Consider the following 57671-nt stretch of genomic DNA (forward strand, 5'->3'; position numbering starts at 1 on the left):
ATTTATATCGGCGATTTTCCAAATATATCGACATCCGTAGCGCTACTATAATCATAAGAAAAAGCTGTCCCCAAACACCTTCGGGAACAGCTTTCTCCTCTACTACATAAATCCTAACGCATATACAAGAACGTATCCAAGAACCGATAAGCAAACCGAGCCAATCAGCCCCGCCACAAATGCTTTACTTCCTAATTTACGGAACGTTTTAAACTCTACATTTAAACCGAGCCCTGCCATCGCCATTGCGATAAGCATGTAAGCAAGAACAACAATGTATCCCGCAACAACTTCTGGAATAATCCCGAGCGAATGCACTGCACTCATCGCTAAGAACCCGAAAATGAACCATGGTATTGGAAGTTCGCGCCACGATTTCTTTTCTTTGCTACCTTCACTCTTACCAAACCATAGACCAATTAAAATCGCTACTGGCACAAGCATTGCTACGCGCGTTAACTTCACAATAACTGCGATGTCTACAGCAGTACTTCCTCCTGGCGCCGCAGCTGCGATGACATGAGCGATTTCATGAAGCGTCGCACCTGAGAATACACCATAACCGTACGGAGATAAACCAAGCACTGGATATAATAACGTATAAATAAGCGTAAATATGGTACCTAAAATCGCGATGATTGCTGCCCCAACTGCTGTTTCATCGTCCTTCGCTTTGACTTGCGGTGCAATTGCCACGACCGCGGCTGCGCCGCAAATTGCCGTACCGCATGCTGTTAAAATCCCAAGTTTCTTTTCTACTTTAAATACTTTCGTTAGTCCGTATACAACAAAAATAGTAAATGTAATAACAACCGCCGCGATGACCAATACTTTCGGTCCCGCCTTCGCAATATCAACAAGATTTAATCGCATTCCAAGTAAGATGATCCCAAAGCGCAGCAACTTCTTACTCGCAAAGTTCGTTCCTGCTATCGCATCGTGAGGAACTCCAATTGCAGCGCGCCAAACCATCCCAATTAGAATAGCAATTACTAATTGTCCCATAATATTTAAAAATGGAAGCTCTGCTAAATATTTCGCGGCAATTGCGATTAATAATGTAATCCCAATTCCTTGCGAAAATCCAAAACGCTTCTTCTTTTGTATAACAAGTGTTTGTTCCATTTTGAACCACTCCAATAATCGTATTGGAACATGCATGTTCTTTCTACTTACATTATAAGAAAGTTTCTATAATAAGTTTAATACCAATACCAAATCTCTATCATCAGAAATACTTATGATAAGATGATAGAAAAAGAAAGGAGCCCATTATATGAACGTAGACATTTTAAAAATTTTTGTTACTGTCGTTGAACAGAAACACTTCTCCCGTGCAGCAGAATTATTAAACCTTTCACAGCCTGGAGTAAGTATGCATATACGCAACTTAGAAAACGAATTTGACACTACACTTATTCAACGCTCCCCGAAGCACGTCCAAGTTACGGAAGCTGGAAACATATTATATATACATGCAAAGCAAATGCTCTCTCTTTACGAAGATGCTAAACAAGAAATTAATGAACTACATAACGTTGTAACAGGAACACTTCGCATTGGTGCTAGTTTTACAATTGGCGAATACTTACTTCCAAAAATACTGGCTAACTATGCGAATGAAAATCCACACGTCGAAGTTCATACTTTCATCTCAAATACAGAAGACGTTTTGCAAAGCCTTCGCTCTAATCAAATTGATATCGGCCTAGTGGAAGGACAAGTCGTATACGCCGACGTAGATGTTGAAACATTTATGCAAGATGAAATGAAGCTCGTCGTCCCGCCAAATCATCCATTACTCCGCACAAATGAAATAAATGAAAGTACACTCCAAGATCAAGTATGGGTATTAAGAGAAAGTGGTTCTGGTACACGCGCTTATAGTGACCGCTTTATTCATCAACACCATTTAAAAATGAAACGATTCTTTACATTCAGTAGTATCCAAAGCGTAAAGGAAGCTGTTAGTGCCGGGCTTGGCATCGCTATCCTTTCTGATTGGACTGTACGGAAAGAGCTATTAGCAAAAGAACTATTCCACGTCGAAGTTCCAAATGAACAACTAATCCGTCCGTTTTCCATCGTACGCGGTAAATATTTCATTCCATCTAAAGCCATTCAAGTGTTCTTAAATCATGTAGATTCTTTTGCGAAAAAACAGAGTTGACCCTCACATTAGTGTGAAGGTTTACAATACATGTAGAAGGAGTGAAACGCATTGCGAATTGGAGAATTATCAAAAAAAACTGGCGTTAGTGAAAGATCACTAAGACATTACGAAGAAAAGGGCTTACTCCCTTCTAAGCGCCTTGCAAATGGTTACCGTGATTTTGATGAAAGTGCCATCGAAAAAGTGGAGCTTATTCAAATGTACTTACAAATTGGCTTAAATTTAGAAGAGACGGCAAGGATGCTGCGCTGCCTTGAAATTGAACCGCACCTGTACGACAATCCGTGTAGCAGTATCCTTACGCTTTACGAAGATAAACTCAATGAAGTAACAAAGCAAATCACATTACTTTCCAACATCCAAGCGAATTTGCAAAAACACGTTTCACTCCTAAAACAAGCAAAAGAAAAGGAATGATTACATGTTTGTTATACATGGCAGTTCAAGACAAAACGGAAATACAGAAGCTTTAACACATATGATGATAGAGGACATTGAAACAGAACAAATTTATTTGCGTGATCATACCGTCTATCCTATTACAGACCAACGTCATGATGCAGAAGGATTCCAATCCGTAAATGATGACTATGAGCAGTTAACCAAACGCATGCTAGAGCACGACACGATTATCTTTGCTACACCATTATATTGGTACGGAATGAGTGGACATATGAAAAACTTTGTTGATCGCTGGTCACAAAGCTTGCGCGATACATCTCTTCATTTCAAAGAAAAAATGAAAGGCAAAAAAATGTATGTTGTCATCGTTGGCGGGGATAATCCAAAGCTAAAAGCATTACCGCTTATTGCTCAATTCCAATATATCTTTGATTTTGTTGGTTCTTCATTTGAAGGTTATATTATTGGAGATGCGAATGGACTGGATGAAATTAAAAACGATGCTGAGGCGCTAGCTAAGGCACAAGTTTATAATAACGAATTCAAAAATCACAAGCTGAAATAAGTTTGACAAACTATTTAGACTTAGCGACGCAAGAAGAATTAGAAATCATGTTACAAGAATACCCTGGTACAATACTTTTCATTAGCCATGATCGTGCCTTTATTCGCTCTGTTGCAGACCATATTCTACAAGTAGACGAGAGTGAACCAAGGGTATTCCACGGTAATTACGAACAATACACAAAAAGAACAACGGGGGATTCTGTAAACGTTACTGAACAAGAACTATTACGATTACAAACAAAACTAACAGAAATCATTGGCCGAGTTTCCATACAAAATCATCACGATGACATCACATCTCTCAACCAAGAATACGAAACATTATTAGCTCAAATCCGGAAATGTAAGGAAGCGCTCTAATGTCTTCCCTATATATCGACAAGGCCTTCCGCATTTCCCAAGAAATATTGAAACTTCGACATAGAATATAAAAAGCCGTGCATTTGATGTGCACCCCAATTGTTAGACACGAAAGACAATTGGAGGTGTACTTTTTTATGGTTAAATTTTCACCAGAAGAAAAATTAGAGGTAGTAAGACGATATTTAGATGGCAGTGATGGAGTGAAAAGACTTGCGAGGTCTATAAAAATTCATCCAAGTGTAATACAACAGTGGGTTAAGCAATATAAAGCAGTAGGTGAAAAAGCTTTTGAAAAACGCTATACAAGCTATTCCCTTCAGGATAAACTGGATGTACTTAATTATATGGATAAACAAGGGACATCTATTAGAGAAACAGCAGCTATTTTTAATATTCCATCTTATGAAACAGTTCGTAGGTGGAAAGAAGCATATGATTTAAATGGCGTGGATTCCTTGCTTACAAAGAAAAGAGGACGTCCAGCTATGGAAATAAAAAATATAAGACCAAAATTAAATCATAAAGTCGTTGAAGGGTCTATAGAGGCATTACAAGCAGAAAATGAACGGTTACTAATGGAAATTGATTATTTAAAAAAGTTAAATGCCTTAATTCAGAACAAGACAAAATTACAGAACAAGACAAAGCAAAAGTGATTTATGAATTAAGGCACAAATACAAGATCATCGATCTTGTGAAAGTCGCTGGTATCGCTCGGAGTACATACTATTATTGGATTAAACAAATGAATCGTCCAGACAAATACGAGAAAGCTAAAGAACTGATAAAAGAAATCTTTGATGAACATCACGGTAGATATGGCTATCGTCGTATTACATTAGAATTACAAAATAGAGGATGTTTATTAAATCATAAAACAGTCCGTCGTTTGATGAATTCTATCGGATTGAAATGTCTTGTACGAATGAAAAAATACCGTTCATATCGGGGAACTGTAGGGAAATTCGCTCCTAACATTTTGAAACGTCAATTCCACGCATCAAAACCTAATGAAAAATGGGTAACAGATGTGACTGAATTTCATTTGCATGGTAAAAGGTTGTATTTATCGCCTGTTTTAGACTTATATAACGGAGAGATTATAGCTTACAATATAGAAGATAAGCCTGCATATTCTCTCGTTTCTAGAATGATAGATAAGGCCTTTAAATGTTTAAACAATGGGGAAACCCCTATCCTTCATTCAGATCAAGGGTGGCACTACCAAATGAAGCGATATCAACAATCGCTAAAAGAGCATGGGGTTGTTCAAAGTATGTCCCGTAAGGGGAATTGTTTAAATAATGCGGTCATAGAAAACTTCTTTGGCTTATTAAAGTCTGAATTATTGTATCTTGAAGAATTCGAGAGCATGGAACATTTTAAGATAGAATTAGATAATTATATTCATTATTATAATCACAAAAGAATTAAAACAAACTTAAATGGAATGAGTCCAGTTCAATACCGGACTCGCATTCCATCAGCTGCTTAAATTCTTTGTCTAACTTTTTGGGTTCATTTCAATTAGCACGGCTTTTTACTTTAAATACGAACAGCAGTCCCGCTCACTGCAACCATTAGCATCCCTTCGCGAACTACTTCATAATCCACGTCGATACCGACAATTGCATTTGCATTTTTTTGTCTTGCGAAAGTTTTCATCTCTTCCATTGCGATGTCACGCGCTTCTTTTAATTTACTTTCATAAGCGCCAGCACGACCGCCGACAACGTCACGGACAGAGGCAAAAAGGTCACGAACGATATTCGCGCCCATAATCGCTTCTCCATTGACGATATCGATATACTCAATAATTTCTTTTCCTTGAATTGTAGACGTTGTTGTTACAATCATACTTTATAGCCTCCCATATGAGATTTTTACCTACTTATGGTGCACTAATTCTGTACAAATTATATTTACGAACTAAACTGAGCTTCGTATAACCTACTGTATCCTCCACCTTGCTCAATTAATTCATTATGTGAACCTTGTTCTGCAATACCATCTTTATTTACAACGACGATGCGATCTGCATTTTTAATCGTTGCAAGTCTGTGAGCGATAACTAATGTTGTACGGCCAACAGATAGCTCCGCAAGCGATTTTTGAATCGCAAGTTCTGTCTCTGTATCTAATGCAGAAGTTGCTTCATCCAATATTAAAATTGGAGGGTTTTTCAAGAACATACGAGCAATAGCTAGACGCTGCTTTTGTCCACCTGAAAGTTTCACGCCGCGCTCACCGATAACAGTATCTAAACCGTCCGGCTGTGAGTAAATTAAATCTTCTAATTGCGCACGTTTTACTGCCTGCCAAATTTCAGCTTCTGATGCTTTTAAATTTCCGTAAGCGATATTTTCACGAATTGTTCCTGAAAATAAGAACACGTCTTGCTGCACAATTCCAATTTGCTTACGAAGTGAAGATAATGTCATATCTTTCGTATCAATTCCATCAATTTGAATCGATCCAGATGATTGCTCATAAAAACGTGGTAATAGGCTACATAACGTCGTTTTCCCAGCTCCTGATGGTCCAACGAACGCAACTGTTTCACCTGCATGTATTTTCAAACTAATGTCATTTAAAATCGGTTCTTTGTTTTCATATCCAAACGTAATGTTGTTATATTGAATATCACCGTGTACATGCTTCACTTCCATTGCATCTTTAGAATCTACAATGTCAGGCTCTGTTTCAAGAAGCTCTACATATCTTTTAAAACCGGCGATTCCTTTCGGATAGCTTTCGATTACCGCGTTAATTTTTTCAATTGGGCGGAAGAAAATATTCGTTAATAGAACGAATCCGATAAATCCACCGTACGTTAATTCTCCTTGCAGAACAAACCATGTACCGCATATTAAGACGAAGAGCGTTACGAGACGCATGAGCATATAACTAATCGATGAATTTAAAGCCATAATTTTATACGCCATTAATTTCGTTGTACGGAAACGAGCGTTGTTCACAGCGAATTGCTCTTTCTCAAACTTTTCATTTCCGAATGCTTGTACAACACGAATGCCCCCTACATTGTTCTCAATGCATGCATTAAAATCAGCAACATCTGAGAATAAACGTCTAAATGTACCTGTCATTTTTTTATTGAAGTACAGCGCTAACCATAATAGGAATGGAATGACGAAGAACGTTAATAACGCTAACTTCCAGTTGATCATCATCATAAATGAGAATGCCCCAACTAAAGTCATTACGGCGATAAATAAATCTTCTGGTCCATGGTGAGCAATTTCCCCAATTTCCATTAAATCGTTTGTAAGGCGTGAAATTAAATGACCTGTTTTATTATTATCAAAAAATCTGAATGATAGCTTTTGAATATGATCAAATAATTTCTGCCTCATATCTGTTTCAATGTTAACACCAAGCATATGTCCCCAATATGTAACGACATATTGTAAGCCTGCGTTTAACATATAAACTGCGAGTAAACCGAAACAAGCCCATAAAATAAGCGTCCAGTTTTGCCCTGGCAATAACTTATCAATAAATTGATTTACGATAAGCGGGAAGCCGAGTTCTAATAATCCTGCGACAACCGCACAAGAAAAGTCGAGTATAAATAAACCTTTATACGGTTTATAGTACGAGAAAAATTTACGCAGCATATTTTACCTCCATTTTCCAAAATTAAAAAGACTCCCTAAATGATAACCATTATCAAATAATTATTCAAGTTATCCGTCTATGAAACTACAAAAATGAACAAATCTGAAAAAGCCTAACTCCCCATTTATACCAATGAGAAATTAGGCTTTTTTCTATATGTTACGTATCTTATTAAAACAAAGGTGCTCTACTAGTAGAGATGCCCTTCTATTTCCCCACAAATACACTCTTTAAATAATTTGAAACTTGTAATCGTGCTTGGAGACCTTTATCCATAATGCCCGCCATCCAGAAGAAACCATGGACCATCCCTTCGTAGCACTTATATTCTACAGGAATCCCAGCTGCCTCTAAACGTTTTGCGTATGCAGCGCCATCATCTCGTAGTGGATCATATTCCGCTGTAATAATAAGCGCTGGTGGCAAATTCTCTAACTCATTATTCACTGAAGGGGATGCAAAGACATTGTACCTATCAATTTCGTCACGTAAATACATTTGTGTTGCCCAAAAAACTCCTTCAGTTGTAAGTAAATAACCTTCAGCATTGTCTCGATATGATTGTGCTTTGAAAGTTAAAGTAAGATCAACTACAGGATAAACTAATACTTGAGCCACCAATGAAAGATTGTTGAATTTTTGAGCCATAATAACAACTGCTGCTGCAATATTTCCACCAGCACTATCTCCACCAATTGCGATTTTTGTTTTATCTGCATTAAGCATAGAACTATTTTCAGCTACCCATTTAGTAGCTTCATAACAATCTTCTAACGGAACCGGGAATTTATGCGTAGGAGCTAAGCGATACTCTACCGCAACAACTATACACTCCGCGTCATGCGCTATATTTTGGCATAAAGTATCTACAGCCTGAATATCTCCTGCTACCCATCCACCACCATGTAAATATACAAAAACAGGTAATGATTCCTTTTCATTCGGTGTATAAACTCGAAGTTTAATTTCACCGTCCTTCACAGGGATATAGAAATCTTCCACCTTAAATACAGCTTTTGCTTCTCCGTGCTCTTCTCCTGTAAGTGTATTCAAATTTCCACCTTGCGCAAGAAACGATTGAACTTGTAAATCTAAAGTCATACATAAACCCTCCCTAAAATTTTCTCATTATATTTGGATTTGAAAATAACGACGAACCGTTTCTTCAATCTCATGTTTTTTTAGTTTTTCTTTTATTCTCTCTTTTCCGTTAACGATAATCAGCATATCTCCTAGCAAAGTAATACGCCCATTTTCTGTCACTCTTGAAAGGAAATACATTTTGTTGAACATCGAATCTGGAGCTGTTTCAGTTAAAACACAAATTGGATGAATGTTCTCTAGGTTCCATTTATGAGAAGGCTGCTCAAAACGATATAGAATTTCCCACTTATCATCAGTCTTTTTTTGCAAATAATAAAATGATGTTGTCTCGTCTTTATTTACTCGGTAAAGACCATCACTATCCACAACTTCCTCTCCATTCAGCGGGACAGGAATTCGTGGTGAATTACCGCCCATACCTACATCCACCAAATACTCTTTATTATCAATTGATACGATTATGAATAAATGAGCATTTTCAAGAGCCCACATTCCTTCTCTTACATATACAGTCCCTGCCATAAGATAGGGATCAAATCCTAATTCTTTTAGCAGAAAATAAAATATTCCGTTTAACTCGTAGCACACGCCACCCTGCTTCGCATGAACAATTTTTTGATATAAATCTTCTTTACGCAAAGATAGAGGTTTTCTTGCAAGAATATCAAGATTCTCAAAGTGAACGTTGAGTACATGTTGCTTTTGAAGATGAGATAAGTAAGAGAAACTCACCTCTCTTTTTTCAGATTGAATATGCTCTAAATATTTTTGAATATCCAAAATTATCCACCTCATTTTTTATCTATATATAAATTTTTACAGTATTTCTTTTCACACTCATATTATAAAATTGATTATTGATAAACAAAAATATAAAATAATTATCATATTAATAACTTCAAGTATATAAGAGAAGGTGAACATATTTTATGGAATTACTGCAGCTCAAGTATTTTAAAACAGTCGCTCGGACGGAACATATAACAAAAGCGGCACAAGAACTGCATATCTCTCAACCAGCTTTAAGCGTTACTATCGCTCGATTAGAAGAGGAAGTAGGAGTTCCCTTATTTGACCGAATTGGGCGTCAAATTCGCCTAAATGCTTTCGGAAAAACTTTTCTCAAACAAGTGGATACGGCCCTTGAGGCTCTGGAAACTGGTAAACGACAAGTTACAGATATGGCTGGATTAGAACGAGGAAGTGTTTTAGTAGCTACTACAACTTTAAATCGTGTCTCTGAATTGCTAGCGCCTTTTCTAGCCTTATATCCACACATTAATTTCCGTATAACACAAGCATCTACAGAGGAATTAAAAATTCAGCTTCTTGAAAAAGGCGAAATCGACTTTTGTCTCACACCTTCACCTATTGATCGACTAGGAGTCTATAGTCTTCCATTAATGACTGAAGAGATCGTACTAGCTGTACCAAGTACACATCGACTCAAAGATCGCGACCGTATCAAGCTAAGTGAAGTAGCAAACGATCCTTTTATCTCCCTAAAACCAGGGTATAGCTTCCGTGAGATTACAGACAATTTCTGCAGACAAGCCGGGTTTACGCCTAACATTGTATGTGAAGGAGATGAACCTGCAGCAATAAGCGGCTTAGTACGCACTGGACTTGGCGTTGCTTTTTTACCAATCGCAGCAAAAAAGGAATTACCACCGCTAACGCTTCTCCAGCTTGAAGAACCCGTTTGCCAATGGACACCTCATTTAGTATGGAATGAAAAACACTACTTATCACTTGCTGCACAAACGTTTCGTGAATTTGTTGTGCAACATTACGCTCAAGTAAAACCGTAAATCAAAAAAGAAGAGGCTATATAACTACAATGTTATACAACCTCTTCTTTTATTTGTTACATCGCTTCCGAATCCCACTCATGCTCCTGTTCAACGAATACAATACCTAATTCGTGATGTCCACCAGCATATAATGCAGTTTGTGCAAGACGAAGCTCACCATTTGTATCTAATACTTCTAATTTACAAAATGCTCCTGTCGTCTTCGTTTGAAGCGCATCATAAAATTCCTCGGCGCTTTTTGGAATGACTCCATTTACTTTCGTAATAATTTCTCCAGGCAGTAATTTCAGCTCTGCTCCAATTGTATTTGGAATTGTATCTAGTACAACGAGCCCATCATTGCGTGCAGCAAAATACGCTGGTCTTGTTTCATCGGCAATTTTTTCTTGCATCGAAATTGTGAAACGCCCAAGCATAGCGACTCCCATCGCGATAATTGCAAGTACGTGCCACCAGTAACTTGCGATTCCTAAAACGAGCACAAGTCCTGCTAACCCATAAACCCGTCTTCCTGTAAATAATAAAGCTTCCGTCGGCTCATAACTTTTAATATTTCTCATAAATCCAATTAAAAATGGAACGAGGAATAGAGAATATGTATTTGAACCTATTGAAACGACAGGCCACCATGAAATAAACTGCGTTACCGCATCACCCGGTACAAGAATAAAAATAGGAACGATCCATAAACGCTTTGATTCGTGTAAACCAATCTTTAATCCACGCTTCCCCTGCCTAATCCTCGGCGTCGAATATCCTACTGCGTTTTTAGAAATCAATAAGCCTTCTACAATAAGCATAACGCCTAGTAAAATAACAAGGGATACAATGGTACTCTCTTCACCTTCTCGAAGCTGTAAAAAGGAAACTGGTAGCTTAGAAGATAATAGAACACATACAATCGCAATGCTAAATGTATAAGCCGCCGATAAATATCGATACATAGCCGTTAATCCAAATAGTAACGTCCAAATTAAAATGGCCCATAAGCTTGCTTTAGAAACAACAAGTCCAAGCCCAATCGTAATAATAGATACTACTAATCCGTATCCAATCCCTGCAAATAGAGAGGTTCGCAGTTCAAACCAAATATCATAAACTTTAAAAGAAAAATCTTTTCGTTCTCTTAACATACGTAAGTATCCAACGAAGATACTACTTATTACAAATATATAGACAGCAGGGTGTAAGAAAAAACGTCCAACTGCCCGCATTATTTCAAAAATCCACGCCTCCACGAACTCATTCACCACCATTTATATCATTCTTTCTTTTTATATTATCATAACTAAACAAACGTTTGTTTAACACAAAAAAATACAGGCAGCAAACTGCCTGTATTTCTTCTTATTTTGCCATTAATTTTAATGCCGACTGTAATTGTAGATCATTTTCTCCAGAACGGATTTTTTCGATAATTTTAGTTTGAATCGCTTCAGCTGTCTTTTTATCAAGCTGTCCTGTCGCTTCCATTTCATTTGCATTTTGGAATGCTTTCAGAGCCGATTCTGTCTCTTTACTAAAGTATCCATCTTCACGACCTGGTACATAACCTAAGCTCTTAAGCATTTCCTGAGCATGTTTTACTTGTACATCATTTGAATTGTATGAAAGTGTTTTTTCAATTTGAATTGGTGTCGCATGATAATAATTTGGTTGCTTCACTTCTACTGTTGGCGCGATTCCTTTTTTATGAATCCAGTTCCCATCCGGCGTTAACCATTTAAACATCGTTAATTTAATGTTGCTGCCGTCTTTAAATGGAACAGCTTGCTGGACAGTACCTTTACCAAATGTCTTTTCACCAATTAAATCGTATCCTTCTCCTTCTTTTAGCGCACCCGCTAAAATCTCTGAAGCAGAAGCACTTCCATTATCAATTAATACTGAAATTGGATATGGTTTTCTCTCTTTCAGTTCCGTAGAGAATTTCTTCTTCTCACCATTTCGCTGCTCTACTTGTAGCATCGGCTTTTTATTCGTCATAATTTCCCCTAGTATATCTTCTACACTATTTAAGTAGCCACCAGGATTACCACGCACGTCAATAACTAAGCCTTTTATATTTTTCTTCTCTAACTCTTTTAACTGATCCTTAAATTCTTTCGCTGTATTTTCAGCAAAAGAAGTGATTTGCATATAACCGATATCTTTTCCGCTCTCTTGCTTCACAGAACTAAACACTGTAAAGATCGGAATCTTTTCACGCTTAATTTTAAATACAATCGGATCAGTTACTCCCGCACGTTTAATTTCAATTGCGACAGTCGTTCCCTTTTTACCACGAATTTTTAATACTGCTTCTTCACGTGATAAGTCTTTCACACTGTTTCCATCTACAGATAAAATTTGGTCATTCGGTTTAATTCCTATCTTTTCTGCTGGTGAACCTTTAATTGGCGATACGATAATAAGCTTACCGTCCGTCTTGTTCACCTCAGCCCCAATCCCCTCTAATTCGGGATCAAGCGATTCACTAAACTGTTTGGCTGTTTCTTTATCCATATACGTGGAATAAGGGTCCTTCAGCGTAGACAACATACCTTGTATTGCACCTTCAACTAACTTTTCATCTTTCACGTCTTCCACATAACGTGAATCAATTAGTGCATACGCCTCATTAATTTTTGCCAAATTCCCTTGCGCAGTGCTAGCATTCCCACTCGAAATTGTTTGCGTTACTTCTGATGGGTTAACCCCAAATACAGACATGCCTGCAAACATTCCGCCAGCACCAATTAAAAATGCAACAACCATTCCAATAATTGCAACTCTACGTTTCAATGCGGAATTCCCCTTTCCAAAACACACAGGTGGTGTAGCAAAAGGCATCACACATTGTGTGATGCCTTTACCTATTTCTACTATATGATAAGCTTGTACGAATTATGTTTGCAACTTTTTATACTTTTAAGAAGCGACGAATTGACATTACACTTCCCCACATACCGATTAAAGCACCGATTAACACTAGTAAACCAGCTAATTGGAATACGAATGGACTGTATGGTAGAAGCTCGAAAATTGTTCCGCCAAGTTTTTCATTAAACACACCTTGCAACGAATTATACGTAATTAGAATTAGGCCAATTGGAATAATTGATCCTAATACTCCTAAGAATAACCCCTCTAGCAAGAATGGCCAACGAATAAACCAGTTTGTTGCACCAACAAGTTTCATAATTTCAATTTCTGTACTACGAGCATAAATTGTAATTTTAATTGTATTAGAGATTAAGAACATCGCTGTGAATAAAAGACCAGCAATTAACGCAATCCCAATGTTACGACCAGTTTTTACAGTATCAAATAATCGTTCAACTTGCCCTTTTCCGTACTGAACATTACTAACAAACTGCATTTTTTCAACCTTCTTCGCGATTGTCGCTGTATCGGTTGGTTCTTTCGCTTTTACAACGAATACGTTTTTAAGTGGGTTATCTTGTTCAAATAACTCAAACGTTTTTCCACTATCACCTAAGCTTTTAATTAAACGTTTTAACTCTTCTTCTTTAGAAGAATATTTAATAGAATCTACTTTTGCAATCTTACTCATATCTTCTTCTAATTTCTTTTGATCCGCTTCTTTTGCAGCTGGATCAATGTGTACACGAATCTCTACATCTTGCTCTACTTTCGTCGCAAAATGGTTCATATTCATAATCGCTGTTAAAAAGACACCTACAAGTAATAATGTAACTGTTACTGCACTAACAGAAGCAAATGTCATCCATCCGTTACGTGATAGATTCTTTACACCTTCTCGCAAATGTCGACTAAGGGTCTTAGCCTTCATATCCGTATCCTCCCTCAATCTCATCTCGAACAATTTTTCCGCCTTCAATCGCGATTACACGATGACGGATTGTATTTACGATATCTGCATTATGCGTCGCCATAACAATCGTTGTGCCGCGCTCATTAATGCGAGTAAAAATATTCATAATATCAAGAGCTGTTTCAATATCTAAGTTACCTGTTGGCTCATCGGCAATTACAACCTTTGGTCTATTTACAATTGCTCTTGCAATAGCCACACGTTGTTGCTCCCCGCCCGAAAGCTCACTTGGAAGTGCGTCTGCACGATCTTCAAGGCCTACAAGACCTAGAACTTCTGTTACACGCTCACGAATTGCATCCGGTTCTTCTTCAATTACTTCTAAAGCAAACGAAACATTCTCATATACCGTTAATTTAGGTAGCAATTTGAAATCTTGGAAAATCACGCCTAATTGACGACGGAAATACGGAACATCTCTTTCTGCCAATGTTTCGATAGTAAGTCCATTTACATTAATAGATCCTGTAGATGGTTTCTCTTCACGATACATCATTTTAATAAATGTAGATTTTCCGGCTCCACTCGGTCCAACTACGTATACGAATTCACCTTGTTTAATGTTAACTGTAAGACCAGCAATGGCTTTCATACCATTCGGGTACTCCTTATAAACATTCGTCATTTTTATCATTATTTATCACCCAATACTTAATGATTTTTTTCGAAATACTTTTCTGTACATCTGAAAACAAAAGACATCCTTCATTTTCATTTAGTCATCCTTGTTGAAGATAGTTTACTTATGCTTTCTCATAAGCAATACCACTCTATGTAATATATTTCAGCAAAATTCTACAAACCCCATTGTAACATCAAACGGTTTCCAATTTGGATACATTTTTGTTACAGTTATGTTACATACCAGAAAAAAGGAAAACGAGTTGACTATATTATCAACTCGTCCATTTCACCTTTTTTATTTATGTTCAGCTAACCATTCAGACACTTTTTTCGCATCTTCACCTTGAATAAGTCCTGGTGACATTGAACCGCGGCCTTTTTTAATAATCTCTTCGATATCTGCAGCGTCGTACTTACCGCCTACTTTTCTTAAATCAGGTCCAGTTGCCCCTGATAAATCTGTTGCGTGACATCCCGCACAACTTCTTTGGAAAATTTGTTCTGCGCTGTCTGTGCTTGCAGACTGTTTCGAAGACTTACTCTCTTCTTTATTTCCGCATGCTCCTAAAGCAAAAACAACCGATGTCCCTAGCGCAATAGCCAACAATTTCTTTTTCACTTCTATCGCTCCCCATTGTTGATATTCTTTTTATTCCTAACACACTCATTTTCATTATAAGCATTATCTTTATATAGAAAAACTAAGGTGTATTTCATATTCCTCAAAAATACAGTGAGAACCTTGATAAAATAATGCTTTCATAAGTTGTTTCAATTCTGTGAACAACTTAAAAAACTCCTATAAAGCATCCTTTTTAAAAGGAAAATTAGAAAGTTCTATATAAATCTTTACCATATTACCGCTCTATTTTACTATTCTCTACTTTTTACAAAACAATATACAGCATTGTAATCTACATATAATCCCATCAAAAAGAGAAGTTGTCGTTTCCAACTTCTCTTCCTCTTTACTTCATCTATAAAAATAAAATCAAATTCTTTATATCCTCTATTGTCCTCAGCATGCGCCAACAATTTCGTTGGCTTTTTTTCGCTTATTAGATGCGAGAACGTAAGTAAGCATCAATAAATGGATCAATCTCTCCATCCATAACAGCTTGTACGTTACCAACCTCCGTATTTGTACGATGGTCTTTTACAAGAGAATACGGGTGGAATACGTAAGAACGGATTTGGCTACCCCATCCGATTTCTTTTTGCTCTCCGCGAATTTCATCTAATTCTGCTTGTTGCTCTTCTAGTTTCTTTTGATATAATTTCGCTTTTAACATTTTCATCGCATGCTCACGGTTTTTAATTTGAGAACGCTCCGACTGACATGTTACAACCGTATTTGTCGGTGTATGTGTAATACGAACTGCTGAATCTGTCGTATTTACGTGCTGTCCACCAGCTCCACTTGCTCGGTACGTATCAATTTTTAAATCTTCTGTACGTACTTCGATTTCAACTTCATCATTGAACTCTGGTACAACTTCACAAGATACGAATGATGTATGACGACGCCCTGAAGAATCGAATGGTGAAATACGTACAAGACGATGTACACCTTTCTCTGCTTTTAAGTAACCGTAAGCGTTATGACCTTTAATTAATAAAGTTACACTCTTAATACCAGCTTCATCACCTGGTAAATAGTCAACCGTTTCTACTTTGAATCCGCGTTTTTCAGCCCAGCGTGTGTACATACGTAATAGCATAGAACCCCAGTCTTGTGACTCAGTTCCACCTGCACCTGGATGTAATTCTAAAATCGCATTATTTTTATCATAAGGATCACTTAATAGTAACTGAAGCTCATACTCATTCATTTCTTGAATTAAGCCTTTTACTTCTGATTCTAATTCCTCATGTAAATCTTCATCATACTCTTCTTTTAAAAGCTCATGCGTGATTTCTAAATTTTCGAACGTCTCATCTAACTGACGGAACTTTCCAACCATATCTTTTAACGCATTCGCTTCATTAATTACAGCTTGTGCGCCTTGTTGGTCATCCCAAAATCCTGCGCCCATCATTTTCTCTTCTAATTCTGCAATTTGTTTCTCCTTAGTAGGGAGGTCAAAGAGACCCCCTAAAAGCCGCTAATCGCTTAGCCATTTTCTCTAATTCCTGTCTAATTTCTACTAATTCCATTTCCTTCACCTCTATGTAATTGCTGTTACTTTCGTATGAAAACAAGGGAAACTCTCTCCACTTATTACGGAGAGAGTTTAATCCTTCTTAATTATACATTTTTGATATAAAAGTTTGCAAAACAGCCAAAGCTATCGTCCTATATTACTGAACGATACCACAGCAGTTTTTATATTTTTTACCACTACCACATTTACATAAATCATTGCGGCCCACTTGGTCACCTTTTACAACTGGCTTTTTCTTTGCTTCTTCGCCATCGCTAGAAGGATGAACAGCTTCACCTTGAACAACTTCTTGACGTTCTAAGTTTTGTTCAATTTCAGCTTTCATAATGTAACGAGAAATTTCCTCTTCAATAGAAGCAACCATTGACTCGAACATCGCGAACCCTTCCATTTGGTACTCACGAAGTGGATCGATTTGACCGTAAGCACGTAAATGAATACCTTCACGAAGGTGATCCATCGCATCAATATGCTCTGTCCATTTCGTATCTACAACGCGGAATACAACAACCTTCTCAAACTCACGCATTTGCTCTTCTGGCATAAGCTTTTCTTTTTCATTGTATCGCTCAATTAATTTCGCAATAATTGGCTCGCTCATTTCCTCAGGAGCAAGGCGACGTAATTCTTCTTCTTTTACATCTCCGTCTTGAAGAAGGTTTGTATTTAAGTAGTCAACAAGACCTTTAATGTTCCAATCTTCTTCAATTTCCTCTTGTGTATGAAGAGCAACAGCACGTTCTACTGTAGATTTCATCATACCTTCAATAATGCCACGTAAGTTGTCAGACTCCATTACCTCTTGACGCTGTTTGTAAATAACTTCACGTTGCTGACGAAGTACATCATCATATTGCAGTAACTGCTTACGTGCATCATAGTTATTTCCTTCAACACGTTTTTGTGCAGATTCTACCGCACGAGAAACCATTTTACTTTCAATCGGCTGAGAATCATCCATACCAAGGCGGTCCATCATTGCTTTCATATTATCTGAACCAAATCGGCGCATTAATTCATCTTCCATCGATAAGTAGAACTGCGTAACACCAGGGTCCCCTTGACGACCAGCACGACCACGTAACTGATTATCAATACGACGACTTTCGTGACGCTCTGTACCGATAACTGCTAAACCAACGTTTTTCACATCGTCTCCAAGCTTAATATCTGTACCACGACCTGCCATGTTCGTCGCGATTGTTACAGCACCTTTAATACCAGCCTCTGCAATGATATCTGCTTCACGAGCATGGTTTTTCGCATTTAAGATGTTATGACGTACACCTTTACGCGTTAACATTTTTGAAATAAGCTCTGAAGTTTCAATTGCAACTGTACCTACAAGAACAGGTTGTCCTTTTTTATGACGATTTACAATATCCTCAACAACAGCATTGAACTTACCTTCCATTGATTTAAAGATTAAATCGGCGCGATCATCACGAATAATCGGTTTGTTTGTCGGAATTACAATAACGTTCATATTGTAAATGTTACGGAATTCCTCTTCCTCTGTTTTCGCTGTACCAGTCATACCAGATAATTTTTCATACATACGGAAGTAGTTCTGGAATGTAATTGTTGCAAGCGTCATGCTTTCATTTTGAATTTCTACACCTTCTTTTGCTTCAATCGCTTGGTGTAATCCTTCGCTATAACGACGACCTTTCATAAGACGACCAGTGAATTGGTCTACAATTACGATTTCGCCTTCTTGTACAACATAATCTGTATCACGATGCATAACAACGTGTGCACGAAGCCCCTGATTAATATGGTGAAGAAGTGCTACATGTTTTAAATCGAATAAGTTTTCAATATGGAAAGCTTTCTCTGCTTTCGTAATACCATCTTCTGTTAGCATTACATTTTTCGTTTTCACATCAAATGAATAATCTTTTTCATTTTCTAACGTACGAACAAATGCATTTGCAAACATGTATAGCTCTGTTGATTTTTGAGCTTGTCCTGAAATAATAAGCGGCGTACGTGCTTCATCGACTAAAATAGAATCGACTTCATCGATAATAGCAAAGTGAAGTGGACGTTGAACGCACTGCTCTTTATATAAAACCATGTTATCACGTAAGTAATCGAATCCAAGCTCATTATTTGTGCTATACGTAATATCAGCAGCATAAGCCTCTTGTTTCTCTTCGCGTGACATACTATTTAAGTTAATTCCTACCGTTAAGCCAAGGAACTCATGAAGTTGTCCCATTTCGCTCGCATCACGTTGTGCTAAATATTCATTGACTGTAACAACGTGAACACCTTTTCCTGTTAAAGCATTTAAATATACAGGTAATGTAGATGTTAACGTTTTACCTTCACCCGTTTTCATCTCAGAAATATTCCCTTCATGTAAGGCAATACCACCCATTAACTGTACGCCATATGGACGCATTCCAAGAACACGAGTTGCCGCTTCGCGAACAACTGCAAAAGCTTCAGGTAGTAAATCATCTACTGTTTCACCTTTTGTTAGACGTTCTTTAAATTCAAGCGTCTTTCCTTTTAATTGTTCATCAGTTAGTGGCTTAATAGATGACTCTAATGCATCAATTTGCTCAACTGTCTTTTGCATACGTTTAATTTGGCGTTGATTTACATCAAACACCTTTTTTAAAATACCGATCATAGGAAATACGCTCCTCTTTTTATTAAAATAAAACTTCCGATTGTTTTTCTTTTTCTCTATTACAATCAGTCGTTATAAAAATCAAATGTATGTTATGCCAATTTTTCTCCTAATTAAAAAAACTAAAATGTATATACCTAATGATAATTGTAACACTTGTCTTATAACTATGACAACAATCGGCCGATTGTCTCGTTCTAAATTAAGAAAAGTTTTTTAAAAATCTATTTTCAGCAAAAAAAGCGCAGCCTCATTCAGCTGCGCTTTCGAATTATTATTTAGTTTCGATTAAACCGTATTTCCCATCTTTACGGCCATATACAACATTAGTTTCATTTGTATCAGCATTTGTGAAGACGAAGAAATTATGTCCTAGCATATCCATTTGTAGGATTGCCTCTTCAACGTCCATCGGTTTTAAATCGAATCGTTTTGTACGTACAAGTTCTAATTCATCTTCTTCTACCTCATCCAAAACAGCTACTGCTTCCGGAAGGATAAAGTTCGTTTTTATAGAACCTTTCTCACGTAACTTACGATTTACTTTTGTTTTATGTTTACGAATTTGTCGCTCAATTTTATCAACTACTAAATCGATAGCAGCGTACATATCGCTATTAGTTTCTTCTGCACGAAGTAATAAATCAGTAAATGGAATTGTTACCTCGACACGTTGCTTGTCAGAGTATACTTTTAAATTAACTTTAATCTCTGGGAATGTATCAAAATAACGCTCTAACTTACTTAGTTTTTTCTCTACATATTCCTTTAATGCTGGAGTTACTTCAATATTTTCACCACGAATGTTGAATTTCATAGATGAATTCCTCCTTTCAAGCCTATGTACTATAATTTCGACATTGGCTTAAAAACTCCTTCTAACTTTTTTAAAAAAATTAGTGGAATTGCGATTTTTTTATCGTTTTTTGTTGAAATGAAAAGATGCATCGTTTCTATCTTTATTTTATCCTATTAACATCGTGAATAACGAATATTTCTGTGGACAATTCGTTACAGAAAAGAAACAACTTTTTGACAACTTACCCTATAACAAAAACCCCTTGCGAAAACAAGAGGTTCTACTACATATATATAACGTTGCCACAAACGCAGCTTTCTCTTCCCAAAACAATATACCCTACAGTTTCACAACATTAGCTGCTTGTGGTCCACGTGCTCCATCTACAATGTCAAACTCTACTTGTTGCCCTTCTTCCAATGACTTATACCCATCTTGTTGAATAGCAGAAAAATGGACAAATACATCGTCACCATCTTCACGCTCAATAAACCCAAATCCCTTTTCTGCATTGAACCATTTCACTCTTCCTTGCATGTTCATTCCATTCCCTTCACTCTAAAAATCAGGGCATTCGCCCCATATTTTGACTATAACGAATGACAACATATGAAGTCAAAGAAGACTTATCGCCTTTTTATTATCCCTTTCGACACTGTCATATTAACTTCTACAAAGTGTCAAACTAGATACTTCCCTTGCCCCTCTTTCATATAACAAACTTCCGATTTGCCTAACTGTAATCCCTGTCGTATACACGTCATCAACGAGTAAAATATGTTGCCCAGAAAACATCTCTTCTCCCTGAAAATAAAAAGGATTGCTTCCTGACACCCTTTCTTTACGTGTCTTCTTACTTTGCTTTTCTGTTTCCCTTCTTCTTAATGATGGATAAGAAATTTTGACAGGCAAACAAGTTGCTAATAACTCAGCTTGATTAAAACCACGTTCAATTTCCCTTTCCTTACTAAGCGGAACAGCGATAACAGTTGAAACATTGGCAAAACACTTTTGAAATAAACTTCGAAAAGGACGATAAAAAATGTGCACTAACTCTGCATCCCCCCGAAACTTAAACTGCGCTACTATTTCTTTCATCTCATCATCATACATATATAACGAACGGTTTTTAAAAGAACGATACTTCTCCTCTTTCATCCACCTTATACAATCTATACAAATACCGTCTTCTTGAAATGAGGCAGGAACAAATTCTAAAGGTCGCCCGCACTCCATGCAAATTTCTCCTATAATATAGGAAAGTTTCTGCTCACATCTATCACATATATATTTTCTATGACACTTTACAAAAAAAGTGTACCAACTAACCTTTTCTACAAAACACTCATCACAAAGTAAACAATGCATTAATCGATCAATCCTTGTTCTTTCGCATTTTTATTCATACCTTGAATATGTTTTTTCGCGCGCACCATCGCCTCTGTCTTGCCATAGTGAAAATAAATGACCTCTCCATATGGTGCTTCAAAGCTCCGCCCTGCTCGGCCCGCAATTTGTACGAGCGCACTTTCTGAAAATATTTCTTCTTCCGCCCCTAAAACTGCAACTTGCAAATTTTTCACCGTTACGCCTCGCTCTAAAATTGTCGTTGTAACTAATAATGGGATTTCTCCCTTTCTGAACGCTGCGACTTTCTCTTTTCTCATCGGATCTTCTGCATGTACCCCTTCAACTTTATTATGCAATGATTTCAATAACGAGCTTATTTCTTCTATATATCGTACATGGGGAACGAATAAAAAAACAGGATACTTTTTGTTTAAGTACATCTTTAACCATTGTAGTAAAACTCGAGGAATTCTTTCACGGTTGAGGCTTTTCTTCCAATTTCCGCACCAGCAAAATAGAGGAACTGGCAACGGATGACGGTGATATCGTCCAGAAACAATAACACCTTTTTGTTCACCTTTTCTAAATTTTCGCTTCCACGTTTCATCTGGAGTCGCAGTTAAATAAATACGCGCCGCTTTTTCTTTCATCGCTTGTTTTACCGCGTACTGTAACATTTGATCTGCACAATATGGAAAAGCATCTATCTCATCTACAACTATGACATGAAAGGCCCTATAATAACGTAATAATTGATGCGTGGTCGCAACGACTAGTACTGCATCTTTTTCTTTATCTACACTCCCTCCATATAAAGCCGCTACCTTTATATATGGAAATACTTCTTGTAATCTCGGTGCTAATTCCAAAACAACATCCGTTCTTGGCGTTGCGATACAAACTCTTTCTCCTTTTTGAAGCGCTTCGTTAATACCGTAAAACAACATCTCTGTTTTCCCAGCCCCGCATACAGCCCAAATAAAAAATGATTCTTTTTGCTTAATAGCCTCTATAACTCCTTGCGCCGCCAAATTCTGGCCAGTAGACAACGTCCCGTTCCACTGTAACAAATTTGAATTCTTTTCTCTCTTTCTTTCAGCAATCCCGCGAACAAGTACAGCACATTCACTTACTCTCCCCATCGCTATACACTTCCGGCAATATGTGCACACTTTACTGCACCTTTTACATAAAAACGACGCAAATAGCCACCGATCTACGTTTCCACAGCGTTGGCACATATATTTAGAATTCTTCTTTTTTACACCTTGTACACATACCATCTCTCCCTTCTTTTTCAAATCGTTTAATTCCCTCTGTAAATCTGAAGAAAGTTCTTCTAATAGCAACTGTTTCCCCGCTAGCATCAACAATCACCTCCAGCACTACTATAAACCTTTCTCATCATCTCGTAAAAACTCAAAAAAGCCGATAACCTACTTAGAAAATAGTAAGCTATCGACTTTATACACGTTTTTCATTGAATTATAATTCTATAATCTTCCGTAACCTAAGAAATGTTTTTGGTTGTAAGAGCTATTTACGCTACCATAAGTAACACCTGTTGACTCATCAGCAGCATGAATCATTTGACCGCCACCAATGTAAATTCCAACGTGAGATACGCCCGCTCTATATGTGCCTTGTAAGAAGATAAGGTCTCCTGGTTTCGCTTCAGATGGGCTAATTTTTTGTACAGAACTCCATAGACTTCTAGTATCTTGACGACCTAAACCGTAAACGTAAGAGATTAAACCACTGCAGTCAAAACCACCGTTTGAAATTGACGCACTACCCCATACGTATTTTAGACCTACTAAGCCTTTAGCTTTTTCAACAACATCTTGTCTTCCGCCACCATCATTTGTTACTACTGGTGTTGGTTTTTTCGCTTCTTCTTTTTTAGGTTCTTCTTTTTTAGACTCTTCTTTTGGAGCTTGTACAGCATTATTTGCTGGAGCTGCTGGTTGAGCTTGCGTTTGTGCTGGTTGAGCCGCCGCTGGTTGCTGTGCTGGCTGAGCTTGCGCGTCTTTAGCAGCTTGCTCTGCTTGCTTTTGAGCAGCAGCTTCTTGTGCAGCTTTTTCTTGCGCTTCTTTTTCAGCAATTTGTTGTAATTTTAATGCCTGTTGTTCAAGCTCTTTTAATTGGCTTTCCGTACTTGTCATTGTAGTTACAACTGTTTCCATTTTACCGCTTAAATCATTTACTGCAGTTTCTTTTTTCGCTTTTTCAGCGTCAAGATCTTTCTTAGCAGTTTCAATTTGAGCTTGTGCTTCTTTTAATTCTTTTTGTTTCTCTTTTACCGTTGCAACATCTTTTTTCACACTAGCTTGATCTTCTTGTTGTGTTTTCATGATATCTTCATCAGACTCAAGAATTTTAGAAACAGAAGTTAAACGATCAACTAAATCTGCAATGTTTTTAGAGTTTACAAGAACTTCTGTTACAACGTTCGTATTTGGTTGTTCTTGGAGTGCAACTAAACGCTTTCTTAATAGCTCTTCACGTTTTGCAATCTTTGTTTGTAATTCTGCAATATCTTTATTTTTCTTTTCAATTAATTGCTCAGTATCAGCAACTTTTTTCGTTGTTTCATCAAGCTTTGCAGCATTCTCTTGAACAGATTTATCTAAACCTTGAATTGTTTTGTTTAAGTCATTCATTTGTTTTTGTAATTCATCACGTTCTTGTTGTTGTTTATGTAAAGTGTCATTTTGTGTGTTAATTTGTGATTTCACGTCAGAAATTTTATCTTCTGCAAATACATTTGGTGTTAGCCCAGAAAACATTAATCCTGCAACTAATGCACAAGATGCCATTTTTAGCTTTTTCATTTTATTTTTTACACCGCTTTCTTTTTTCTTTTTCCGTATATAACCTATAAAATTTATACCATAATTCGGGATTTTTTTTGCTAATGTTACGTTTTTGTAAAACAAATGTAATATTATATGTAGCTCTAGCGCAAAATGCGCATATTTTTGTATGTATGTGTAGAAATTTATATACTTTTCTCACTTCTATAAACAAAGAAAAAACGTAAGGAATCCCTTACGTTTTATTAAATATACGAATACGAATACAAATGAAATACTACTTCATCCATTTCTCAGCCCAATTTTGGACCTCATCCATAACACTTTCTAACGCTTTTCCCTTGTCAGTTAAGCCATACTCGATTCGAACTGGTACTTCTGGATAGACATTACGAACTACAATGCCCTCGCTTTCCAATTCCTTTAAACGCTCTGACAACATACGATCGCTCATATTTGGGATAATATCTGCGATTTCTCTAAAACGTTTCGACTCTTCAAGCAAAGATTTAATAATTAAGCCAGTCCACTTCTTACTAAGCAGAGTAAAAGCTGACTCAAACTTTGGACATAAACAAGAATTATGCTCCATATGTTTCACCTCTCTTCTATTATAATATAGTTTCTTGTAAAAAGTAAGTTATAAAACTTTCCTCATTATTTTATTTTACGTACATTTTACCATTTCCAAATATTAACTTGTCAACTAAACGTAACATACCCGTAAAAAAACCCTCTTAAAAAGAGAGCTTTTTATATCTTTATTACTTCGTATACCATCCAAGACCTAATGCACCTTCACCTAAGTGTGTACCAATTACAGCTCCAAAATAACCTGTACGAATTGTGACGTGAGGATATTTTGCTTCTAATTCTTTCTTCCATTCATTCGCTTCCTCTTCACGTTGCGTATGAATGATAACTGCTTCCATAGGTACACCTTTACTTGCTTGCTCATCAAAAATTTCAATGATACGTTTTAATGCTTTTTTACGTGTACGAATCTTTTCAAACGGAATAATGATTTTATCTCTAAAATATAAAACTGGCTTCACTTGTAACAGACTGCCGATGAAAGCTTGCGCGCTATTCAATCGACCACCACGTTGTAAATGATGTAAATCATCAACTACAAAATAGGCGTCCATCGTTTTCTTCATTTCATCAAAACGAGCGATAATCTCTTTTGGGTTCTTTCCTTCACTTGCTAACTTTGCACCTTCACGCACATAAAATCCTTGTACTTCACAACTAATTTCAGAGTCATACGTGTATACATCAATACCCTCTACCATCTGTCCAGCTGTCGTTGATGTTTGATATGTACCACTAATTCCACTTGATAGGTGAATACTAATAACTGCATCATAATCTTTAGCTAGTTCTTCATATAGCTCAACAAACTTTCCGATTGCTGGTTGAGAAGTTTTTGGAAGTTCCTCTTGTTCACGTACTTTCACATAAAAATCATCTGCTGAAATTTCAGCTTCTTCTTGATAAGATTCTGTTCCAAACACAACGTTTAATGGAATCATATATATATTGAGTTCATCACGAATTTGCTTCGGTATATATGCCGTACTATCAGTAACAATAGCTATTTTCATTTTCGTACCTGCCTTATAAAAAGTTTTATTTCCTAATTTTACACGAAAACTACAAATGGTGCATCCATACATGAAAATGCCGGTTGAAATTATACCTACCATCTCGACAAATTACAACAAAAAGATAAAATACTCGCCAAAAACTTCAGCATATTTAGAAAAAATGTTTGAATATAAAAAGGCTCGCTTTTAAAATGGAAAGTACTAGTCATTTTGATAGATAGGGGCGTACACAAGTGCTATTACAATATTTAACAATCAAAGACTACGGCGAACACGAAATCGTCATTCAAAAATCAAGATTTATTTGTTATATTAGCCGAGCAACAACTGAGGAAGAGGCTCAAGAATTTATACAAAAAATAAAAAAACAACATTGGAATGCAACACATAATTGTTCCGCTTATTTAATTGGCGAACAAGATCATATTCAAAAGGCAAATGATGACGGTGAGCCTAGCGGTACAGCTGGCGTACCAATGCTGGAAGTACTTAAAAAACGTGGAATAAAAGATACCGTCGTCGTCGTAACACGCTATTTTGGTGGCATTAAACTTGGCGCAGGTGGATTAATTCGTGCATATGGAAAGTGTACAAGCGAAGGCATTAATCATGTCGGTGTTGTCCAGCGAAAACTAATGCGTGTGATGCAAACCGAGATTGATTACACATTACTTGGCAAAGTGGAAAATGAATTACGCAATTCAAAATATGCCATTAAAGATATTCATTATCTAGAAAATGTCACATTTGATACGTATGTAGAAGAAGACGGCAAACAAGCATTTACAGATTGGATGATTGAATTAACAAACGGGAAATGTACAATTACAGAAGGAGATATGTTGTACTTAGAACAAGATGTTATCTAAGAATAACCCATTTATCACCTTCAAAGATTAATGTAGTGAATTACTTCCCTACAAATGAACTAACGAACTAAGGAGATTATATATGGAAGAACGTTATTATCATCTCCAAAATAGCAGAATAAAAAAGAAGCGAAGAAGGAAACTTTTCTTCTTCCTTATTTTCGCATTTTTATTTGGCAGCATAGGAGTTTATGTGTTAAATTCTTACTCTTCTCTTATGGGGATGTATAGTGGTTTTACTCGTGAAAAATCGGATTTAAGAAACCAAGATGTAGAAATTACAAAGGAACCTTTTACAATTCTCATTATGGGTATAGAAGATTATGCGACAGATGGTCAAAATGGTCGTACAGACTCATTAATGTTTGCAACAGTCAATCCAAAAACGCAAAAGATTTCACTTATGAGTATTCCTCGTGATTCTCGAGTTAAAATTGTTGGCAAAAATAAGGAAGACAAAATTAACGCTGCCCATGCTTACGGCGGAGAAGAAATGGCAATCAAAACTGTCGAAGGCTTTCTAAAAGTTCCTGTAGACCATTATCTAAAAATTGATTTCCAAGGCTTTAAAGGTATCGTTGATGCTGTTGGCGGCGTTACCGTTGACGTACCCTTCGATTTCTGGGAGCGCTCTGACGTGGATTACTACAAAAAAATTCAGTTTAAGCAAGGACAGCAAAACTTAAACGGTGAAGAAGCACTTGCTTACGTCCGTATGCGAAAGCAAGATCCAAATGGCGATTATGGTCGAGCTGCTAGACAAAGACAATTACTGGCCGCTGTTGCTCATAAACTAAACTCCACCTCTACTGTATTTAAAATTAAAGATTTAACAGCTGTCGTTGGAAAATATATAAAAACCGACATTCCTATTTCAGACGGACTTGCTCTTTACAATAAACTTTCTGGATTTGATCCTTCTACAATGCAAACGTTAAAGCTTGAAGGCGAAGACAAAAAGATAGGCGGTATTTATTACTTCCTTCCAGATCCAATCAGTGTAGAAACGGTGCGTAACGAAATTGAAAAAGAATTAGGAGAAAAAGCAAAAAATCCAACTACAAAAAACAACTCAAATCCTGATTTAAATTCAAGTTCTAACTCTAACGAACAAACAAAAAAAGAGACAAACCAAAATAAAACACCAACTGATCCGCCACCTTCTACAAATGCTCATGCAGAGTGGATTATGCGCAATCAGCCGTAAAAAAAAGGCCCAATCTATCCGATTGGGCCCTTTTTTTTTACTTATTAAAGTGTTGTAAAATCGCTTCTACAATACGCTCTGATGCACGACCATCACCGTAAGGGTTAGATGCTTTCGCCATCTTATCATGGGCTTCTTTATCTGATAACAGCTCATCAGCAAGACCAAAGATTGTCTCTTCGTCTGTTCCTGCTAATTTCAGCGTACCTGCTTCAATACCTTCAGGGCGCTCTGTTGTATCACGAAGAACAAGAACTGGTACACCAAGTGATGGAGCTTCTTCTTGTACACCACCAGAATCCGTTAACATTAAGTATGAACGAGCTGCAACATTGTGGAAATCAATTACATCTAGCGGCTCAATTAAATGAATACGGTTATGTTCACCTAAAATTTCATTTGCTATTTCACGAACAACAGGGTTCATATGAACAGGGTACACAACTTGTACATCTTCATGTTTGTCAACAAGACGCTTAATTGCACGGAACATATTACGCATCGGTTCACCTAAGTTTTCACGGCGGTGAGCTGTCATAAGTACAAGACGATCATTTCCAAGTTTCTCTAGTACAGGATGACTATATGTTTCTTTTACAGTCGTTTGTAGCGCGTCAATCGCTGTATTTCCTGTGATGAAAATACGTGACTCATCTTTATTTTCCTTCTGTAAGTTCGTTGCTGATTTTGCTGTTGGTGAAAAATGAAGATCCGCCATTACACCTGTTAATTGACGATTCATCTCTTCTGGGTATGGAGAATACTTATCCCACGTACGAAGGCCCGCCTCAACATGACCTACTGGAATTTGATTATAAAAAGCAGCTAAGCTTGCAATAAATGTTGTTGTTGTATCACCATGTACAAGTACAATATCCGGCTTCGCTTCTTTCATTACTTTATCCAAACCTTCTAAACCACGCGTTGTAACATCAATTAAAGTTTGGCGGTCTTTCATGATATTTAAATCGAAATCTGGTGTAATTCCAAAGATACTTAATACTTGATCTAACATTTGGCGATGCTGTGCTGTTACAGTCACAATCGATTCAATTTTTTCTGGGTGTTTTTGCAACTCTAATACAAGAGGTGCCATTTTAATTGCTTCTGGACGTGTCCCGAAAATTGTCATTACTTTTAAACGTTCAGTCATGTGATTGCCTCTTTTCTTTCACTAATTACAGCTCCTATTATGACATATAAAAATATGCATGAGTACATCCCTTTTTAACGCATAACAGAAACTTTTCTATTACAAATACTTTTTCTTCCCACCGAGTAATAATCTATCTTTTGTTTCTTAACATCTTCATCAGTATAACAATTTCTCCCATCAAATAAAATAGGCTCCCTCATAAGTTGTACGTACTTTTCTAACGGATAAGTTTGAATATCTTCCCATTCTGTTACGATAAAAACCGCACTCGCATCTCTAATCGATTCATCTATACATCTACTATATTGTATAGCATCTCCAAATATATTTTTCACATATTGAATTGCTTTTGGGTCGTAAAGAACAATTTCTGCACCTATATTAAGTAATGCTTCTATTATAATAAGAGATGATGCCTCTCTAATATCATCCGTATTCGGTTTAAAGGATGCGCCAAGAACTGCAATCCGCTTTTTACTCATGTTCATAACTTTTTTCGCTTTTTCAATCAATAGCAGCTGTTGCTTATTATTTACTTCAATAACCGCTTTTAACAAACGAAAATCATGAGCAACATTTCCCGCAATTTGCACCAGCGCTTTCGTATCTTTCGGAAAACACGACCCTCCGTAGCCAATGCCCGCATTTAAAAAAGATGCACCAATTCTCTTATCCATTCCCATCCCTTTGGCAACATCTAATACATTCGCGCCTACCTTCTCACATATATTTGAAATTTCATTAATGAAACTAATCTTTGTAGCTAAAAAGGCATTCGACGCGTATTTAATCATCTCTGCACTTTTAATATCTGTAACATACGTTTCTAAACATAATTCACTATACAAACTCTCTACTCTTCTTGCTACTTCCTCACTATCCGCTCCAATTACAATACGATCTCCATGAAAGAAATCATAAATACCTGAACCTTCACGCAAAAACTCTGGATTCGATACGATATGTACTGTATGCCTCCCTTTTAACTTCTCCTCAATCCATCCCTTCATTACATCATTTGTACCTACTGGAACTGTACTTTTCGTAACAACAATAATATCGTTCGTCGCATATAATCCAATATCGTTACAAGCACTCTGAATATACGTTAAATCTGCCGTCCCATCTAATAAAGGTGGTGTTCCAACTGCAATAAATATAAACTCTACATCATCAAATGCCTCTTCTTTATTTGATGTAAAAATTAAAGCATTATTCTCATATGCATAATTTATTAATTCATGTAATCTAACCTCATAAATAGGTAAATCCCCTTGTTTTATCCGTTCAATTTTTTCATTATCTATATCAAAACATATAACTGAATGCCCCAATTTTGCCAATCCTACTCCTGTAATCAACCCAACATATCCAGTACCTACTATCGTAATTTTCATTTCTTTTTCGCACAGGAATTTACAATAGAAAAGATATGAAAATTAGAATTCTCCCTGCGCTTCCCCCTCTCACGTTAAAAATGAGAAAACCCTTTTCCTTTTTCATTATATGAATTACTTCTCTTATTTTTTTTAAAGTTTTTGTAAAATTAAATGCACTATAAAGTAAAACTTAATCAGTAAGAATGGGGCTGCCAGTTTACGCGTAATAAATTCCCACATTTTAACACGAGACTTACTCATTTCTACGTGCAACACTTATAATACTGAAATAAAAGTATTCACTATCGAAGAAAAAGAGAAAATGTCACATTCCGAAGTCCAGTACGATTAACCTTCTTATATGATTCAACATTCTATATACAATTGTCATATATTTTATTCGCTTCCATTAACCGTAAAAAGAAAAAAAGATTGAATTCTAATCTTTTTGTGATACCATATGTTATGAGCCTGTAAACAAACATCATAATTTTCAGATAAATATATTTTCAAAAAAAAAATTACGTTAGACTATAAAGGGTGGGGTATTAATGGACTCACAAGTGATTTATGCCATTTTGGCATCTTTCATCACTGTACTTGTCGTTACTCCTTTAGTTATTAAATTAGCTTTTAAAATAGGAGCGACAGATAAGCCAAACGCACGTAAAGTGCACCAAAAGATTATGCCACGTCTTGGCGGGTTAGCAATATTTATTGGTGTAGCTGTAGGATTTGTTGTCGGCGGCTTATATGAGCAAAGAATGTTATCGATAACGCTAGGTGCAATTATCATTGTAATCATCGGAATTTTAGATGATATGTACGAGTTATCTGCGAGAGTAAAATTCGGTGGACAACTGTTAGTTGCCATTATGATTGTAAAAAGTGGATTATTAGTGCAAGTATTATATATCCCATTCTTTGGGGATACTGAACTTGGATGGCTTGCTTATCCAATTACAGTATTTTGGCTTGTAGGTATTACGAATGCAATCAACTTAATTGACGGCTTAGATGGATTATCTGCTGGAATTTCATCTATCGTACTTGCAACGCTAGCATATATGGCCTTCACTAGCCCATGGGGTACTGGAACAGCTATTATATTGCCACTTGCATTAATTATATTAGCAAGTACAATTGGATTTTTATTCTACAACTTCCATCCAGCAAAAATTTTCATGGGAGATACAGGAGCACTATTTTTAGGATACTGTATTTCTGTTATATCGTTACTTGGATTATACAAAAGTGTAACGTTATTCAGTTTTATCGTTCCAATTATCATTTTAGGTGTACCTATATTTGATACGATATTTGCAATCATCCGTCGTATCGTAAATAAAAAACCTATTTCAGCACCAGATAAATCGCATTTACATCACCGCTTACTTGCAATGGGATTCTCTCATCGCAAAACGGTACTAATTATATACGCATTCGGTATTTTCTTTAGTGTAAATGCCATTATTTTTACTACTGCAACGTTATGGTTATCCATTATTCTTCTTTTCGCTTTGATTTTCTTCACAGAAATCATCGCTGAAATAATCGGGCTTGTACATGAACGCTACAAACCAATCATTTCCTTTTATAAAAAAGTGAAAAAACGAGAAGACTAATTGTAGTATAGCCTTTTCAATTATGAAATATTCAAATAGCATCCTCTTTCTTATAAGAGGATGCTATTTTTTATTCTTATTTTATATTTCCAAAATATAGATTGTTTGAGAGTTCCTCTATTGGAGAAAGATATACATAATAAGAAAATTATCAAGTTTTCTTTTTTACATCTTGATTGTCAAACTGAGGGTGAATGTTATGATCAAGCGAGTATTTCAATGTATTATTTTATTTTTAACGATTACTATGTACGTATCATCTAATACTGAAGCAACAACTGTTATTCCTGCTGAATATCATCCAAATACTGAAACAACTTCTCCTACACAAAAAATTGCGTACTTAACATTTGATGACGGACCAAACAAATATACTACACAAATTTTAAACATCTTAAAAGAAAAGAACGGAAAAGCAACTTTCTTTGTTATTGGTGGAAAAGTACCACATTATAAAAAGACAATGCAACGATTAATTAAAGACGGACATTATATCGGACTTCACAGTATGTCACATGATGTAAAACGCCTTTACACTGGTGACCCTTCCACTTTAATTGCAGAAATGGAGCAAACACAAAGCATTGTCCAGCAAGTTACGAAATTAAATACACATCTCGTTCGCGTTCCATATGGTAGTATGCCTTACTTAAAGAAGAATTACCGTGACGCACTTGTATCGGCCCAGTATAAAATGTGGGATTGGACGATCGATACATACGACTGGAAAAGCTATGACAATCCTTCTGCCATACTCGAAAGAGTACGTAATCAAAGTGATGAACAAGTCGAAGTCATTTTAATGCATGATTCGAGTGTAACCGTACAAATACTGCCAAAAGTAATTGATTACTTACAGTCACAAGGATACAAACTTCTTCCCTATAATCCTTCTTCTCATCTCAAGGTGAATTTTTGGAAAGACACAAGATTGTAACAGCTTTAGTGCCTATGTGCTAAAGCTGTTTTATTTTTCTCTTCCCACCCTTCCCATTTTTGTGTAAAATTTTAAATAGTGATGAAGTTTCGAGGTGAATAGAAATGAAACGAATAGATCTCATTTTTAACGCAATACAAAAAGGCAATTATACAGAAGGTGTAACCGCATCAGAACTCGCTACATTTCTGCAACTAGATCGCGCCAATGTAAGTAGCGATTTAAACAAACTTGTAAAAGATAAACGTTTATTAAAAACAAATACGCGACCTGTTCGTTTTTACATAGAAACGAACACTTCGTTGGAAACGCATTCAAAAGACATAACTTCATTGGATACATTTGCAATTGAAAATACGAGCCTTAAAATTGCAATTGAAAAAGCGAAAGCTTCTATTCTCTATCCTCCAAACGGTATGCATACTTTACTACTGGGAGAAACAGGGGTCGGAAAGTCTATGTTTGCTTCTTTAATGCACGAATATGCAATTGAAGTTGAACAGCTTCCCAAAGATGCACCATTTATCGTCTTTAACTGTGCTGATTATGCAAATAATCCACAGTTACTACTCGGGCAATTATTTGGGATTAAAAAAGGAGCTTATACAGGAGCAAGTGATCAAAAAGGGTTAATTGAAAAAGCACATGAAGGAATTCTTTTCTTAGATGAAGTACATCGCCTGCCTCCAGAGGGACAAGAAATGCTTTTCACCTTTATTGACCGCGGAGTATACCGCCGCCTTGGAGAAACAGAGAACGAACGTAAAGCACAAGTATTAATCATTACTGCAACAACAGAAGAACCAAATTCATTTTTATTAAAAACATTTACAAGACGTATACCGATGACTGTTACGCTGCCACCACTTCGTGAGCGTAAACATAAAGAGCGCTTTGCTTTACTACAGCTATTTTTCACAAATGAAGCAATTCGTCTGCGAAAAGACATTCACGTTAGCCCAAATGCAATGCGTGCTTTCGTCTTTTACAATTGTCCCAATAACATCGGTCAATTAAAAACAGATGTTCAAATTGCATGTGCGAAAGCCTATTCTGATTTGGTCACAAAGAAACGTGATTCTGTCTATGTTTCAAGTACAGATTTACCTTGGTATATGAAAGAAGGGTTGTTCATTGAAAGGAAGAGCCGTCACTTATACCAAATACCAAATGAAACATTTGTATTTACAGGTGAGGAAGGTTGGAGTAATCATAAAACAGAAGATGAAAAACGCTCTTCTATTTACGATTATATTGATTATAAATACGAAGAACTTCAAGCACGTGGTATTGAAGAGGAAGAATTAGAATTACTAATAGAAAATGATGTTCAAAGCTTTTTCGTACAATATTTTAACCAAATATCCAAAAAAACAAGCCATGAAAATGTTTTTAAAATTGTGGATCGTAATATCGTTTCCGTATGTGAAAAAATAGCGGAACTTGCTGAAAAGCATTTATCTAAGACATTTGATGAAAAAGTATTTCTTGCTTTAAGTTTACATGTACAGACAACTCTACAACGTTTACAAAGCGGAAAACAAATACATCACCCACAATTAAATCAAATTCGTACGAAATATAAAGAAGCTTTTTCCGTAGCTATGCAATGCATTCAACTACTGGAGGAAGAATTACAAATAACAATGCCTATTGATGAAGCTGGCTTTTTAACAATGTTCTTCGTTGTTGATCCAATTCCTGCCTCACAAACAGAAGTAAAAGTATTAATATTAGCACACGGTAATGGCATCGCAACTGAAATGGCAAACGTTGCAAACGAACTTCTCGGTATTGAGGAAGTAACCGGTATTGATATGCCGTTACACGAATCACCGAAAGATTTCTTGGAACGTGTGAAAGTGTATATGAAAACACTACAAAATGTAAATGGGCTTCTCTTACTTGTCGATATGGGGTCACTTGCTTATATCGGTGACATATTAGAAACGGAGTTCAAAATCCCTGTACGTGTTCTCTCGATGACGAGCACACCACATGCACTAGAAGCAGCTCGAAAAGCTCAGCTCGGTTATTCATTAGATGCGCTGTATGAAACAGTAAAAAATTTAACACCGTTTTACTTAAACGTACAAGAAGAAAAGAAAAAACCTCTCTCTCCAATGAAATCTGTTATTTTAACAGCTTGTTTAACTGGTGAAGGAAGTGCTTTAGCTATTCAAAAAATGTTAGAGAACTATTTACGATTTGATAAAGACTTAATTGAAATTATTCCGATTAGTATCGTCCATGAAAAAGATTTAACGAAAATGATCGAGAACATAAAAAAAGAGCGTAATATCATTTGTATCGTCACGAATTTCGATGTGCAAGTGCCGTGCTTAACATATCATTTCCAAGACATCGTAAACTACACAGCGATTCAGCCCATTCAAGAATTAATTACGTATGAAGAAACATATGCAAAAATGGCGGATATTCTTGAACAACAAATGCAGCGTAACGATGGGGCATTACTTATTAAAACAATTCGTTACGCATTAAATACAATTCAAGAATTAATTTCCTTACAGCTAACTCCTGATAGCTTAATGGGGGTTATTCTGCATATGAGCTGTATGGTTGACCGTCTTCAAAAAGGAGAAAGCCTTCTTCCTCACCCTGATAAAGAGAAAAGAAGACAAGATGAATACTGGATGTATATGAAAGTAAAAAAAGCATTGCAACCGATTGAAAATACATTTGAAATACAAATACCTGATGACGAAGTATTTTACGTTATGGACTTCTTTATTAAAAATCAGCCTGTTAAAAATTAATTGAGGCCGTTTTTAAAAATATCGACCGTAACGTGAGTTATATCGGCGATTTTCAAAACATATCGATTTACCGACAATAATCGCTAAAACTAGCACCTTATATAATGAGAAAAGGCTGTTCCAACATATGGACAGCCTTTTCATCTACTTCTTTACTTTTCTAACTCGCCCTCTTATTTCTCCTCTTTTTTGTGATTTCGTATGGACATTAACATATACATTTGCTTGAATAATTTCTTGAAGTAAATGTACAAATGATTTCCCTTGTAAAGGTCCCTCAAAATCCTCTACATTCACTACACCAGTAATACTTCCCTCGTTCAAACTAATCCCTTGCTCCAGTGGACCATACAAATATAAAACAACAGGACCAATTTGAGTAGACTTCCCTAAATGAATTTGACACGATGTAACCTTTTCTATATTTTTTAGTATTACTCTGTAATGCAATTTCGTTAAATCATCACTAAAAATAAACTCTGCTACCCCAAAAGCTTCTGTATTTACAGGAGGTACTTCCCTCTTACCTGTTAACCTGGCAAAGAAATGTGTTGTCATAAGGCATTCTCCTTATATAAATTTCCCAGCACTACTTCTACTACTTTATGGTTTAGACATAATCATTTATGACTTTTTCAATTTTAATTACAAAGAAAAGATTCACAAAATCTTTACATTAAAATCGTTCCTGTAGATTGAAAGTCTCTTGTATAATGCACATAGAAAAACATTATAGGAGGTTATTTTGAAAAAAAACAAACACATCTTTCACACATTATTAGAGATTTTTCTCGTCTCATTTAAATTAGGACTTACTTCATTCGGCGGTCCTGTCGCTCATCTCGGCTATTTTCACCACGAATACGTGCAAAAAAGAAAATGGATGGATGAACGAAGCTATGGAGATTTAGTAGCGCTATGTCAATTCCTTCCTGGTCCTGCCAGCAGTCAAGTCGGTATGGGGGTTGGATTATTAAGAGGCGGACTATTAGGAGCTATTATTTCATGGATTGGATTCACTTTACCGTCTGTACTTGTTTTGGTTTTCTTCGCCTCATTCCTTAATCAGTTCGACCTTGGAAGTGCCGGCTCGATTCATGGACTAAAACTTGTAGCAGTAGCTATTGTCGCTCATGCCATATGGGGAATGGCCCGAAAGTTAACTCCAGATCGCAACCGTGCGACGATTGCGATTGTAACTGCCGCAATTGCCTTATTATGGCCAAGTAGTTGGACACAAGTCATCCTTATTATAATATGTGGCTTTATCGGCTGGTTTTTATATCGCAACCAACCAATTAGCCAATCACAAAATATAAAAGTACCTATTTCAAAAAAGATAGCAGTTTCTTGTCTCGTCTTATTCTTTGGACTATTACTGCTGCTACCGATATTAAGACCGTTTTCTTATTACATCGCTTTATTTGATAGTTTCTATCGTTCTGGCGCACTTGTATTTGGAGGAGGACACGTCGTGCTGCCCCTTCTTGAAGGTGAGTTCGTACAAAACGGAATGATGACGAAAGAACAGTTCCTAGCTGGATACGGATTAACACAAGCAGTACCAGGACCACTATTTACATTCGCCTCTTATATAGGAGCAGTATTAAACGGGACGCTTGGGGCAACACTCGCAACAATTGCGATTTTCCTCCCTGCTTTCTTACTCGTTATTGGTGTTTTACCATTTTGGAACAGTGTGAGAAAAATATCATTCATACAAGGCGCACTACTTGGTGTTAACGCCGCAGTTGTTGGTATTTTAATTGCCGCTTTTTACGATCCTATTTGGACGAGTACAGTTATAAATGCTTCAGATTTCGTTTTCGCTTCGCTTCTTTTTTGCTTACTAGCTTTTTGGAAAACACCACCTTGGGTTATCGTTATACTGGGAGCCTTTGGCGGATATGTTCTGTCCATTTTATAAATAGAAAAAACGACGGCATGATGTAGCCGTCGTTTTTTCTATTAAAACTTCACAAGCTCTATGCCTTCTGGCAACTCACTCTCTGTTAAAATACGCAATTCCTTCACACGATCCATTACGTAAGAAGAACGCTTCACAAGCTCTGGATCAATATATGCTGGATGAACCATAATTTCTACCGTTTGTTCACCTTGTACTCTTTCTTTTAACTTCACAAAGTAATCTTCCGTCACACCATCCGCATAAAAGTCACTGTAAAACACATCAGAAAATGGATGCACCGCTCTATCTTCCTCACAACGACGAATCGGAACATTATATTTAGCCGCTAATCTCTCAAGAACATCATGTAAAATCGGTAAACTATGCACATGATGATGACTATCTAAATGAGTTGGTGTTAATCCGTAAGATAAAAACTTCTCAATTTGAGCAGTCCATTCTCTCTCAACTTCTTCTGGATTTATATTCCCTTTCCTTACAACACTTTGTTTATGAAACGATCCGTTTTCCCCTACGAGTGACGGTACATCCTTTAACAGTGGTTCTCCTGCCGTTAATACAAGGTGTACGCCTACTCCGAGTAGGTTGTACTCTTTCGCTAAGCGTACCGCATGCTCTGTTCCTGGCATATTCATCATCATCGTCGTTGAATTGACAAGTCCATTTATATGCCCATCAATAATGCCGTAATTTGTACCTTCTGTAAGACCGAAATCATCTGCATTTACAATTAACTTAATCATCATAATACCTCCTAATAGAATAAAAAAAGCGGGCTAAATAGCGCCGCTTTTACTTCTCTACCTTTTTAAAGAACTGTGGAAGATACTCTTTATGTGCTTCCAACATTTCATCTAAAATTTGTTTTGCAACTTTATCTGATGGTACAAGTGGATTGATTGTCATAGCAAGCAGCGCCTTATGATAATCCCCTGTAACAGCAGCTTCAATTGTTGTGCGCTCGAATGATTTAATTTGTTGTACTAAACCGCGAACTGGTACTGGAAGGTCTCCAACTGCAATTGGTTTTGGGCCTTCTTTCGTAATAATACAGTTCACTTCAACAGCTGAATCATGTGGTAAGCTTGCAATTGTTCCGTTGTTTCGTGTATTAACAGGCTGGATATCACCTTTATTATTGTAAATAGACGTAATTAAGCTACATGCTGCATCACTATAATAAGCTCCGCCGCGTTTTTCTAATTGTGGTGGTTTAATATCTAAGTTCGGGTCTTTATATAACTCAAATAAATCATTTTCTAATTGTTTTACTACTTCTGCACGTGTACCTTTTTCAACAGAAGCTTCTTTCTCTTCTTCTAACATTTCACGTGTTTTGTAGTAATAACGATGGTATGGACATGGAATCGCACGAAGTCCTCGAATAAAGTCTGGCTCCCAGTTAAGCGCTGCGATATTTTCCATCGTAATTTGTTTTTCTGGATCTGTCACAAGCTCTAACACACGGTCCATTACACTTACGCCATCTAAGTATACATCTAGTCCGTATACCATATGATTTAAACCTGCGAAATCAACGTGAACACGACTCGCATCTACTTCAAGTAATCTTGCAAGACCCATACGAATTCCGATTGGAACGTTACATAGACCAACTACTCTTTGAATATTTGTATAACGAAGAACTGCCTCTGTTACCATACCAGCTGGATTTGCAAAGTTAATTAACCATGCATTCGGACAGAGCTCCTCCATATCTTTACAAATATCTAAAATAACAGGAATCGTTCTCAACGCTTTGAATAAACCACCAGGACCATTCGTTTCCTGACCGATTACATCATATTTTAACGGGATTGCTTCATCTTTTGCACGTGCTTCTAATAAACCAACGCGAAGTTGTGTTGTTACGAAGTCAGCATCTTTTAATGCCTCACGGCGATCAAGTGTTAAATGTACCTCGATTGGTAAACCTGATTTTTTCACCATACGTTTCGCTAAGTTACCAACGATTTCTAACTTTTCTTTTCCTGCCTCAATATCTACTAACCAAATTTCACGAACAGGCAGTTCATCATAACGCTTAATAAATCCTTCAATTAACTCTGGTGTATAACTAGATCCACCGCCGATTGTAGCAATTTTAATTCCAGTCATGCTTTATTCCCCTTTCGCTTCAAGCTTTTTATAAAGATCGATAAACTCTGCTGCTAATTCTTTCACTGTAATCGCATTCATTAAATGATCTTGTGCGTGAATTAAAAGAACACTAACCTCTGTTTTTTCTCCTCTTGCTTCTGATTGTATGAGCTCTGTTTGGAAATGATGCGCTTCATTAATCGCTTCTTTTGCCTTTACCATCGCTTCATCTGCTTCTACCATTTTCCCCTGTTTGGCAAATTGAAGTGCCTCCATCGCAAAGCTTCGTGCGTTACCACTATTTAAAATCAATTGGAATGGAATTTGTTCTGCTGTAGTCATCATAATTACCGCCCTCTCTATAAGGTTCAACCGATTTAAATACCCCTTCAGTTTGAACATGTCTATTAAAGTATGAATTTATTAATGATAGTTTAGTGTTCATATAGATGTTTTTCATCTTTTTGAACATGATATAAAGGTAATTATTCTGACGAGCTATAGGAACTCGCCAGAATAATATTTTTTAAAGTGATACTGAATTGTCGCTTCCTTTTGTTTCAGCTTTTGCAGCCTGTACATAAGTACGGTCACACATTAATACGAATGGATAGTAAATTACTACCGCGATTGCAAAGTTCACCACTTGTAGTGCTGCACCAGCGATGCTTCCGCCCGATACAAGATAACCACTAAAGATTGGTGGCATTGTCCATGGAACTAACGCAACTGTTTTTGGTACCCATCCTAAAGTGATTGCTGTATAAGAAGTAATAACTAATACAACCGGTGTAAGTACGAATGGGATAATTAACGTTGGGTTTAATACAATTGGCGTACCAAAAATAACTGGTTCGTTAATATTAAAGAAACCAGGACCGATAGATACACGGCCTACACCGCGAAGCTGCGCACTTTTCGCTACAAGCATTACTGCCACTAAGAACGCTAACGTTGCACCCGATCCCCCGATATATACGTATACATCAAAGAATGGTTTTGTGAAGATATGCGGTACGTCATATGCAGACATACCATCATTAAATAATTTCATATTTTTCTCTAATGCTGGTAAATAGATTGGGTCAATAATCCCCCCAATAATATTTGGACCATGTAATCCGAAGAACCATAATACGTGAATAAGTAACGCGATAATAATTGCACTTGGTAATGTACCCGCTAAACCTTGTAATGGTAATTGAATTGTTTCAAATACCATTTTATGAATGCTTGTTCCCGCAAGTTTCACAGCTAATTGAATACCTGCTGTTACAATCAAAATAACGAATGCTGGAACTAACGCTGCGAATGATTTCATTACTGCCGGTGGAACACCATCTGGCATTTTAATTGTAATATCCCTTTGAACAAAGAATCTAAACACTTCTGTTACAAGAAGAGCCACTATAATGGAAACGAATAGACCTTGTGCCCCTGTCCACGCTAAATCAATACCGCCTTCTTTTGGCGTTGTCGGAGAAATAATAATTAATGCACCGAATGTAATGATTGCTGCTGACAACGCATCGACGCCGTAAGATTTCGCTAAATTGTAACTTATCCCAACTGCGACTATGAGGGCGAGTATAGCAAAGGAACCAGTCCACATACCGCCACCGACATCTTTCCAAGCGTCACCAAATGTGCCCTTCATAAAGTTTTGGAAAGCATCAATTGGTAAGTTATTTATAAGTACTGCAAATGATCCAACTAAAATAAGAGGCATAACTGCGATAAATCCGTCACGGATTGCAACTAAGTGGCGCTGCGATCCAATTCTACCTGCGACTGGAACTAAATATTTCTCCATAAATGCAATAAATTTTTGCATTTCGCTTCCCCCCTAATTATTTTTTAAGTGTTAATGCATGATCTAAAACTGCTTCTCCATTCATCATGCCGTAGTGCATTGGATTGATAACGTCGATTCCAACGTTTTTCTCATCAGCAAGCGTTTTCATTGAAGAAAGCATGTAACGAACTTGTGGTCCTAATAATAATACATCTGCTTGATCGATATTTGTTTTTACTGCATCCCCAGATACAGCCCAAATCTTTCCTTCTAGACCGCGAGCTTTTGCAGCCGCTTCCATTTTTGTAACTAGTAAACTTGTAGACATCCCTGCTGAGCAACATAATAAAATATTCATTTGAAAATCCCCCTTGTGTAGTATAAAAAATTTATGTTTTATTTATTTTTCTTTACGCTATTTATTAATGCAATTAGCGTGCCAACTTTTTAAAACCACTAAAATCAGTGCTTTTTCGACTGTTTTCTTTGTGTGTTAACGCTTTCAATTAGTGTGTCGTTCAAAAAACACACAGTGTGTTATAAAACAACACGCTTTTAACACATAACTGTATGAAAATAGATTAGTGTTTAGTTGTCTAGTTGTGTTTAATATGAAAAAACACTAAAAAAACTTTTTTATCGTAGGAATCTAGTAAAAAACAACATTTTCTTGGGCTCAGTCTTCTATCTATTCTATTGTCCAAGCAAACTCTACTAGATTACATAAAATAAAATAGAATAAAATAACACAATTCGAAAGGGGATTCCTATGCCAAAACATAGAAAACAAAGCAAAATAAAGATTTATAGAATAACAAGCTATAAAAAAGACAAGCGTTCTGAATTAGACTCTGACAAATTTGAACTAGAACAGCAGGACAAGCATGATATACAAGAAAAACAAGATAAACAGGACAAACAGGATGAGCAGAATAAGCAAGATAAGCAAGTACAATCGGAAAATGTAATTATAGTACCTACAGATTCACACAGCTTAGATGTGTGGGATGAAATTTCTCTAAAGGAAATACAAGCTGGTGAACATACGAACCTATTTGAAGAAAAAAGTAATTATCAAAATATTAATTTAGTCCAAGTAAACGATGTTCGCTTATACTTGGACAAGCAACTACAATTTAGTTCCGTTGATGAGCAAATTTATCATGAAGCACTTGTACATCCAATTATGTCAAAAGTAATCGATCCAAAACGTGTTCTCATATTAGGTGGTGGCGATGGTCTTGCCTTACGAGAAGTTTTGAAATATGAAACTGTGCTACATGTAGACCTTGTTGATTTAGACGAGGCGATGATTAATATGGCACGTAATGTTCCAGAAATAGTATCTTTAAACAAAAATGCTTTTTTTGATAATCGAGTGAACGTGCACGTATGCGATGCAAAAGAATTTCTAAATTCACCTTCATCTTTATACGATGTAATCATTATTGATTTTCCAGACCCAGCGACAGAGTTGTTAAGTACTTTATATACAAGCGAACTATTTGCTCGTATAGCTACATTCTTAACAGAAGATGGTGCTTTCGTCTGTCAATCTAATTCACCTGCTGATGCACCTCTAGTATATTGGAGTATCGGTAATACAATTGAACACGCTGGATTAACTGTAAAAAGCTATCATACAATCGTTCCTTCTTTCGGAACTGACTGGGGATTTCATCTTGCTACTAATTCTGCACATGTACTCGATCAAATTGAACAATTATATGTAGTACCAACTCCTCGAACATTGCCTGCTCTTCTTTTTCCTTTATTTCAATTTAAAGAAGAACATCTAGAACAACGTAACCTCGCTCTTTTAAATTCAGAATCAAATCTTATCTTACATCAATGCTACAAACAGGAAATGAAGTTTTGACGATATTATAGTAAGGAGTGCTGCCCTATGGAATATTCTACTTTTGGCAAGCATATAATAGTAGATTTGTGGGGAGTGGACTTTTCCCTATTAGATGATATGCACTTTTTAGAATATCATCTAGTTACAGCTGCAGATTACTCTGGTGCCCATGTTTTAAACGTAAGTAAAAAAGAGTTCCAGCCATATGGTGTTACTGTATTAGTGTTATTATCAGAAAGCCATCTTTCCATTCACACTTACCCGGAACAAAATTTTGCAGCTATTGACTGTTATACTTGCGGTACAACCGTTGAACCACAAATATCGATTGATTATATCGTAAATATATTAAAACCGGAACGGATGCATATAAAAAGATTAATTCGTGGTATAGGAGAAATTGTTACTGCCGATTAATTATAACTCTTACTCATCCGAAAAAAGGAGGATTGTAAAATACCATCAGTGGGATGAACATTCCACTGATGGTACAGGCACATACATAAAATGAAATTTTAATTAGTGGGAGTTTTACTGCCCGTTAATTCGAGATAAAAAAACCTTGCATAAGCAAGGTTCATTCATCCACCGACATCTTCCTATATAACTCTACAAACTCACTCGCTAATTCTTTCACCGTAATTGCATTCATTAAATGGTCTTGTGCGTGTACCATTAAAAGAGTAACTTCGGTCTTTTCACCACCAGCTTCTTTCTGGATAAGCTCCGTTTGTACACGGTGCGCCTCTTTTAATTCCTCTAGTGCTTCTTGTAATTTAGCTTCAGCTTCTGTAAACTCCCCACGCTTCGCACAATCAATTGCTTCCATTGAACAACTTCTCGCGTTTCCCCCATGCAAGATTAAATGAAAAGCTTTCGTCTCTATCGTATCCATTTTAGTTCTTTACTCCCCCTTTTCTTCCGCCAGTTTTTGTTTATCCCATATTTTTAAGAACGGTAAATAAATGAAGAATGCTAGCGCAAAGTTAACAAGTTGTAAAATAACACCTGAAATTTTCCCGCCCGATCCTAAATATCCACTAAAAAGAATAGGTGTCGTCCAAGGTACAGCGGCCCCACTCGGACGTGCGACCCATCCCCATTCCATTGCAAAGTACGAAACAATTGTTAACACAACTGGAACTAATATAAATGGAATTAGTAAAAGTGGGTTCATCACAATCGGCATACCAAAAGTTACCATCTCATTAATATTAAATATACCAGGTGCAATTGACAATCTCCCTAAACTTTTTAATTGTTGACTTCGTGCAAATAGTAACATTCCGACAACTAGAGCAAGCGTTGCACCAGAACCGCCCATATAAATCCATAAGTCAAAAAACTGTGCCGTAATCGTATTTGGTACATCTTGCCCAGCTTGAAAAGCAACTCGGTTTTGATCCATTAACGACAACCAAACGGGGCTCATTACACCACCAACAATAGTAGCACCATGAATTCCACACGACCAAAGAACATGAACGAGAATAACTGCTATGATTGCGCCCCAAAGACTAGCACCAAGTACACTAAGTGGTTCCTGTAAAATTTGTCCTACAATATTATGGATACTGCCAAAAGAAGTATTTTCTATAATTAAGCGTAAAATCCAAATAACTGTTACAACAATAAATCCTGGAACAAGTGCTGCAAATGAACGCGTGACAGCTGGTGGAACTGTCTCTGGCATCTTTATAATTATCTTTTTTTGTACAATAAACCGATAAAGTTCAGTAGATATAAGTGCAATAATCATTGCTACAAATAACCCTTGGCTTCCCATTAATGCAGCTGGGATAGCGCCTTCTACAAGTACACTTTCTTTTGTACTTGGTATAATATATGCAACTTGAAATGGAGTCGCAAGTAAAAACGTCACAAGCGACAATGCCCCGGATGCTAAAGCATCTACTTTATAATACTCTCCAAGTCTGTAAGCGATTCCAAAAACAGCTATTAAAGCCATTATATTAAAAGTTGCACTAACTGGATACCCTAAAGCTCGCTGCCAATTCTCCCCAAACAAACCTGACATAAAATCGTTATATCCCGGTATCGGCAGTGCACTAATAATAAGGAAAAACGATCCAATAATTAAGAAAGGCATCGTTAAAATAATTCCATCTCGAATTGCTTGTAAATGCCTCTGCTCTGCAACCTTCCCTGCTACCGGCATCACATACTTCTCTAAAAACCGTATCATCTATCCCACTCTCCTCATGGTTTCATTAACAAAGCTGCTTGCAAGATAGCTTCTCCATTACAAAGTCCGTAATGAACAGATTGAATGACATCAACAGGTATCCCTTTATCCTTACATAGTTCTTTCATTTTCGGTAATAAATAACGTACTTGCGGTCCAAGTAAAAGAACATCCGCTTTATCAATATGACTATTCACTTCAGAACCTGATACTGCCCAGATTGTTACTTCTATCCCTCTTGCCTCTGCTGCTTTCTCCATCTTTGTAACAATCAAACTGGAAGACATTCCCGCTGCACAGCAAAGTAAAATATTCATCCCGCTTCCCTCCCCCTTTTTCTTTACCTAAGTTATGGTGCACTCCTTGCCACCACTAGGTTACAAATATATATGTCTAGATTTCCTGCTGTATGCCGAGCTTAAAAACAAAAATTTCTTGATTTTCACGCTATTCCATTTATCCGTATTCTCCTAGTAAAGGGGCCCCTAACTCGCTATAATGATTCAGTATGATTTTTTTAATTGATAGGAGGATATATTTATGAAGGCATATCGCTTTCCACTTATTTTATTATCTTCTATCCTAATTGGTGGTTTCATTGGTTATTTCATGGGTGCCGATGCAGTTGCTTTAAAGCCGCTTGGTGACATTTTCTTAAACTTAATGTTTACGATTGTTGTACCTCTAGTGTTCTTTAGCATCGCATCGTCTATTGCTAATATGGATGGATTAAAACGTTTCGGTAAAATTATGTCTAGTATGGCTGGAACTTTCTTATTTACAAGTATTTTAGCTGCTATTTTTATGATTATTGTCGTGAAAGTATTCCCGCCAGCACAAGGTGTTGTACTAGAACTAACACAACCTGACAAAGCCGGCAAAGCTGTTAGTGTTGCAGATCAAATCGTCGGTATTTTAACAGTATCTGACTTCTCGAAGTTACTATCTCGTGAAAATATGTTAGCTCTTATTTTCTTCTCTATTTTAATGGGGATTGCAACTTCAGCAGTTGGCGAAAAAGGAAAGCCATTTGCTACATTCCTACAAGCTGGTGCAGAGATTTCAATGAAGGTTGTATCTTTCATTATGTACTACGCTCCAATCGGACTTGCTGCTTACTTTGCAGCATTAGTTGGCGAATTCGGACCACAACTTCTTGGAACTTACTTCCGAGCAGCAATGGTATACTATCCTGCTTCTCTAATTTATTTCTTTGTATTCTTCACATTCTATGCATACCTTGCAGGTCGCAAACAAGGTTTACAAGTATTTTGGAAGAACATGGTCTCTCCTACAGTTACATCACTTGCAACTTGTAGTAGTGCCGCAAGTATTCCAGCGAACTTAGAAGCAACGAAGAAAATGGGTATTTCTTCAGACGTTCGTGAAACAGTTGTCCTTCTTGGTTCTACACTTCATAAAGACGGCTCTGTTTTAGGTGGCGTATTAAAAATTGCTTTCTTATTCGGTATTTTCAACATGGAATTCGAAGGACCGAAAACATTAGCAATCGCACTTGTTGTTTCTCTATTAGTAGGAACAGTAATGGGTGCTATTCCAGGCGGTGGTATGATCGGTGAAATGTTAATCGTATCTCTATACGGTTTCCCGCCAGAAGCACTGCCAATTATCGCAGCAATTAGTACAATCATTGATCCACCTGCAACGATGTTAAACGTAACAGCAGATAACGCTTGTGCCGTAATGACAGCTCGCCTTGTAGAAGGTAAGAATTGGATCAAAAACAAATTTGCTTAATAGAAAGAGGATGCTCGTTTAGAGCATCCTCTTTCTTTATTTGTTGATAAGTTGATATTTCCTCTCGCCACAAATTTGTTACAATCTTCACAAATATTCCACATCCATTATCCATTCTCCGTACTATAATCATGTATGGAAAAGGAGATGGAAATAATGACACAAAGCGCACCTGAATTTAAAGTTTTGCAAAGCATTGCATTTCTCGCTGTCGTTTTGCAAAGTTCGTTATTATATACAATGAATCAAGGAAATGTCTCACTTGAGCAATCCCTCATTATGGGTATGCTATTTAATCTTGCAAAATTCTCAGCACCAGCATTCATATTTATCGTTGGATTTCACTTAATTCGTCACTATACGAAGCAATTAGTATATAAAGAATATATTTCTGAAAAAGCGACACACTTACTCATTCCTTATTTCTTTTGGTCTATTCTTTACTTATTAACAACAAACGATCTTATTACATTACAAAGTGGAATAAAAAGTTTATTACTCGGAACAGCCGCGCCCCATCTTTGGTACGTTATTATGATGTTCCAAATTCACTTATTGTTCCCTTTACTATGCACACTTTTTTATTGGTTTCAAAAACGAACAGAAAATAAAAAAGACATATATAAATATATGACCTTTTTCGCTTGCCTATATTTTCTATTAATGTGGTTCTCTTCTCACTATATTTTTAATGGAGAAAAATTAACAAGTTCAACAATTTTACATTATACAGATCGATCATTTCTATTCTACTCATTCTATTTCGTTATGGGTGGCATTGCCGCTGTAGCACTAAAAACTTGGCGTCTATTCGTCATGAAACATATCCCGCTTATAACAATATTATTTTTCATCTTATTTTTATTCATCAATTATGAGTTGTTTAGTTTTTACGGAGCAAACTCTATTCATTTAACTGTTTCTACCTATTTAAAGCCATCTATGTTTTTATATATCGTATGCGAAATTATCATACTGTATGTGTTATCTATTATGATAGTACAGCGTCGTGGTTTCTTATATAAAACGTTACGTTTCATTGGAAATTACACGTATGGTGCTTATTTAGCTCATTTATTCTTCTTGCAACTATGCACAAAACTTCTTTCCTTATTCACGCTGCAAGAAAATACTATATTATATACCCTATTACTATTTGTGTTAACGGCCATTATCTCTATTTCAACAATGGTCATTTGTAGCACAATACCATTTCATACTTGGATTACAGGACCTTCTCCTACAACAAAGATGAAATGGACGAAGGTTGTATTCCGAAAAAATCATAAAAAACTATTCAAGCCATATATTTGATATAATAATACGCATATAAAAAGAAAGCGAGAGACACCTATGATTAATCAAGTTGGACAAATTATGCTATATGTAAATAACCAAGACGAAACAGTACAATTTTGGACAGAAAAAGTAGGGTTCCAAATCATTGCGGAAGAAAATAACGGAAACGGATTCCGCTGGATTGAAATTGCACCGGCGAAAGAAGCAGGAACAAGCATCGTCCTTCACGATAAAGCGTTAATCGCGAAGATGCAACCTGAACTAAACCTAAATACACCTTCACTTATGTTCTTCTCAGATGACTTAGACCGTCTATATAAAGATCTTTCTGAGAAAAATGTCACAGTTGGACAGGTTGTAGATTTACCTACTGGTAGAGCATTCAACTTTGCTGATAATGAAAATAATTACTTTGCAGTAATGGAACGTAAATAAAAAATAAGCTATCCGAAAAAATCGGATAGCTTATTTCATCTTAAGAAACTTGTTCTACATTCGTTTCTCTATGCTGTATATGACTCGTGATCCAAGCAATTCCACCGGCAACAACGAGATAACATAACAATATTAAAATTTGCATTTGTAATTGCGACCAATCTCCTAAAGAGATAACATCTTGTAATCCTCTAAGAGAATGAGACATTGGGAGAAACTGTCCAATTTTGCTAAGAACAGCTATGTTTAATTCTCCTGGGAAAGTACCTCCGCTCGTCGCTAATTGCAGGACAAGAAGGGTTACCGCTAAGAACTTTCCAACAAGACCAAATACTGTTACTAACATAAGAATAAATGTCATGAACGTAAAGGAAATAACAATACTTGATAAAACAAAGAGTGGCACACTTGCAACTTCTAATTTCATAACACCTAGCACAACTACATCTACGAGTAGCGCTTGAATAAGTCCAATTAAATATACCAATCCTAGTTTATTAATAAAATGTACCGTTCCGCTTACCTTCATATTTTGTCTGCGGCCAAGAGGTAAAATATTCGATGCCATAATTCCGCCAACATAAAATGCAAGTGATAAGAAATATGGCGCAATGCCTGAACCGTAGTTAGGCACGTCAGAAACTGTTGACTTCACTAACTGAACTGGCTCTGAGAACATCGTATTACGTGCATCATCATTACGAACATCCGCTATCTTCTCTGCGCCCTCTCCCAATTTCGTAGAAAGTTCTTTCGCACCATCATCAAGTTTAACAAGTCCATTTGTTAATTTACCAGCACCGTTATTCAGCTCCGTTCCACCACTCGCAAGCTGATTTACACCTTCTTGCAATGATGTAAACCCATTTCCCCACTTCGTAAATCCATCAGCCAAATTCGATGCACCATCTGCTACCTTTTTCGTTCCAGCAGTAGCTTCATTTAACTTAACTCCGAATGTATTCATGCCTTCTTCAATCTTATGTTGACCGTCAGCAATCTTCTTCGCACCTTGTGTCAATTGTTGTTGGCTATTATTTAAAGTATTTGTTGCTTTAGCTAGTCCATCAGACGTAGCAACAATTTTTTGAAAAGCGGGATCTTGCTGCACTTCTGGATGATTTTTCACGTACTCTTCTAATTGTTGTTTTATACTATTAGCTGCACCATCCGCTTTTACTTGGCCTTCAGCAAGCTTCTCACTTCCGCTCACCCATTCATTTGTACCAGCACTTAATTCACTAACCCCTGATTGTAACGTTTTTTCACCTTGTGCTAATAACTCCATACCGCTATGAAGTGAAGTTGCTCCTTGACTTAGCTCATTCGCTCCGTCAGTTAAGGCTGATTTGCTAGAAGCAAGTTTTTCACTTCCCTCTTTCACTTTTGATGTCCCGTCACTTAAACGATGAATACCATCTGCAAGCTGATTTGCCCCATTTCTTGCATCTGTCGTTCCTTCATGTAACTTCCCAGCACCATTACTTGCATCACTCAACCCTTGTGCTAAGTCTTGAAACTTTGAAAACACACCTTCTGTATAAGATTTCGTAATACTATTTGAAATTTTTGTTTTCATATTTTCAACAGCTGTCGTTCCAATTTGAGCCGCTACAAAGTTTTTACCCGGATTTACTTTGTACTGCAATTGTGCTGGTTCTGGTTTCTCATCCATAAGTGTACTTACCTTTTTAGAGAAATCAGCTGGAATCGTAACAACCATATAGTACTTATCTTCTTTTAGCCCTTCATCAGCATTTTTTTCTGATACGAAATGAAAAGCCAGTTCTTTATTCTCCTTTAAATTTTTTACAAAATCGTCTCCTGCATGAATTGTTTTCTCATCCATCGCAGCACCTTTATCTAAATTCACAACCGCAACAGGTAATTTATCTAATTTTCCGTACGGATCCCAATATCCGGCTAAAAAGAATCCTGAATAAATTAACGGAACGATTAATAAAAAAATTAAAGCGATACGTCCATGTTTATGGTGCCACATCGCTTTCCAATCTTTAAATACAAGTTGAATTCCCTTCATGAAACATACTCCTTCTCCGAATTTAACACCATTAGAATGGTTTAACAGATTTACTATACACGTCACTTTCCATACTGTATAATACATCTTTAATTATTAATTCATTCCTTTTGGTCTATAGAAAGGAGACTCGAAATGGAACTGCTCCAGTTAAAATACTTTCAGACAGTGGCACGACTAGAACATATGACAAAGGCAGCTGAAGAATTGCATATCGCACAACCTTCACTCAGCAAAACAATCGCTAGACTCGAAAAGGATTTAGGCGTCCCTTTATTTGATCGCCAAGGTCGACAGATTACTTTAAATTCTTTCGGAAAAGTATTTTTGAAACGAGTAGAGCGTATTTTTCATGAATTAAGCGAAGGGGAACGAGAAATTAAAGATTTAGCCGAATTACAACAAAGCTCTATTACACTAGCCGTTTCTATTCCGAGAATATTGCCAGAACTACTTGGCTCTTTTTTACTAGAACATCCTAACGTTCGGTTCCAACAATTTCTGGCATCCACTCCTTCTATGAAACGACAACTAGATAATATAGAAATTGACTTTTGTATCTCCTCTGTGCCAATTGAAGGAGAAGAAATTGTTTGGGAACCACTTATTACAGAAGAAATTTTCTTAGTCGTCCCTTCAGGCCATCGTTTATCAGGCCGAGAAAATATCCACCTCCATGAAGTAAAGGACGAACCGTTCATTAGTATGAACACTGGCTATGGATTTCGGCACTTAACAGATGAATTTTGTAAAGAAGCTGGTTTCACTCCGCATATTGCTTTTGAAGTCGATGAACCGACCGTAATTAGCGACCTCATTAAGCAAGGTCTCGGCATCGCTTTTGTTCCAAGTTTAACTTTATTAAAAAACTCTACTTTAGCATCAAGCAAGTTGCGTATTATTGAACCCACTTGTCAGCGAACCATCGGATTAAGTTGGTCAAAAAAACGCTACTTATCAAAAACAGCTCAGCAATTCCGTGAATTCGTGATTGACTACTTCTCTAATATTAGGACATAAAATTATATGAACAAATAAAAGGTGCCACCCTCATATGGTGGCACCTTTTATTGTTCACTCTTTTTTAATTCCATTTCAGCTAAAAGCGGCAATACGTTATCAAAAATATGCGTATTATTATTTTCACCTGTTACATATCCACCGTAATATCTACTAAATACATTGTCATTTCGGAATGTGGCCATATGATCATACAATTCCTTCGCAAACTTTGTATCACCTGTTTGTAGTACGTACAAAATCGTTAGTCCGTACGCGGCCGGCGATTCATAATTCACAGTTTGTTTTCCCGTTTCTAAATTGTAACGACCGTATAGCTTTCCATCCTCCTGGAACTTCTTCTTTATAAATTCCAAATAAGCGGCTGATGAAAGACCACCTAAACTTCGATGATATGCAACGTATGATTGGTCAATAAGATTCACTTCTTTATCGTACGTAAATGTACCATCTTCTTTATACTCTTTTGGGAATGCCCAGCCATGCCTTGGATAATCTGCTAAAAATTGAACGACTTCCTGATATTGCTGAGCAGAAACTTTGCCGTACTTCTTCATATAGGAGAATGCACGCGGATTTATGTATGATGTTGTTACAAAATTATTTTGTTTTCCTGCATCTGCATCATAATAATCAACATAATAATTATCTTTTTTATTATAACGAAGTACAGCATCACTTAATTGATAGGCAAGGTTTTTATAACGCTCTTCCTTATACATTTCATAAGCACGATATAATTGTTCTATAATACGAAGATCATCTATAAGTGCATTTGTAGCTGACTGCCTCTCTCCCTTTTCAGAGAGTTTCCATAAAACGATATGATTCTTATATATGAAATTATCTTGAATAACCTTTACTTGCTCATCAAATAACGCCTGATCATCTTTATCAAGTGTATACTGTAACCATAATCCCGCCGATTCTGATAAAGCTTCACGTCCCTTAGCTTCACCCGTACCTGCCTTAGTATCTACTAAACGATACGTGGCAAGTGTTCCATTGTCATTCACCATATGTCTTAAAATAAAATTTTCTGTACGGTTTCCTTGTAAAGCTGACCAAAATACAATTCCACCTAAAGCGATTAAGAAGATAACTCCAATCCCTATATATAAACGTTTCCGCAATCTTTTCACCTCCCTAGTAAGGCTAACCTTAATTTTATCAGAACATACATAAATTTAAAAAAGACAATCTATTAGATTGTCTCCCGCATTTCTATCCCCCGCAAACCTCTTTAGAAGGTTTATATAGCGATTGTACAAGTCGATCATATTCACGACGTGTAATTTCTTTATTATATAGCTTCAATAATAAATCTCTATGCTCTTTTGAAAATGCCATCTTTTTAATGACTTCAGGATACATAAAACACCCTCTCCATTTCACATAAACTTCTTGATTCCGAAAAACAGAACTTATGTTCGCATAAAAGATTATAAAAGATTCCTGAGCAAAAAACAAACAAAACATGACCAACTATTTATTTCTTTCTATTCAAAATATTACAACATTATATTATCATATTCACTTTTTAAATACATATATATTTTTGGTAGTTTTTTTGAATAAATCTTCCAATTCAATCAGAAAATAATGGCAAAAAAGAAGAGGAGTTTACATATGGATACGGTAACATTAGCAAGAGCATTTTTTGGTTCTTCATTAGCATTCCACATTATCTTTGCAACACTTGGGGTCGGTCTTTCATTGATGATTTTTATAAGCGAAATACTCTATCACTGGAAGAAAGACTCCGACTATGCCATTATGGCGAAAAGATGGACAAAGGCGTTTGCTATTCTTCTCGGTGTAGCAATTCCAACTGGAACAATTGTTGGTGTGCAAATCTCACTTCTTTGGCCTGGTTTCGCCAAAATTGTTGGGCAAGTTATTTCTGTTCCCTTCCAAATTGAGATTTTTGCCTTCTTTTTGGAGGCTTTATTCATGTCGATTTACGTATATGCAGCCGATAAACTTCCTCCATTTATGAGATTAATCTCGCTATTTTTCGTCATGCTTGGTGCCACGGCATCCGCCGTGCTCATTACATCAGCAAATACATGGATGAATACACCAGCAGGCTTTTCAATGAATCCAGATGGATCTGTTTTTAACGTTGATCCTTGGAAAGCTTTCTTTAATCCGAGTTTTGGCACAAGTGCATTCCATGTCGTTATTACGGCTTATGCAACTGGTGCGGCTGTCATTGCTTCTATCGCTGGATTTAAATTATTGAAGAAAAATTTAAGTACACGTGAAATTGCTTATCATAAAAAGGGGCTACTATTAGGGCTTGTCGTGACATTTATTACAGGCGCTACGATGTGGCTTTCAGGGCACGAATCGGCAATCGCCCTACATAAACACTCACCTGAAAAACTTGCATCTGCTGAAGCTTTATTTGAAACGACATCACACGCACCGCTATCCATTGGCGGGGTTGTGGATCCTAATACACTTGAACTAAACTATGCACTTGAAATCCCAAACATGCTTAGCTTATTAGTGGGACTAGACCCTAGCACTGTCGTAAAAGGTCTAAATGAATTCCCACAAGAAACATGGCCACCATTTTATACACATACACTATTCAACTTAATGGTCGGCACCGCTGCGTTTACCTTTGCAGTTGCAGCAATTGCACTCTTATATTGGTACTTCGTTTACCGAAAAAAGGGAACAGAACTACCGAAGTGGCTACTTTGGGGGGCTGCCGCATGCGGACCAATTATGATGCTCGGTATTGAATTCGGATGGATTTTCAGTTGTAGCGGTCGTCAACCATGGACAATTTATGGTATGCAACGTACCGTCGATGCATCTACACGCGCCGATTTCGTCGGTCCTTTATTTGTTTTGTTCATCATTTTATATATTGGACTCGCTATTTTAACAGTCATTGTTCTACGGACATTCTTTAGAAGACATCCATTAAAGAATGATTTACAACACCAAGGAGGCGATTCTCATGCATGAGGAAAGTATTGCAATCATCATCTTATGGGCCCTTATTTTCGTATACAGTATATTAGGGTCCATCGATTTTGGAGCTGGTTTTTGGGGCATGGTATACGCCAAACATCCAACTCTCGCTGCCAAACTTGCGAATCGGTACTTATCACCCACTTGGGAAGTAACAAATACGTTTCTTGTTTTCGTCGTTGTCGCATTTCTCGGCTTCTTTCCGAAAGCGGCCTTTACTCTTGCGACAGTAATGTTCGTACCAGTTATGTTAATTTTAGTGCTCGTTGCAGTACGTAGTACGTTTATGGTATTTGCTTACTCCTTACCAAAATATCAGTACCTTCTTCGGGTTATTTCAGGTATTACTGGTCTCTTAATTCCAGCACTATTAATTACCGTTTTACCCGTTACAGAGGGAGCCTATATTACAATGTCTGAAGGAAAAGAAGTACTCCTGTATGGAAAACTTCTTTCTAGCCCGGTTATCTACTGTTATATGCTCTTCGGACTAACGTCTGAACTATTTCTCTCCTCTCTCTTTCTTGCTGATTTTGCGAGAGAACAAAGTTCAGAAGATACGTATAGAATTTATAGAAGAAATGCTATCATTCTTGGTCCTGCAACGCTCGTTACAGCAATCATCGCCCTCGTTGTAATGGACCCAGAAACACATTGGCTTATGCAAGGATTAATAAAGCAATTCCCGTGGTTTACAGTTTCTATTGTTTTATTCGTTATCGGATACTCGTCCCTTTGGTGGACAAACAAAAAATACAATACACTAGGATACCCTCGCATTGCCGTTTTAGCTGTCGTCGCTCAATATGCATTTGCCAGCTACGCTTACGGCGTCGCGCATTTACCTTATATTATTTATCCTGACGTAACTGTATTTACAAGCTTTACAACGAAAGAAACGTTCTATGCACTGCTCATTCTATACGCAATTGGGATTGCAATTTTATTACCAGGATTTATTTTCTTCTGGAATTTATTCTTGAAGGATCGTACTTTTTTGAAGGAAAAATAATATAGTCTTGGAGTCTGTCCCAAAAGGCATTTTGGAATAGACTCCTTTTGTCATGTTTTGTTGATAAGTCGATATATTTTAAAAATCGCCAATATATTTCAATAATCGCTGATATATTTTAAGTTGCGCCAATATATCTCCATAATTGCCCATATAAATTTCATTTACTATTTTACTGCCCCAATAATTTATAGACTCCTCTCATAATAGTTATTTCACTATTCGTGACACTTGTCCTTTAGCATGAAAAACACATATTCGGTTCATCTCGTTATACGTCTAGTTCTTCTTATTTTTTGCTGAATATACTACCAATATAAACTTGAGACAAGCTACATCTGTTCAAGGGAAAATAGAAAGGTAGGCAAAATATGAGCATTGAAATATGGATTACTATTATTGTATTCTTCTTAACGATGATCGTTATCTTTTGGCGGCCTCGAGGTTTGAATGAGGCGTGGCCAGCAGCAATCGGAGCTGGTATCATCATAATTACTGGACTTGTATCAAAACCAGACGTCATGGATATTATAAGTAAAATTGGCGGTGCTTCCATAACAATATTAGCGACCATCGTCATGGCAGTTATATTAGAAAGCTTCGGCTTCTTCCATTGGTCCGCAGCGAAACTGGCAAATCTAGCGAAAGGTTCTGGACGCCGTCTATACTGGTATATTCAATTATTATGTTTTCTTATGACTCTTTTATTTAATAACGACGGTAGTATTTTAATTACAACTCCCATTTTAATTCTTCTTCTAAAAAACCTTCAATTAAAACCACATCAACAAATTCCTTATTTATTAAGCGGAGCTTTAATCGCTACCGCATCTAGTGCACCAATTGGTGTAAGTAATATCGTAAACTTAATTGCATTAAATATCGTTAATATGACTCTTTATATGCATACTGCTATGATGTTTGTACCTGCAACATTAGGCTTATTATTTATGTCATGGCTCATGTATACAGTTTTGAAGAAAAAACTTCCGAAAAAATTACCTGTTTCTTCATATGATATTGAAGAAATTTTCTTCACGAAAAACTTCCATCCACTAAAAGGAAATAATTCTGTTGATACGAAACAAAAACGGACAAGATTCATGTTAAAAGTATTAGGTTTCGTCTTCCTGATGCGCTGTCTTCTATTCGTTGCATCCTTCTTATCCATCCCAATTGAAATCGTTGCAGTACTTGGTTCACTCGTTCTTCTCATTTGGAGATGGTACTACTTACGAACAAATCCTGTCGACATTTTGAAAAAGACACCGTGGCACATTTTAATTTTCGCCTTCTCTATGTACGTCATTATTTACGGACTCCACAACGCAGGATTAACAGCTGCACTTGTACAATGGCTCG

The 57671-nt window shown here is 36.7% G+C and carries 54 protein-coding genes (1 of these 54 running past the window's edge); 21 read left to right on the top strand and 33 right to left on the bottom strand.

The features are described 5' to 3' along the window. Window positions 1-102: 102 nt before the first annotated feature. The gene (locus MR107_RS12025) at window positions 103-1125 is read right to left on the bottom strand and encodes a YeiH family protein (protein ID WP_000438432.1); all 1023 of its coding nucleotides are present in this window, start codon (window positions 1123-1125) and stop codon (window positions 103-105) included. Between the two features lie 151 nt (window positions 1126-1276). On the opposite strand from MR107_RS12025, the gene MR107_RS12030 reads away from it, so the two are divergent. The 5 genes from MR107_RS12030 to MR107_RS12050 all read left to right on the top strand — a co-directional run bounded on the left by MR107_RS12030 (window position 1277) and on the right by MR107_RS12050 (window position 5000). Then, window positions 1277-2170 (top strand): LysR family transcriptional regulator, encoded by an 894-nt coding sequence (locus MR107_RS12030; protein ID WP_017656402.1) that lies wholly within the window; start codon window positions 1277-1279, stop codon window positions 2168-2170. Window positions 2171-2221: 51 nt separating this feature from the next. Further along, entirely contained in the window at window positions 2222-2590 is a 369-nt protein-coding gene (locus tag MR107_RS12035; protein WP_048538376.1) for a MerR family transcriptional regulator, read from the top strand. Window positions 2591-2594: 4 nt separating this feature from the next. Beyond that, the gene (locus MR107_RS12040) at window positions 2595-3140 is read left to right on the top strand and encodes a flavodoxin family protein (protein ID WP_242292395.1); all 546 of its coding nucleotides are present in this window, start codon (window positions 2595-2597) and stop codon (window positions 3138-3140) included. A gap of 2 nt (window positions 3141-3142) precedes the next feature. After that, window positions 3143-3502, top strand: a complete 360-nt coding sequence (locus MR107_RS12045) for a macrolide transporter (protein ID WP_017656400.1) — start codon at window positions 3143-3145, stop codon at window positions 3500-3502. 137 nt (window positions 3503-3639) lie between these two features. Continuing rightward, a protein-coding gene (locus MR107_RS12050; RefSeq protein WP_472926404.1) for an IS3 family transposase occupies window positions 3640-5000 on the top strand; the annotation gives its coding sequence in 2 pieces (ribosomal slippage) (window positions 3640-4096 and window positions 4096-5000; 1362 coding nt in all). 50 nt (window positions 5001-5050) lie between these two features. Here the strand turns inward: MR107_RS12050 and MR107_RS12055 are convergent. From MR107_RS12055 to MR107_RS12070, 4 genes are all read right to left on the bottom strand, one after another. After that, complete coding sequence (locus MR107_RS12055) at window positions 5051-5362, bottom strand: heavy metal-binding domain-containing protein (protein ID WP_000637523.1); 312 nt, start codon at window positions 5360-5362, stop codon at window positions 5051-5053. A 65-nt stretch (window positions 5363-5427) separates the two neighbouring features. Then, window positions 5428-7143: an ABC transporter ATP-binding protein gene (locus tag MR107_RS12060; protein ID WP_000944620.1), complete on the bottom strand. Its 1716-nt coding sequence runs from the start codon at window positions 7141-7143 to the stop codon at window positions 5428-5430. A gap of 208 nt (window positions 7144-7351) precedes the next feature. Next, the gene (locus tag MR107_RS12065; protein WP_017656399.1) at window positions 7352-8245 is read right to left on the bottom strand and encodes an alpha/beta hydrolase; all 894 of its coding nucleotides are present in this window, start codon (window positions 8243-8245) and stop codon (window positions 7352-7354) included. 27 nt (window positions 8246-8272) lie between these two features. Continuing rightward, on the bottom strand, window positions 8273-9028 hold the full coding sequence (locus MR107_RS12070) for an arylamine N-acetyltransferase family protein (RefSeq protein WP_048538374.1): 756 nt from the start codon (window positions 9026-9028) through the stop codon (window positions 8273-8275). A gap of 149 nt (window positions 9029-9177) precedes the next feature. Between MR107_RS12070 and MR107_RS12075 the strand changes: the two genes are divergently transcribed. Further along, on the top strand, window positions 9178-10059 hold the full coding sequence (locus MR107_RS12075; RefSeq protein ID WP_048538373.1) for a LysR family transcriptional regulator: 882 nt from the start codon (window positions 9178-9180) through the stop codon (window positions 10057-10059). 56 nt (window positions 10060-10115) lie between these two features. Here the strand turns inward: MR107_RS12075 and MR107_RS12080 are convergent, their stop codons facing one another. From MR107_RS12080 to MR107_RS12145, 14 genes are all read right to left on the bottom strand, one after another. After that, on the bottom strand, window positions 10116-11318 hold the full coding sequence (locus MR107_RS12080) for a PDZ domain-containing protein (protein WP_033687181.1): 1203 nt from the start codon (window positions 11316-11318) through the stop codon (window positions 10116-10118). A 91-nt stretch (window positions 11319-11409) separates the two neighbouring features. Further along, window positions 11410-12846 (bottom strand): S41 family peptidase, encoded by a 1437-nt coding sequence (locus MR107_RS12085; RefSeq protein WP_000830313.1) that lies wholly within the window; start codon window positions 12844-12846, stop codon window positions 11410-11412. 118 nt (window positions 12847-12964) lie between these two features. Next, window positions 12965-13858, bottom strand: a complete 894-nt coding sequence (gene ftsX, locus MR107_RS12090; protein WP_000645027.1) for a permease-like cell division protein FtsX — start codon at window positions 13856-13858, stop codon at window positions 12965-12967. Continuing rightward, window positions 13848-14534, bottom strand: coding sequence for a cell division ATP-binding protein FtsE (gene ftsE, locus MR107_RS12095; RefSeq protein ID WP_000594321.1), 687 nt, complete (start codon window positions 14532-14534; stop codon window positions 13848-13850). The genes ftsX and ftsE overlap by 11 nt, the downstream gene beginning before the upstream one ends. A 285-nt stretch (window positions 14535-14819) precedes the next feature. Continuing rightward, complete coding sequence (cccB, locus tag MR107_RS12100; protein WP_000727971.1) at window positions 14820-15143, bottom strand: cytochrome c551; 324 nt, start codon at window positions 15141-15143, stop codon at window positions 14820-14822. A gap of 439 nt (window positions 15144-15582) precedes the next feature. Beyond that, a protein-coding gene (gene prfB / locus MR107_RS12105; RefSeq protein WP_096001716.1) for a peptide chain release factor 2 occupies window positions 15583-16681 on the bottom strand; the annotation gives its coding sequence in 2 pieces (ribosomal slippage) (window positions 15583-16608 and window positions 16610-16681; 1098 coding nt in all). Between the two features lie 144 nt (window positions 16682-16825). Then, the gene (gene secA, locus MR107_RS12110) at window positions 16826-19333 is read right to left on the bottom strand and encodes a preprotein translocase subunit SecA (RefSeq protein ID WP_000579385.1); all 2508 of its coding nucleotides are present in this window, start codon (window positions 19331-19333) and stop codon (window positions 16826-16828) included. A gap of 274 nt (window positions 19334-19607) precedes the next feature. Beyond that, entirely contained in the window at window positions 19608-20150 is a 543-nt protein-coding gene (gene hpf / locus MR107_RS12115; RefSeq protein ID WP_000671185.1) for a ribosome hibernation-promoting factor, HPF/YfiA family, read from the bottom strand. A 321-nt stretch (window positions 20151-20471) separates the two neighbouring features. Then, a complete protein-coding gene (gene cspC / locus MR107_RS12120; RefSeq protein WP_001990088.1) occupies window positions 20472-20669 on the bottom strand; it encodes a cold shock protein CspC in 198 nt (65 codons plus the stop codon). A gap of 126 nt (window positions 20670-20795) precedes the next feature. Continuing rightward, window positions 20796-21500 carry a ComF family protein gene (locus MR107_RS12125; protein ID WP_013142274.1) on the bottom strand — a complete coding sequence of 235 codons (705 nt, stop codon included), beginning with the start codon at window positions 21498-21500 and terminating at the stop codon, window positions 20796-20798. Further along, complete coding sequence (comFA, locus tag MR107_RS12130) at window positions 21500-22849, bottom strand: ATP-dependent helicase ComFA (protein WP_242292397.1); 1350 nt, start codon at window positions 22847-22849, stop codon at window positions 21500-21502. Before comFA ends, MR107_RS12125 begins: the two co-directional genes overlap by 1 nt. Before the next feature lie 126 nt (window positions 22850-22975). Continuing rightward, window positions 22976-24421 (bottom strand): C40 family peptidase, encoded by a 1446-nt coding sequence (locus tag MR107_RS12135; RefSeq protein WP_000499477.1) that lies wholly within the window; start codon window positions 24419-24421, stop codon window positions 22976-22978. A 154-nt stretch (window positions 24422-24575) separates the two neighbouring features. Continuing rightward, a complete protein-coding gene (locus tag MR107_RS12140; protein WP_000400857.1) occupies window positions 24576-24890 on the bottom strand; it encodes a winged helix-turn-helix transcriptional regulator in 315 nt (104 codons plus the stop codon). 172 nt (window positions 24891-25062) lie between these two features. Then, on the bottom strand, window positions 25063-25905 hold the full coding sequence (locus tag MR107_RS12145) for a DegV family protein (protein WP_242292398.1): 843 nt from the start codon (window positions 25903-25905) through the stop codon (window positions 25063-25065). Between the two features lie 236 nt (window positions 25906-26141). Here MR107_RS12145 and MR107_RS12150 point away from each other — a divergent pair, with 236 nt between their 5' ends. Further along, window positions 26142-26777 carry a YigZ family protein gene (locus tag MR107_RS12150; RefSeq protein WP_025686691.1) on the top strand — a complete coding sequence of 212 codons (636 nt, stop codon included), beginning with the start codon at window positions 26142-26144 and terminating at the stop codon, window positions 26775-26777. Window positions 26778-26859: 82 nt separating this feature from the next. After that, on the top strand, window positions 26860-27984 hold the full coding sequence (locus MR107_RS12155) for an LCP family protein (protein ID WP_000392807.1): 1125 nt from the start codon (window positions 26860-26862) through the stop codon (window positions 27982-27984). A gap of 37 nt (window positions 27985-28021) precedes the next feature. Here the strand turns inward: MR107_RS12155 and wecB are convergent, their stop codons facing one another. Together wecB and MR107_RS12165 are read right to left on the bottom strand one after the other, a co-directional pair. Beyond that, the gene (gene wecB / locus MR107_RS12160) at window positions 28022-29137 is read right to left on the bottom strand and encodes a non-hydrolyzing UDP-N-acetylglucosamine 2-epimerase (RefSeq protein ID WP_000140145.1); all 1116 of its coding nucleotides are present in this window, start codon (window positions 29135-29137) and stop codon (window positions 28022-28024) included. 74 nt (window positions 29138-29211) lie between these two features. Continuing rightward, on the bottom strand, window positions 29212-30537 hold the full coding sequence (locus MR107_RS12165; RefSeq protein ID WP_017656392.1) for a UDP-glucose dehydrogenase family protein: 1326 nt from the start codon (window positions 30535-30537) through the stop codon (window positions 29212-29214). Window positions 30538-31070: 533 nt separating this feature from the next. Between MR107_RS12165 and MR107_RS12170 the strand changes: the two genes are divergently transcribed. The 3 genes from MR107_RS12170 (at window position 31071) to MR107_RS12180 (ending at window position 35861) form a co-directional block, all read left to right on the top strand. Further along, the gene (locus tag MR107_RS12170) at window positions 31071-32144 is read left to right on the top strand and encodes a glycosyltransferase family 4 protein (RefSeq protein ID WP_006917642.1); all 1074 of its coding nucleotides are present in this window, start codon (window positions 31071-31073) and stop codon (window positions 32142-32144) included. Between the two features lie 199 nt (window positions 32145-32343). Then, window positions 32344-33081: a polysaccharide deacetylase family protein gene (locus MR107_RS12175; protein WP_000597149.1), complete on the top strand. Its 738-nt coding sequence runs from the start codon at window positions 32344-32346 to the stop codon at window positions 33079-33081. Between the two features lie 104 nt (window positions 33082-33185). Continuing rightward, window positions 33186-35861, top strand: coding sequence for a sigma-54-dependent transcriptional regulator (locus MR107_RS12180; protein WP_242292399.1), 2676 nt, complete (start codon window positions 33186-33188; stop codon window positions 35859-35861). Between the two features lie 144 nt (window positions 35862-36005). On the opposite strand, the gene exsM is transcribed toward MR107_RS12180, so the two are convergent. Then, window positions 36006-36419 (bottom strand): exosporium regulatory protein ExsM, encoded by a 414-nt coding sequence (gene exsM, locus MR107_RS12185; protein ID WP_000207046.1) that lies wholly within the window; start codon window positions 36417-36419, stop codon window positions 36006-36008. 187 nt (window positions 36420-36606) lie between these two features. Here exsM and MR107_RS12190 point away from each other — a divergent pair, with 187 nt between their 5' ends. After that, a complete protein-coding gene (locus tag MR107_RS12190) occupies window positions 36607-37788 on the top strand; it encodes a chromate transporter (RefSeq protein ID WP_242292400.1) in 1182 nt (393 codons plus the stop codon). Window positions 37789-37829: 41 nt separating this feature from the next. Here the strand turns inward: MR107_RS12190 and chbG are convergent, their stop codons facing one another. The 5 genes from chbG to MR107_RS12215 form a co-directional block, all read right to left on the bottom strand. Further along, window positions 37830-38534 carry a chitin disaccharide deacetylase gene (gene chbG, locus MR107_RS12195; RefSeq protein ID WP_048655526.1) on the bottom strand — a complete coding sequence of 235 codons (705 nt, stop codon included), beginning with the start codon at window positions 38532-38534 and terminating at the stop codon, window positions 37830-37832. A 49-nt stretch (window positions 38535-38583) separates the two neighbouring features. After that, the gene (gene celF / locus MR107_RS12200; RefSeq protein ID WP_000145762.1) at window positions 38584-39909 is read right to left on the bottom strand and encodes a 6-phospho-beta-glucosidase; all 1326 of its coding nucleotides are present in this window, start codon (window positions 39907-39909) and stop codon (window positions 38584-38586) included. 3 nt (window positions 39910-39912) lie between these two features. Next, entirely contained in the window at window positions 39913-40236 is a 324-nt protein-coding gene (locus tag MR107_RS12205; protein WP_000989059.1) for a PTS lactose/cellobiose transporter subunit IIA, read from the bottom strand. A 181-nt stretch (window positions 40237-40417) separates the two neighbouring features. After that, on the bottom strand, window positions 40418-41725 hold the full coding sequence (gene celB / locus MR107_RS12210; protein WP_001168848.1) for a PTS cellobiose transporter subunit IIC: 1308 nt from the start codon (window positions 41723-41725) through the stop codon (window positions 40418-40420). A gap of 16 nt (window positions 41726-41741) precedes the next feature. Next, window positions 41742-42044, bottom strand: a complete 303-nt coding sequence (locus MR107_RS12215) for a PTS sugar transporter subunit IIB (protein ID WP_001023567.1) — start codon at window positions 42042-42044, stop codon at window positions 41742-41744. A gap of 411 nt (window positions 42045-42455) precedes the next feature. Between MR107_RS12215 and MR107_RS12220 the strand changes: the two genes are divergently transcribed. Beyond that, window positions 42456-43565 (top strand): polyamine aminopropyltransferase, encoded by a 1110-nt coding sequence (locus MR107_RS12220; RefSeq protein ID WP_074553750.1) that lies wholly within the window; start codon window positions 42456-42458, stop codon window positions 43563-43565. Window positions 43566-43592: 27 nt separating this feature from the next. After that, window positions 43593-43964 (top strand): adenosylmethionine decarboxylase, encoded by a 372-nt coding sequence (gene speD / locus MR107_RS12225; RefSeq protein ID WP_017656387.1) that lies wholly within the window; start codon window positions 43593-43595, stop codon window positions 43962-43964. Between the two features lie 160 nt (window positions 43965-44124). Here the strand turns inward: speD and MR107_RS12230 are convergent, their stop codons facing one another. The 3 genes from MR107_RS12230 to MR107_RS12240 are packed head-to-tail and all read right to left on the bottom strand — an operon-like array spanning window position 44125 to window position 46070. Continuing rightward, window positions 44125-44442, bottom strand: coding sequence for a PTS sugar transporter subunit IIA (locus tag MR107_RS12230; RefSeq protein ID WP_000379645.1), 318 nt, complete (start codon window positions 44440-44442; stop codon window positions 44125-44127). A gap of 9 nt (window positions 44443-44451) precedes the next feature. Further along, complete coding sequence (gene celB, locus MR107_RS12235) at window positions 44452-45753, bottom strand: PTS cellobiose transporter subunit IIC (RefSeq protein ID WP_063246345.1); 1302 nt, start codon at window positions 45751-45753, stop codon at window positions 44452-44454. 14 nt (window positions 45754-45767) lie between these two features. Beyond that, on the bottom strand, window positions 45768-46070 hold the full coding sequence (locus MR107_RS12240) for a PTS sugar transporter subunit IIB (RefSeq protein WP_001023554.1): 303 nt from the start codon (window positions 46068-46070) through the stop codon (window positions 45768-45770). Window positions 46071-46293: 223 nt separating this feature from the next. On the opposite strand from MR107_RS12240, the gene MR107_RS12245 reads away from it, so the two are divergent. The 3 genes from MR107_RS12245 to MR107_RS12255 all read left to right on the top strand — a co-directional run bounded on the left by MR107_RS12245 (window position 46294) and on the right by MR107_RS12255 (window position 49245). Beyond that, on the top strand, window positions 46294-47511 hold the full coding sequence (locus MR107_RS12245) for a dicarboxylate/amino acid:cation symporter (protein ID WP_242292401.1): 1218 nt from the start codon (window positions 46294-46296) through the stop codon (window positions 47509-47511). Window positions 47512-47667: 156 nt separating this feature from the next. Next, window positions 47668-48825, top strand: coding sequence for an acyltransferase (locus MR107_RS12250; RefSeq protein ID WP_234574291.1), 1158 nt, complete (start codon window positions 47668-47670; stop codon window positions 48823-48825). 39 nt (window positions 48826-48864) lie between these two features. Then, complete coding sequence (locus MR107_RS12255) at window positions 48865-49245, top strand: VOC family protein (protein ID WP_000610160.1); 381 nt, start codon at window positions 48865-48867, stop codon at window positions 49243-49245. Window positions 49246-49285: 40 nt separating this feature from the next. Here the strand turns inward: MR107_RS12255 and MR107_RS12260 are convergent, their stop codons facing one another. Then, window positions 49286-51286 carry a YhgE/Pip domain-containing protein gene (locus tag MR107_RS12260; protein WP_000676365.1) on the bottom strand — a complete coding sequence of 667 codons (2001 nt, stop codon included), beginning with the start codon at window positions 51284-51286 and terminating at the stop codon, window positions 49286-49288. A 135-nt stretch (window positions 51287-51421) separates the two neighbouring features. Between MR107_RS12260 and MR107_RS12265 the strand changes: the two genes are divergently transcribed. Further along, window positions 51422-52306 (top strand): LysR family transcriptional regulator, encoded by an 885-nt coding sequence (locus MR107_RS12265; RefSeq protein WP_000421926.1) that lies wholly within the window; start codon window positions 51422-51424, stop codon window positions 52304-52306. A 47-nt stretch (window positions 52307-52353) separates the two neighbouring features. Here MR107_RS12265 and MR107_RS12270 read toward each other — a convergent pair whose 3' ends face one another. Both MR107_RS12270 and MR107_RS12275 read right to left on the bottom strand, forming a co-directional pair. Beyond that, window positions 52354-53439, bottom strand: coding sequence for a transcriptional regulator (locus MR107_RS12270; protein ID WP_242292402.1), 1086 nt, complete (start codon window positions 53437-53439; stop codon window positions 52354-52356). 91 nt (window positions 53440-53530) lie between these two features. Next, window positions 53531-53680: a hypothetical protein gene (locus MR107_RS12275; protein ID WP_000283180.1), complete on the bottom strand. Its 150-nt coding sequence runs from the start codon at window positions 53678-53680 to the stop codon at window positions 53531-53533. A 255-nt stretch (window positions 53681-53935) separates the two neighbouring features. Between MR107_RS12275 and cydA the strand changes: the two genes are divergently transcribed. The 3 genes from cydA to MR107_RS12290 form a co-directional block, all read left to right on the top strand. Further along, window positions 53936-55291 carry a cytochrome ubiquinol oxidase subunit I gene (cydA, locus tag MR107_RS12280; RefSeq protein ID WP_000381985.1) on the top strand — a complete coding sequence of 452 codons (1356 nt, stop codon included), beginning with the start codon at window positions 53936-53938 and terminating at the stop codon, window positions 55289-55291. After that, window positions 55284-56309, top strand: coding sequence for a cytochrome d ubiquinol oxidase subunit II (locus MR107_RS12285; protein WP_000544186.1), 1026 nt, complete (start codon window positions 55284-55286; stop codon window positions 56307-56309). The genes cydA and MR107_RS12285 overlap by 8 nt, the downstream gene beginning before the upstream one ends. 371 nt (window positions 56310-56680) lie before the next feature. Further along, on the top strand, window positions 56681-57671 hold the 5' portion of the coding sequence (locus tag MR107_RS12290; RefSeq protein ID WP_000021123.1) for an arsenic transporter. Its footprint extends 368 nt past the window's final position; the window shows 991 of its 1359 coding nt (coding positions 1-991); the start codon lies at window positions 56681-56683; its stop codon lies off the right edge, out of view.

Origin of the sequence: Bacillus cereus group sp. BfR-BA-01441 (assembly GCF_022663075.1) — a bacterium.
In the GTDB taxonomy this organism is placed as follows: domain Bacteria; phylum Bacillota; class Bacilli; order Bacillales; family Bacillaceae_G; genus Bacillus_A; species Bacillus_A cereus.

Excerpts from the sequence above, each read along its gene's own strand:
- MR107_RS12025 (WP_000438432.1), bottom strand. The coding sequence starts at position 1,125 with ATGGAACAAACACTTGTTATACAAAAGAAGAAGCGTTTTGGATTTTCG.
- MR107_RS12260 (WP_000676365.1), bottom strand. The coding sequence starts at position 51,286 with ATGAAGGGAATTCAACTTGTATTTAAAGATTGGAAAGCGATGTGGCAC.
- MR107_RS12250 (WP_234574291.1), top strand. The coding sequence starts at position 47,668 with ATGACACAAAGCGCACCTGAATTTAAAGTTTTGCAAAGCATTGCATTT.
- MR107_RS12030 (WP_017656402.1), top strand. The coding sequence starts at position 1,277 with ATGAACGTAGACATTTTAAAAATTTTTGTTACTGTCGTTGAACAGAAA.
- ftsE (WP_000594321.1), bottom strand. The coding sequence starts at position 14,534 with ATGATAAAAATGACGAATGTTTATAAGGAGTACCCGAATGGTATGAAA.
- MR107_RS12080 (WP_033687181.1), bottom strand. The coding sequence starts at position 11,318 with ATGGTGGTGAATGAGTTCGTGGAGGCGTGGATTTTTGAAATAATGCGG.
- MR107_RS12075 (WP_048538373.1), top strand. The coding sequence starts at position 9,178 with ATGGAATTACTGCAGCTCAAGTATTTTAAAACAGTCGCTCGGACGGAA.
- MR107_RS12125 (WP_013142274.1), bottom strand. The coding sequence starts at position 21,500 with ATGCATTGTTTACTTTGTGATGAGTGTTTTGTAGAAAAGGTTAGTTGG.
- MR107_RS12065 (WP_017656399.1), bottom strand. The coding sequence starts at position 8,245 with ATGACTTTAGATTTACAAGTTCAATCGTTTCTTGCGCAAGGTGGAAAT.
- celF (WP_000145762.1), bottom strand. The coding sequence starts at position 39,909 with ATGACTGGAATTAAAATTGCTACAATCGGCGGTGGATCTAGTTATACA.
- exsM (WP_000207046.1), bottom strand. The coding sequence starts at position 36,419 with ATGACAACACATTTCTTTGCCAGGTTAACAGGTAAGAGGGAAGTACCT.
- MR107_RS12060 (WP_000944620.1), bottom strand. The coding sequence starts at position 7,143 with ATGCTGCGTAAATTTTTCTCGTACTATAAACCGTATAAAGGTTTATTT.
- MR107_RS12240 (WP_001023554.1), bottom strand. The coding sequence starts at position 46,070 with ATGAATATTTTACTTTGCTGTGCAGCGGGAATGTCTTCCAGTTTGATT.
- cydA (WP_000381985.1), top strand. The coding sequence starts at position 53,936 with ATGGATACGGTAACATTAGCAAGAGCATTTTTTGGTTCTTCATTAGCA.
- MR107_RS12175 (WP_000597149.1), top strand. The coding sequence starts at position 32,344 with ATGATCAAGCGAGTATTTCAATGTATTATTTTATTTTTAACGATTACT.
- MR107_RS12055 (WP_000637523.1), bottom strand. The coding sequence starts at position 5,362 with ATGATTGTAACAACAACGTCTACAATTCAAGGAAAAGAAATTATTGAG.
- chbG (WP_048655526.1), bottom strand. The coding sequence starts at position 38,534 with ATGATTAAGTTAATTGTAAATGCAGATGATTTCGGTCTTACAGAAGGT.
- MR107_RS12155 (WP_000392807.1), top strand. The coding sequence starts at position 26,860 with ATGGAAGAACGTTATTATCATCTCCAAAATAGCAGAATAAAAAAGAAG.
- MR107_RS12265 (WP_000421926.1), top strand. The coding sequence starts at position 51,422 with ATGGAACTGCTCCAGTTAAAATACTTTCAGACAGTGGCACGACTAGAA.
- secA (WP_000579385.1), bottom strand. The coding sequence starts at position 19,333 with ATGATCGGTATTTTAAAAAAGGTGTTTGATGTAAATCAACGCCAAATT.
- MR107_RS12145 (WP_242292398.1), bottom strand. The coding sequence starts at position 25,905 with ATGAAAATAGCTATTGTTACTGATAGTACGGCATATATACCGAAGCAA.
- MR107_RS12245 (WP_242292401.1), top strand. The coding sequence starts at position 46,294 with ATGAAGGCATATCGCTTTCCACTTATTTTATTATCTTCTATCCTAATT.
- celB (WP_063246345.1), bottom strand. The coding sequence starts at position 45,753 with ATGATACGGTTTTTAGAGAAGTATGTGATGCCGGTAGCAGGGAAGGTT.
- ftsX (WP_000645027.1), bottom strand. The coding sequence starts at position 13,858 with ATGAAGGCTAAGACCCTTAGTCGACATTTGCGAGAAGGTGTAAAGAAT.
- speD (WP_017656387.1), top strand. The coding sequence starts at position 43,593 with ATGGAATATTCTACTTTTGGCAAGCATATAATAGTAGATTTGTGGGGA.
- MR107_RS12165 (WP_017656392.1), bottom strand. The coding sequence starts at position 30,537 with ATGAAAATTACGATAGTAGGTACTGGATATGTTGGGTTGATTACAGGA.
- MR107_RS12180 (WP_242292399.1), top strand. The coding sequence starts at position 33,186 with ATGAAACGAATAGATCTCATTTTTAACGCAATACAAAAAGGCAATTAT.
- MR107_RS12215 (WP_001023567.1), bottom strand. The coding sequence starts at position 42,044 with ATGAATATTTTATTATGTTGCTCAGCAGGGATGTCTACAAGTTTACTA.
- MR107_RS12255 (WP_000610160.1), top strand. The coding sequence starts at position 48,865 with ATGATTAATCAAGTTGGACAAATTATGCTATATGTAAATAACCAAGAC.
- MR107_RS12275 (WP_000283180.1), bottom strand. The coding sequence starts at position 53,680 with ATGTATCCTGAAGTCATTAAAAAGATGGCATTTTCAAAAGAGCATAGA.
- MR107_RS12230 (WP_000379645.1), bottom strand. The coding sequence starts at position 44,442 with ATGGATACGATAGAGACGAAAGCTTTTCATTTAATCTTGCATGGGGGA.
- MR107_RS12205 (WP_000989059.1), bottom strand. The coding sequence starts at position 40,236 with ATGATGACTACAGCAGAACAAATTCCATTCCAATTGATTTTAAATAGT.
- MR107_RS12220 (WP_074553750.1), top strand. The coding sequence starts at position 42,456 with ATGCCAAAACATAGAAAACAAAGCAAAATAAAGATTTATAGAATAACA.
- MR107_RS12040 (WP_242292395.1), top strand. The coding sequence starts at position 2,595 with ATGTTTGTTATACATGGCAGTTCAAGACAAAACGGAAATACAGAAGCT.
- wecB (WP_000140145.1), bottom strand. The coding sequence starts at position 29,137 with ATGACTGAACGTTTAAAAGTAATGACAATTTTCGGGACACGTCCAGAA.
- MR107_RS12170 (WP_006917642.1), top strand. The coding sequence starts at position 31,071 with ATGGACTCACAAGTGATTTATGCCATTTTGGCATCTTTCATCACTGTA.
- cspC (WP_001990088.1), bottom strand. The coding sequence starts at position 20,669 with ATGCAAGGAAGAGTGAAATGGTTCAATGCAGAAAAGGGATTTGGGTTT.
- comFA (WP_242292397.1), bottom strand. The coding sequence starts at position 22,849 with ATGCTAGCGGGGAAACAGTTGCTATTAGAAGAACTTTCTTCAGATTTA.
- MR107_RS12285 (WP_000544186.1), top strand. The coding sequence starts at position 55,284 with ATGCATGAGGAAAGTATTGCAATCATCATCTTATGGGCCCTTATTTTC.
- hpf (WP_000671185.1), bottom strand. The coding sequence starts at position 20,150 with ATGAAATTCAACATTCGTGGTGAAAATATTGAAGTAACTCCAGCATTA.
- celB (WP_001168848.1), bottom strand. The coding sequence starts at position 41,725 with ATGCAAAAATTTATTGCATTTATGGAGAAATATTTAGTTCCAGTCGCA.
- MR107_RS12140 (WP_000400857.1), bottom strand. The coding sequence starts at position 24,890 with ATGGAGCATAATTCTTGTTTATGTCCAAAGTTTGAGTCAGCTTTTACT.